This window comes from Amycolatopsis echigonensis, assembly GCF_014174495.1.
GTDB classification, from domain to species: domain Bacteria; phylum Actinomycetota; class Actinomycetes; order Mycobacteriales; family Pseudonocardiaceae; genus Amycolatopsis; species Amycolatopsis echigonensis.
Map to the genome: position 1 here is coordinate 1 of NZ_JACJHR010000070.1, position 48,784 is coordinate 48,784.

At 69.5% G+C, this 48,784-nt stretch carries 52 protein-coding genes and 1 tRNA gene; 44 read left to right on the forward strand and 9 right to left on the reverse strand.

Translation table 11 applies throughout. The features are described from left to right. From H5411_RS34805 to H5411_RS34960, 32 genes are all read left to right on the forward strand, one after another. Nucleotides 1-302: type VII secretion target (locus H5411_RS34805; RefSeq protein ID WP_220817896.1), on the forward strand; the 302-nt coding region annotated here is incomplete at its 5' end. Nucleotides 303-352: 50 nt separating this feature from the next. Then, nucleotides 353-1,987: an alpha/beta hydrolase gene (locus H5411_RS49095; RefSeq protein WP_183126257.1), complete on the forward strand. Its 1,635-nt coding sequence runs from the start codon at nt 353-355 to the stop codon at nt 1,985-1,987. A gap of 9 nt (nt 1,988-1,996) precedes the next feature. Continuing rightward, complete coding sequence (locus tag H5411_RS34815; RefSeq protein ID WP_183126258.1) at nt 1,997-2,557, forward strand: LppA family lipoprotein; 561 nt, start codon at nt 1,997-1,999, stop codon at nt 2,555-2,557. A 90-nt stretch (nt 2,558-2,647) separates the two neighbouring features. Continuing rightward, a complete protein-coding gene (locus tag H5411_RS34820; protein ID WP_183126259.1) occupies nt 2,648-2,968 on the forward strand; it encodes a hypothetical protein in 321 nt (106 codons plus the stop codon). Between the two features lie 383 nt (nt 2,969-3,351). Further along, nucleotides 3,352-3,657: a type II toxin-antitoxin system RelE/ParE family toxin gene (locus tag H5411_RS34825; protein ID WP_183126260.1), complete on the forward strand. Its 306-nt coding sequence runs from the start codon at nt 3,352-3,354 to the stop codon at nt 3,655-3,657. Nucleotides 3,658-3,671: 14 nt separating this feature from the next. Then, nucleotides 3,672-4,769 (forward strand): HigA family addiction module antitoxin, encoded by a 1,098-nt coding sequence (locus H5411_RS34830; RefSeq protein ID WP_183126261.1) that lies wholly within the window; start codon nt 3,672-3,674, stop codon nt 4,767-4,769. Nucleotides 4,770-4,995: 226 nt separating this feature from the next. Then, nucleotides 4,996-5,361 carry a holin gene (locus H5411_RS34835; RefSeq protein ID WP_183126262.1) on the forward strand — a complete coding sequence of 122 codons (366 nt, stop codon included), beginning with the start codon at nt 4,996-4,998 and terminating at the stop codon, nt 5,359-5,361. Nucleotides 5,362-5,566: 205 nt separating this feature from the next. Next, nucleotides 5,567-6,040 (forward strand): phage terminase small subunit, encoded by a 474-nt coding sequence (locus tag H5411_RS34840; protein ID WP_183126263.1) that lies wholly within the window; start codon nt 5,567-5,569, stop codon nt 6,038-6,040. A gap of 2 nt (nt 6,041-6,042) precedes the next feature. Beyond that, on the forward strand, nt 6,043-7,656 hold the full coding sequence (locus H5411_RS34845; protein ID WP_183126264.1) for a terminase: 1,614 nt from the start codon (nt 6,043-6,045) through the stop codon (nt 7,654-7,656). Nucleotides 7,657-7,678: 22 nt separating this feature from the next. Beyond that, complete coding sequence (locus tag H5411_RS34850; protein ID WP_183126265.1) at nt 7,679-9,142, forward strand: phage portal protein; 1,464 nt, start codon at nt 7,679-7,681, stop codon at nt 9,140-9,142. Then, the gene (locus H5411_RS34855) at nt 9,126-10,166 is read left to right on the forward strand and encodes a VG15 protein (protein ID WP_183126266.1); all 1,041 of its coding nucleotides are present in this window, start codon (nt 9,126-9,128) and stop codon (nt 10,164-10,166) included. Before H5411_RS34850 ends, H5411_RS34855 begins: the two co-directional genes overlap by 17 nt. Nucleotides 10,167-10,177: 11 nt before the next feature. Beyond that, the gene (locus H5411_RS34860) at nt 10,178-10,390 is read left to right on the forward strand and encodes an Acb2/Tad1 domain-containing protein (RefSeq protein WP_183126267.1); all 213 of its coding nucleotides are present in this window, start codon (nt 10,178-10,180) and stop codon (nt 10,388-10,390) included. 70 nt (nt 10,391-10,460) lie between these two features. Beyond that, a complete protein-coding gene (locus H5411_RS34865; protein ID WP_183126268.1) occupies nt 10,461-11,186 on the forward strand; it encodes a hypothetical protein in 726 nt (241 codons plus the stop codon). Between the two features lie 45 nt (nt 11,187-11,231). Beyond that, nucleotides 11,232-12,425: an SU10 major capsid protein gene (locus tag H5411_RS34870; protein ID WP_183126269.1), complete on the forward strand. Its 1,194-nt coding sequence runs from the start codon at nt 11,232-11,234 to the stop codon at nt 12,423-12,425. A gap of 36 nt (nt 12,426-12,461) precedes the next feature. Continuing rightward, entirely contained in the window at nt 12,462-12,818 is a 357-nt protein-coding gene (locus H5411_RS34875; protein WP_183126270.1) for a hypothetical protein, read from the forward strand. Nucleotides 12,819-12,836: 18 nt separating this feature from the next. Then, nucleotides 12,837-13,409, forward strand: coding sequence for a hypothetical protein (locus tag H5411_RS34880; RefSeq protein WP_183126271.1), 573 nt, complete (start codon nt 12,837-12,839; stop codon nt 13,407-13,409). Beyond that, the gene (locus H5411_RS34885; RefSeq protein WP_183126272.1) at nt 13,409-13,810 is read left to right on the forward strand and encodes a DUF6093 family protein; all 402 of its coding nucleotides are present in this window, start codon (nt 13,409-13,411) and stop codon (nt 13,808-13,810) included. Before H5411_RS34880 ends, H5411_RS34885 begins: the two co-directional genes overlap by 1 nt. A gap of 17 nt (nt 13,811-13,827) precedes the next feature. Further along, nucleotides 13,828-14,199 (forward strand): hypothetical protein, encoded by a 372-nt coding sequence (locus H5411_RS34890; protein ID WP_183126273.1) that lies wholly within the window; start codon nt 13,828-13,830, stop codon nt 14,197-14,199. After that, the gene (locus tag H5411_RS34895; protein WP_183126274.1) at nt 14,196-14,615 is read left to right on the forward strand and encodes a hypothetical protein; all 420 of its coding nucleotides are present in this window, start codon (nt 14,196-14,198) and stop codon (nt 14,613-14,615) included. Before H5411_RS34890 ends, H5411_RS34895 begins: the two co-directional genes overlap by 4 nt. 2 nt (nt 14,616-14,617) lie before the next feature. Continuing rightward, nucleotides 14,618-14,947, forward strand: coding sequence for a hypothetical protein (locus H5411_RS34900; RefSeq protein WP_183126275.1), 330 nt, complete (start codon nt 14,618-14,620; stop codon nt 14,945-14,947). Nucleotides 14,948-14,952: 5 nt separating this feature from the next. After that, a complete protein-coding gene (locus H5411_RS34905; RefSeq protein ID WP_183126276.1) occupies nt 14,953-15,222 on the forward strand; it encodes a hypothetical protein in 270 nt (89 codons plus the stop codon). A gap of 6 nt (nt 15,223-15,228) precedes the next feature. Further along, the gene (locus H5411_RS34910; protein WP_183126277.1) at nt 15,229-15,708 is read left to right on the forward strand and encodes a phage tail tube protein; all 480 of its coding nucleotides are present in this window, start codon (nt 15,229-15,231) and stop codon (nt 15,706-15,708) included. An 89-nt stretch (nt 15,709-15,797) separates the two neighbouring features. Beyond that, complete coding sequence (locus H5411_RS34915; protein WP_183126278.1) at nt 15,798-16,385, forward strand: hypothetical protein; 588 nt, start codon at nt 15,798-15,800, stop codon at nt 16,383-16,385. An 83-nt stretch (nt 16,386-16,468) separates the two neighbouring features. Further along, nucleotides 16,469-16,693: a hypothetical protein gene (locus H5411_RS34920; RefSeq protein WP_183126279.1), complete on the forward strand. Its 225-nt coding sequence runs from the start codon at nt 16,469-16,471 to the stop codon at nt 16,691-16,693. Continuing rightward, on the forward strand, nt 16,686-20,279 hold the full coding sequence (locus H5411_RS34925) for a hypothetical protein (protein WP_183126280.1): 3,594 nt from the start codon (nt 16,686-16,688) through the stop codon (nt 20,277-20,279). The genes H5411_RS34920 and H5411_RS34925 overlap by 8 nt, the downstream gene beginning before the upstream one ends. Before the next feature lie 10 nt (nt 20,280-20,289). Further along, nucleotides 20,290-21,183: a phage distal tail protein gene (locus H5411_RS34930; protein WP_183126281.1), complete on the forward strand. Its 894-nt coding sequence runs from the start codon at nt 20,290-20,292 to the stop codon at nt 21,181-21,183. Between the two features lie 15 nt (nt 21,184-21,198). After that, the gene (locus H5411_RS34935) at nt 21,199-22,368 is read left to right on the forward strand and encodes a hypothetical protein (RefSeq protein WP_183126282.1); all 1,170 of its coding nucleotides are present in this window, start codon (nt 21,199-21,201) and stop codon (nt 22,366-22,368) included. Beyond that, nucleotides 22,365-23,519 (forward strand): hypothetical protein, encoded by a 1,155-nt coding sequence (locus H5411_RS34940; RefSeq protein WP_183126283.1) that lies wholly within the window; start codon nt 22,365-22,367, stop codon nt 23,517-23,519. The genes H5411_RS34935 and H5411_RS34940 overlap by 4 nt, the downstream gene beginning before the upstream one ends. A gap of 10 nt (nt 23,520-23,529) precedes the next feature. Then, nucleotides 23,530-24,288 carry a hypothetical protein gene (locus H5411_RS34945; RefSeq protein WP_183126284.1) on the forward strand — a complete coding sequence of 253 codons (759 nt, stop codon included), beginning with the start codon at nt 23,530-23,532 and terminating at the stop codon, nt 24,286-24,288. A gap of 48 nt (nt 24,289-24,336) precedes the next feature. Then, entirely contained in the window at nt 24,337-24,624 is a 288-nt protein-coding gene (locus H5411_RS34950) for a hypothetical protein (RefSeq protein WP_183126285.1), read from the forward strand. Between the two features lie 16 nt (nt 24,625-24,640). Continuing rightward, nucleotides 24,641-25,690 carry a glycoside hydrolase domain-containing protein gene (locus tag H5411_RS34955; protein ID WP_183126286.1) on the forward strand — a complete coding sequence of 350 codons (1,050 nt, stop codon included), beginning with the start codon at nt 24,641-24,643 and terminating at the stop codon, nt 25,688-25,690. Continuing rightward, the gene (locus H5411_RS34960) at nt 25,687-25,950 is read left to right on the forward strand and encodes a hypothetical protein (protein ID WP_183126287.1); all 264 of its coding nucleotides are present in this window, start codon (nt 25,687-25,689) and stop codon (nt 25,948-25,950) included. The genes H5411_RS34955 and H5411_RS34960 overlap by 4 nt, the downstream gene beginning before the upstream one ends. 68 nt (nt 25,951-26,018) lie before the next feature. On the opposite strand, the gene H5411_RS34965 is transcribed toward H5411_RS34960, so the two are convergent. The 4 genes from H5411_RS34965 to H5411_RS34980 form a co-directional block, all read right to left on the reverse strand. Continuing rightward, nucleotides 26,019-26,303, reverse strand: a complete 285-nt coding sequence (locus tag H5411_RS34965; RefSeq protein ID WP_183126288.1) for a hypothetical protein — start codon at nt 26,301-26,303, stop codon at nt 26,019-26,021. Between the two features lie 429 nt (nt 26,304-26,732). Then, nucleotides 26,733-26,909 carry a hypothetical protein gene (locus H5411_RS34970; protein WP_183126289.1) on the reverse strand — a complete coding sequence of 59 codons (177 nt, stop codon included), beginning with the start codon at nt 26,907-26,909 and terminating at the stop codon, nt 26,733-26,735. Continuing rightward, the gene (locus H5411_RS34975; protein WP_183126290.1) at nt 26,906-27,217 is read right to left on the reverse strand and encodes a hypothetical protein; all 312 of its coding nucleotides are present in this window, start codon (nt 27,215-27,217) and stop codon (nt 26,906-26,908) included. Before H5411_RS34975 ends, H5411_RS34970 begins: the two co-directional genes overlap by 4 nt. After that, nucleotides 27,217-27,453 (reverse strand): hypothetical protein, encoded by a 237-nt coding sequence (locus tag H5411_RS34980; protein WP_183126291.1) that lies wholly within the window; start codon nt 27,451-27,453, stop codon nt 27,217-27,219. The genes H5411_RS34975 and H5411_RS34980 overlap by 1 nt, the downstream gene beginning before the upstream one ends. Before the next feature lie 200 nt (nt 27,454-27,653). Here H5411_RS34980 and H5411_RS34985 point away from each other — a divergent pair, with 200 nt between their 5' ends. Genes H5411_RS34985 through H5411_RS34995 form a run of 3 tightly spaced genes read left to right on the forward strand, consistent with a single transcriptional unit; the run spans nt 27,654 to nt 29,235 of the window. Then, nucleotides 27,654-27,884, forward strand: a complete 231-nt coding sequence (locus tag H5411_RS34985; RefSeq protein WP_183126292.1) for a hypothetical protein — start codon at nt 27,654-27,656, stop codon at nt 27,882-27,884. After that, nucleotides 27,881-28,411, forward strand: a complete 531-nt coding sequence (locus H5411_RS34990; protein ID WP_183126293.1) for a DUF6879 family protein — start codon at nt 27,881-27,883, stop codon at nt 28,409-28,411. The genes H5411_RS34985 and H5411_RS34990 overlap by 4 nt, the downstream gene beginning before the upstream one ends. After that, the gene (locus H5411_RS34995; RefSeq protein ID WP_183126294.1) at nt 28,408-29,235 is read left to right on the forward strand and encodes a helix-turn-helix domain-containing protein; all 828 of its coding nucleotides are present in this window, start codon (nt 28,408-28,410) and stop codon (nt 29,233-29,235) included. The genes H5411_RS34990 and H5411_RS34995 overlap by 4 nt, the downstream gene beginning before the upstream one ends. A 116-nt stretch (nt 29,236-29,351) precedes the next feature. Here H5411_RS34995 and H5411_RS35000 read toward each other — a convergent pair. From H5411_RS35000 to H5411_RS35010, 3 genes are all read right to left on the reverse strand, one after another. Beyond that, a tRNA-Arg gene (locus H5411_RS35000) sits at nt 29,352-29,425 on the reverse strand. A 1,341-nt stretch (nt 29,426-30,766) separates the two neighbouring features. Next, nucleotides 30,767-31,186, reverse strand: a complete 420-nt coding sequence (locus tag H5411_RS35005) for a peptidase inhibitor family I36 protein (RefSeq protein WP_167441818.1) — start codon at nt 31,184-31,186, stop codon at nt 30,767-30,769. 187 nt (nt 31,187-31,373) lie between these two features. Beyond that, the gene (locus H5411_RS35010) at nt 31,374-32,420 is read right to left on the reverse strand and encodes a LacI family DNA-binding transcriptional regulator (RefSeq protein ID WP_183126295.1); all 1,047 of its coding nucleotides are present in this window, start codon (nt 32,418-32,420) and stop codon (nt 31,374-31,376) included. Nucleotides 32,421-32,563: 143 nt separating this feature from the next. Between H5411_RS35010 and H5411_RS35015 the strand changes: the two genes are divergently transcribed. From H5411_RS35015 to H5411_RS35050, 8 genes are all read left to right on the forward strand, one after another. Continuing rightward, nucleotides 32,564-34,582, forward strand: a complete 2,019-nt coding sequence (locus H5411_RS35015) for a bifunctional copper resistance protein CopD/cytochrome c oxidase assembly protein (protein WP_183126296.1) — start codon at nt 32,564-32,566, stop codon at nt 34,580-34,582. Nucleotides 34,583-34,684: 102 nt separating this feature from the next. Next, nucleotides 34,685-36,361, forward strand: coding sequence for an energy-dependent translational throttle protein EttA (gene ettA, locus H5411_RS35020; RefSeq protein WP_101434088.1), 1,677 nt, complete (start codon nt 34,685-34,687; stop codon nt 36,359-36,361). A gap of 19 nt (nt 36,362-36,380) precedes the next feature. Beyond that, the gene (locus H5411_RS35025) at nt 36,381-38,951 is read left to right on the forward strand and encodes a hypothetical protein (protein WP_183126297.1); all 2,571 of its coding nucleotides are present in this window, start codon (nt 36,381-36,383) and stop codon (nt 38,949-38,951) included. A gap of 733 nt (nt 38,952-39,684) precedes the next feature. Continuing rightward, on the forward strand, nt 39,685-44,661 hold the full coding sequence (locus tag H5411_RS35030) for an NAD-glutamate dehydrogenase (protein ID WP_101434090.1): 4,977 nt from the start codon (nt 39,685-39,687) through the stop codon (nt 44,659-44,661). Next, complete coding sequence (locus H5411_RS35035; RefSeq protein WP_101434091.1) at nt 44,658-45,080, forward strand: acyl-CoA thioesterase; 423 nt, start codon at nt 44,658-44,660, stop codon at nt 45,078-45,080. Before H5411_RS35030 ends, H5411_RS35035 begins: the two co-directional genes overlap by 4 nt. Next, nucleotides 45,073-45,708 (forward strand): hypothetical protein, encoded by a 636-nt coding sequence (locus H5411_RS35040; RefSeq protein ID WP_101434092.1) that lies wholly within the window; start codon nt 45,073-45,075, stop codon nt 45,706-45,708. The genes H5411_RS35035 and H5411_RS35040 overlap by 8 nt, the downstream gene beginning before the upstream one ends. 45 nt (nt 45,709-45,753) lie before the next feature. Next, on the forward strand, nt 45,754-46,032 hold the full coding sequence (locus tag H5411_RS35045) for a hypothetical protein (RefSeq protein WP_101434093.1): 279 nt from the start codon (nt 45,754-45,756) through the stop codon (nt 46,030-46,032). A gap of 192 nt (nt 46,033-46,224) precedes the next feature. Beyond that, nucleotides 46,225-46,644 carry a DUF6292 family protein gene (locus tag H5411_RS35050; RefSeq protein WP_101434429.1) on the forward strand — a complete coding sequence of 140 codons (420 nt, stop codon included), beginning with the start codon at nt 46,225-46,227 and terminating at the stop codon, nt 46,642-46,644. Nucleotides 46,645-46,650: 6 nt separating this feature from the next. Here the strand turns inward: H5411_RS35050 and H5411_RS35055 are convergent, their stop codons facing one another. Next, on the reverse strand, nt 46,651-47,547 hold the full coding sequence (locus tag H5411_RS35055) for an acyl-CoA desaturase (protein WP_101434094.1): 897 nt from the start codon (nt 47,545-47,547) through the stop codon (nt 46,651-46,653). A gap of 391 nt (nt 47,548-47,938) precedes the next feature. Beyond that, nucleotides 47,939-48,142 carry a cold-shock protein gene (locus H5411_RS35060; RefSeq protein ID WP_101434095.1) on the reverse strand — a complete coding sequence of 68 codons (204 nt, stop codon included), beginning with the start codon at nt 48,140-48,142 and terminating at the stop codon, nt 47,939-47,941. Between the two features lie 390 nt (nt 48,143-48,532). Here H5411_RS35060 and H5411_RS35065 point away from each other — a divergent pair, with 390 nt between their 5' ends. Beyond that, nucleotides 48,533-48,721 (forward strand): hypothetical protein, encoded by a 189-nt coding sequence (locus tag H5411_RS35065; RefSeq protein ID WP_009081303.1) that lies wholly within the window; start codon nt 48,533-48,535, stop codon nt 48,719-48,721. The last annotated feature ends 63 nt before the right edge of the window (nt 48,722-48,784 follow it).

Consider the following 48,784-nt stretch of genomic DNA (forward strand, 5'->3'; position numbering starts at 1 on the left):
CGGTGCCGGACGCGTTGAGAGCGGCGGGCGGGGCGGTAGGGGAGAAGGCGGCCAGGCTGCGCGAGGCGGCGGACTGCGCCGAACCGGTGGGACGGATCGGCGAGGCGGTGCGGGGCGGGAAAGCCGCGGCCGCGGCCGGGCGCTGTCGGGAGTCGTTGTCCGCGACGTTCACGCAGTGGTGCGCTCAGGTGCAGCGGTTCGGCGAGCACCTTGGTGTTGCGGCCGACCGGTATCAGCGCGGTGACCACGCGGCGGCCGGGGTGTTCCCTGCTGCGGCGCCGCCGATGCGGGGGCCGCGCTGATGGTGTCGCTGGCTGATGTCCGGGCCTGGGACCATTCTGCGCTGGACGAGGTGTTCTCTGTTTTGCAGATCCGGACGCAGGTCCTGATCCATGACGGGGACGACTACGGCAAGGTCATGCCGGTCGAGGGCTGGAGCGGGCCTGCGGCCGACGACGCCGCGGCCCAGCACAAAGCCCACATGCAAGCTCTCGACGCCTATGCCGCCGGAGCCGCTGCGTTGGGCAAGGCCGTCGGGCAGGCGTCCGACGCGATCGTGGCCGTCCAGACTGCGATCTACAACGCCGACGAACTGGCCCGCAAATACGGATTCGAGATCACCGATGCCGGCGGCATCACCGACACCTACGCGGGACGGCAGCCGCCGCCTGAGTTGCACCCGGAAGACCGGGAACGCATCCACACCCAACTAGTGGACGAGATCGCGCAGATCCTGCGGACGGCCGACGACATCGACACCGATCTCGCGTCGGTGCTGGACCGTGCGGCGGCGGGCCAGTTCGGCACCGGGGACGAGTCCACGGTCGCCGCCGCGGCCGCCGACGGATTGGCAGCACCCGGTCTCGCCCCGCCCGAGCCGCCGCCGAACGCGACGCCGTCGCAAGCCGCGGCTTGGTGGGCCACCCTGTCCCCGGCCGAGCGGGACCTTCTCATCCGAGACAGCCCTGGGACGGTCGGGGCGATGGACGGGCTGCCGGGTTCGGCTCGGGACAAGGCGAACCGGACGGTGCTGGCGCAGCAGGAAGCCGATCTGCGACGACAGCGCGAGGAGATCCAGCGCCGCATGGACGGGCTGAAAATGTCCGACCCGCAGCAGCAGAACCAGCACCACGACCTGCAAGTCCAGCTGGATCGGATCGATGGACGCCTGTCCGAACTTGACAAGGTAAGCCAGGCGCTGGCGCAGCCGGGCGGCCGTCAACTGTTGGTGCTCGACGGCGGCGGAGACCATCTGAAGGCTGCGGTCGCGTCCGGGAACGTGGACACCGCCAGCAACATCGTCACTTTCACCGGCGGGTTCGGCTCCTCCGTCAATGGCGATCTCCTTGACTACGACAAGCGAATGGACCAGATCAGGCAGGATGCCGATGACATGGCGGCACGGTACGGGCACGGCGGGAAGTCGGCGGCGGTGACGTGGATGGGATACGACGCGCCGCAGTCGCTTGACGTGCTGGGCACAGGGAAAGCCGAGGCCGGTGCGGCGAAGCTCGCGCCGTTCCTGCAAGGCCTGGACGCCTCGCGCGAGGGAGACCCGGCGCGGCTGGTCGCGCTCGGGCACTCCTACGGGTCCACCACCACCGGGATCGCGCTGCGCCACGCCGGGGTCGACGCGGCGATTTTTGCCGGGTCTCCCGGGATCGACACCGGGAACATCACCGACCTCAAGGTCCCGCCCGGCCAGTCCTACGTCCTGAAAAACGACGGCGACCCGGTCGCCACGTCCGGCTGGTTCGGCAAAGACCCCGCCGACATGCCCGGCGTGCATCACATGTCCACCGACCGCTCATTCCCGACCGACGGACCGCCCCTGGAAGCCTCGACCGGGCACTCCAGCGTGAACGAGTATCTCAAGCCTGGCACGACCAGCCAGCACAACATCGCCGCCGTCGTCGCCGACGCCCCCACGCAGTTCACTCTCCAAGACCAGCCCGGCTTCGAATACCACATGCCCGGAAGACACTAGAAAGTCACCATGCCCTTGAACCGAAACCGCACCCGCCGGGCCCAGCAGTTCGCCGCCGCGCTCGCGCTCGTCCTGGTCGGTGGCTGCGGACAGAAAGGACCCGACGTGTCCGACGCCTACGACCAGCTCCTGTCACGACCCGACATCGACCAGGCCCAAGCCGCCTACACCACCATGGCCAAGACCATCCGAGACCGCCTCGCCGCCGAATTCGGCCGCACCTGGGAACAAGGCGGAGAACTCAGCGGCAGCACCTGTGGCAACGACTATCCGGGACTCGACTCAGACGGCCAGACGCTCAGGCTGCCCCGCTGGGACTCGCCCGGAAACCTTCCCGACGCGGACTGGCCTCGCGCCCAAGCCTTGGTCGGGCAGATCGCCGCAGGCTATGGCTTCAACTCCGAGCCGAAGGTCTTCACCAACCGGCCCGGCGACCACGACGTGGTCTTTGGCAAGCCCGACGGCGCGCTCCTGCACTTCGGCACTGCCGTAAACACCACGGTCCGCGTGGAGACTGGCTGCCACCTCACCGCCGAAGCGAAGAAACGTGGGGCACCGTCGCAGAAGTAGACGCACCACTGGCCAGGGAAGGCGCATAGCAGGACGCGAGACGGGTGAGGGTCGTTGACCCTGGCTGTCACGCTACCTACAGTCGAACACGTGAGCGACTGGCAGCGTGAAGACGACTCGGAATGGCTGTGGCGGATCAGCCCCCGCGACGACCTTCTCGTCGAACGCCTCAGCCCGCGCAGCGAAGTGTCCGACTTCGCCACCACCGAGGCCGAGCGTGACTGGTGGCTCAACCAGCTCGCCGGCTACGGCGCACAGCCCGGCGACTACGTTGTCGAGCGCGTGCCCGGCCCGCTGAGCCGCGCCATGGCCGACGACCGCGACCGCCGCAACCGGCTCGTCGACGCCAACTGGGCCCGCCGAAAAGCCGAACGCGACGCCCGCCTCGCCGACGAGCAGGGCAAGCGGTGACCGGCCGAGCCCGCGCCGCCGACGTCGTCCTCCTCCTCGGCCAAGAGGCGGACCGCACCGGCGACGAGCGCTTCCGTGTCGGATCTGCCACGCTCCGCCAGTGGGTGCGCCGCGGCCACATCACCCGAGGTGACGGCGGCTACAGCCTCAGGGAGATCCTCGCCTATATCGACCGCAGGGAGCGCCCGCGGTTCCATGCTGCGCGACCCACGTCCACCCCTTGAGGTCGCGGGGTAACGCTCCGGCACCGTGCAGCGACTCATCCCGATGTGGCCGTTTTGGGCTGTGGCTGGGAAGTCAAAACCCGAGGCCACGTTGTGTGGAGATCGGGCATAACTCCCTCGTGAGCTGCGTTAGACTGTAACGAGATCGGTGACAACGACTTGGAAGTACGGTACAAGGACAACAGGCTCGAGAAGCTGTGCACGAACGAGCGCGAGATGCGACGCAGGCGTCCTGACCTCATGAAGAAGCTTCGGCTCCGGATCAACGCGCTCCGTGCCGCTGACACGATCGGGGATCTTCCAAGTGACGATCCGGGCCGAGCATGGCACGAGCTCAAGGCCGACCTCGCCGGGATCTGGTCGGGCGAACTCAGCGGCAACTGGCGACTTCTGGTTGAGCCCTCGCCTCTGAGGGATCTCACCGCCGCAGAGGCGACCGTGATCGACATCGAGGACTACCACTGAGGAAGGAGTGGCCCATGACCGCCGTCAACTACGCAGTCGCTCCCGGGGAGTACCTGGAGGAGTGGCTCGACGATCAGGGGATGTCCCAGCAGCGCCTCGCGGAACGCCTCGGCAGCAGTCGCAAGCAGGTCAACGAGATCGTGAACGGCCACGCCCCAATCACGCCCGACACCGCGATGCGTCTTGAGCGCGTCGTCGGCATCCCGGCCAAGACCTGGCTCAAGTACGAGGCCCTGTACCAGGCTGACCTGAAGCGCATCGCCGACGAGGAAGACCTGTCCGCGCACGCCGGGGAAATCGAACCGAACGCGGTCTCCTACCTTCGGAGCATCGGCGCGACGAAGGCCACGATTCGGACGCCCGGCAAGCTTGTGCAGGACTTCCTCACATTCCACCGCTGCGGAACGTGGGAAGCCTACGAGCACCTGTACGAGACAGCGTCGACGGGCGATTACGCCCTCGCTGCGCTGAAGGAGTCGGGCGCGACGATAGACCGAACGGCCCTAACGACATGGTTGCGTGCGGCTGAGCTGGCTGAAGCCTTTGAGCGCGGGCGGGAGTTCGAATACAGCCCGGATGGGCTGCGGGCTGCGCTAGGTGCGCTGCGCGCGCGGGCAGCAGCTCCCGATTCCACCATGCTCCGGGACCTCGCGAATATGCTCGCCGATGTCGGTGTGGTCTTTATGGTGGTCGATCCTCCCAAGAAGTTCCCGCTGCTGGGAATGACCCGCTGGATCGACAAGCGTGTGCCTGTCATCCAGCAGACCGGACGGTGGGGCAAGGACGGCTTCGTCATCTGGACCCTGTTCCACGAGATCGGCCACGTCCTGAACGATCCCCGCGGTGAGATGCACTTGGAGTACAAGACGGAGAAGACTCGAACCAGCGCTGCCGAGAAGGCGGCGAACAAGTTCGCGCTGGACACATTGTTCGGTGACGCCGGTCTCGCCCCCTTCTCCGGTCTGACGCGCGATAGGGACATCGCGAACGCTGCAAGGAAGCTTGGCATTGCTCCCGGTGTCGCTGTCCATCAAATGCACCGACGCAGGCTGCTTCACTACTCGTACGGCAACAGCCTCTGCGTCGACCTCGCAGGCACCTTCACCGAGTAGGGGAACGCGACACGACCGCCGTGGCGGCACCCGGTGATTGCCCCAGGTGATCACGTGTGTCACGCTTTACCCGGGCGTGAGCTATGCCCACCGCCCACCCCCGAACACCGCGGCCCTGCCAGAGGGAGACTGGCAGGGCCGTTCTCGTTCCCGGGGCTGCCTGGCTGAGTCGGGCAGAGCCCTCGGCCCAGGCCCGTCCACGGGCAGGACGCGGAGGGCAACCCCGATGCCACGCGCAGGCAAGGTGTGCACCGGCACCCGAGGCGTCCGGTGCACCGAGGTAGTACCGGCCGGCACCCGTTGCCCCGCATGCACGCGCCGCGCCGAGGAGCAGCGAGGCAGCGCGCGAGCACGCGGCTACGACCACCGGCACGAGACCCGGTTCCGGCGGGCGGTGCTCGAGCTGCATCCGATCTGCCAGCTGTGCGGACGCGACGTCGCGGTGCACGCTGACCATCATCCGGTCGATCGGCGCACGCTGGTGCTGCGCGGCGAGGACCCGAACGACCCGCGGCACGGGCGCGGGCTGTGTGCCAGCTGCCACAGTGCCGAGACGGCCAAGGCTCAGCCTGGAGGCTGGAACCGCCGCTGATGCGGATGCGAATCGATCTTCAGTGATCGACTGGACGAGCTGAAGTCGATCATCGGCACCTGATACCCCCTGGGGGGATGCCCCCGGAGTCGATCTTCCCCGGACCGCTGGGGAGGCAGTTTTCTGGCTGTACGGATCCCCCAGGTTTTCGATCATGAAATCGGGCGGCGGCGCGATGCCGCGGTCCTGACTCTTGGAGGGCGCGATGCCCGCCTTGCCGAAGCACAATCCGGCTCGCCGGAACAAGACCGCGACCAGGGCGACCCTGACGCGCGAGCACGACGTGAAGATGCCGCCGCTTCCCGAGCGGGTGATCGGCACGGAGGACGGGCCGGAGGTCACCGACTGGCGCGAGCAGACGCTGGCGTGGTGGGCGGACATCTGGGCGAGCCCGATGGCGCCGGAGTTCGAGATCTCCGACATCCACGGCCTGTACCTGCTGGCGATCCTGGTCGACGACTTCTGGCGGAACCCGTCCACCGCGCTCGCCGCGGAGATCCGGCTGCAGCGGCAGGCGTTCGGCTTGACGCCGATCGACCGGCGGCGGCTGCAGTGGGAGATCGAGCGGGTCGACGAGGCGCAGGACAACGGCGCGCGCCGGCGGGCGACGCGCAAGGAACCGCAGCCGGAGAAGGAACCGCGGCCTGACCCGCGGGCCGTGCTGAAACTGGCGACGTAGCGGTGCCGGGGCTGATCGTCCCGCCGTACGACGACGAGCCCTGGCCGACGCTCGGCCCGCAGATCTGCGACCTGATCGAGGAAGGCGCGTGCTTCGGGCCCGGCGACCTTCGCGGCGAGCCCGCGGTGATCGACGACGAAAAGCGCGCGATCATCTACCGGGCGTACGAGGTGTACCCGCAAGGGCATCCGAAGGCGGGGAAACGGCGGTTCAAGCACGTCGCGATCTCGCTGCGGAAGGGCACGGCGAAGACCGAGTTGGCGGCGTGGGTCGCGTGGGCCGAATTGCATCCCGAGGGCCCGGTGCGGTGCGACGGGTTCGACGCGTACGGCGAGCCGGTCGGGCGGCCGGTGCGGGACCCGTACATCCCGATGGTCGCCTACACCGAGGAACAGACCGAGGAACTCGCGTACGCCGCGCTGAAGGTGATGTGCGAGGAAGGCCCGGACGCCTACCTGTTCGACCCGGCGCTCGAGCGGATCACGCGGATCGACGGTTCGGGGAAAGCGGTCGCGCTCGCGGCGGCACCGGACTCGCGCGACGGCGCGCGGACCACGCATCAGCATTTCGACGAGCCGCACCGGATGAAGACGCAGCGGCTGCTGCAGGCGTACCGCACGATGCTGGCGAACATTCCGAAGCGGCCGATTGCGGATCCGTGGTCGCTCACGACGACCACGTCCGGTGTTCCGGGCGAGGGCTCGGTCGCCGAGATCGAGAAGCGGATGGCCGACGACATCGCGGCCGGGAAGTCGAAGAACCCGCAGTTCTTCTACTTCCACCGCGAGGCCGGCAAGCAGCACGACCTGGAGACCGACGAAGGGCTGCACGCGGCGATCGTCGAGGCGTCCGGTCCGGCGGTGGCGAAGTGGGCGGACATCGACTCGATCGCGGCGCTCTACAGGACGCCGGACGCGGACAAGGCCTACTTCGAGCGGGTCTGGCTCAACCGGTGGGTCGCGAGTTCGCGGCAGGTGTTCAACCCGGTGCGCTGGAAGGAAGAGCTGGCGCGGCCGGGCATTGTGCTCCCGGATTCGGATCCGATCGTGGTCGGGTTCGACGGCGCGCGGTGGCGGGACGCGTGCGGGTTCGTCGCCACGCACATCGAAACGGGGCTGCAGTGGCCGCTCGCGGTGTGGGAGAACGACGAGCAGGCCGACGACTGGGAAGTCACCGACGACCAGGTCGACGGCGCGCTCGCCGAGATCATGAAGAACCGCAACGTGTTCCTGCTCTACGGGGACCCGCCGCGGTTTGAGTCGAACCTCGCGCGGTGGGCCGGGCTGTACGGCGAGAAAAAGGTCGTCGAGTGGTACACGAACCGGCCGCGGCAGATCGGGCAGGCGATGCGCGCCTACAAGACGGCGCAGGTGACCGGCGAGGTCACCAACAACGGCGACGAGCGGATGTGGCGGCACATCAGCAACGCCCGCCGCGGGGACCTGAACGTGTTGGACGACGACGACACTCCCTTGTGGACGATCTACAAGGAGCGTCCCGACTCGAATCTGTTCATCGACCTCGCGATGGCCGGCTGCATTTCCTGGCAGGCCCGGCTCGACGCGCTCGCCAAAGGCGGGTGGCAGAAGAAGCGGCGGAAGGTCGTCGCGCTGTAGCAAGCCAAAGGGGGTGTGTGCGTTGGCGCTGCCGGACACGCCTGAGGAGTGGGTGCAGTTCCTGTCGGTGCGGCATGATGCCGAGCTGCCGGAGCTGGAGATGCTCAACCGCTACTACGAGGGCACGCAGCCGCTGGCGTACATGCATCCGGAGATTTTCCGCGAGGTCGGCGAGCACATCCGGCCGGTGATCATCGGGTGGCCGCAGTTGGTGGTCGACGCGATCGAGGAACGGTTGGAGCCGGAGGGTTTCCGGCTGCCGGACGAGGACGGCGAAGACACCGACCTGTGGCGGGTGTGGCAGGCCAACGAGATGGACGAGCAGTCGCAGATGGGCCGCGTGGACGCCCTGGTGATGAAGCGCTCGTACATCACGGTCGGCACGAACGAGGACGACGAGGACACGCCGCTGGTGACGGCGGAGTCGCCGCTGGAGATGTTCGCCTACGTCGATCCGCGCACCCGGAAGGTGCTGGCCGCGCTGCGGCGGGTGAACGAGGGCGGTACGTACGCGCACGAGCCGGAGCGGTCGGCGTCGCTGTACCTGCCGAACTCGACGATCTGGTACGGGCGGGGCGACAACGGCTGGAAGGAAGACCAGCGGGACAACCACGGCCTCGGGATGCCGCCGGTCGTGGCGCTGGTCAACGGCGGCCGGCTGTCGGGCGCGCGCACGATCACCAGCCAGGCGCCGATCTCGCCGCGGTACGGGCGTTCGGAGCTGGCTCCGATCATCCCGATCTCGGACGCGGCGAACAAGATCGCGACGGACATGATGCTCGGCGCGGAGTCCGCGGCGCTGCCGGTGCGCGGGTTCTTCGGCGTGTCCCCGGAGGATCTCGAGGACGCGCAGGGAAACAAGCTGACCGCGATCCAGATGCTGGTGCGGAAGTTCCTCACGGTCCCGAACGGGGTCGACGACGGTGCGCGGGAGTTCGCATTCCCGGCGGCGAACCTGGCCGGGTTCCACGAATCGATCAACGCGCTCGCGCGGATCGCCTCGTCGCTGTCCGGCCTGCCGCCGGACTACTTCGGATTGACGACGGACAACCCGCCGTCGGCGGAATCCCGGCTCGCCGCCGAGGTTCGGCTCATCAAGCGGTCCGAGCGGAAGCACACGCCGTTCGGCGGGAGCTACGAGCGCACCGGGCGACTGATCAAGCGGTTCCAGACCGGCGAGTGGGACCCGCGGTACCGGATGCTGGAGACCCGGTGGCGGGACCCGTCGACCCCGACGCAGGCGCAGAGCGCGGACGCAGCGATCAAGAAGTACACCGCGCCGCCGGGGCAGAAACCGATCGTCACCCTGCGCCAGACGCGGGAAGATCTCCGCTACAGCGACGCGCAGATCCGGCGGATGGAACGCGAGGACGACGAGGCCGACCGCAAGGCGGCCGAGCTGGACCCGATCGGCGTGCTCGCCGACCGGATCCAGCCGCCGGTGACGGACCCGGCTCCGGAGCCTGCCGGTGTCGTCGGCGCTTGATCTGGCGCGGCGGCACTACGCGACGCGGCAGCGGATGGCGCGCTCGGCGGCCGCGGAGGGGCGGCGGCTGTGGCAAAAAGTCGACCCGGCCAACCTGAGCGGGTCGTGGGCACCGATGCTGGCGCGGTTGCTGGTGGTCGTGACCAGCGCGCAGCTGGCCGCGGCGCGGGCGGCGGACCGGTACGTGTCCGAGACGCTCGCCGCGCAGGGGCTCGATCCTGAGCCTGCCGGGGAAGTGGTGGCCGAGTCGCTGGCCGGGATCGCCTCCGACGGGCGGGATCTGGCTTCGCTGCTGCTGAACCCGGTCATCGCCACGAAGCGGGCGATCAGCACGCAGCTGCGGCAGTTCGACCGGATATGGCTGGACCGGGCGCTCGCGACTGGGCAGGCGACGCTCGAGATGACGATGCGCACCCAGGTCGCCGACGCCGGCCGGGTCGCGGACGGGATCGCGGTCGCGGTAAGGCCGCGCACCGGCTATGTGCGGATGCTGGTCGGGGACTCGTGCCCGCGGTGCGTGATCCTCGCGGGCAGGTTCTACCGGTACAGCGCCGGTTTCGAGCGCCACCCGAACTGCGACTGCGTCCACATCCCGGCTGCCGAGGACACGGCTGACGACTTCACCACCGACCCGCGCAAGGCGTTCGAGGAAGGCCGGGTGCGGGGGTTGTCCCAAGCGGACACGCACGCGATCCAGGAAGGTGCCGACCTGTCCCAGGTCGTCAATGCCCACCGCGGCATGTACACCGCCGGTGGCCAGAAGCGGACCCGGGAGGGCATCACCCGGCGCGGCATCGCCGGCGCCCGGCTCATCACCGGCGACCCGACCGCGTTCGTCGCGCCGCGCGGCGACGCAGGAACACGGGTGGTGTCCACGCACACCCGGCAGACGAAAGCCGGGCCGCGAACGGTGCGGATCCGCGGCGCGCAAACCGCCCGGCTGATGCCGGAACAGATCTACCGCGACGCCTCGTCGCGGGACGAAGCCGTGCAGATGCTTCGCCTGCACGGCTACATCCTCTGAACGGAGACGAGATGCAGGCCGAGGACATCGCGAACCGGTTCGACTTCCACGCGGCGACGACCGAAGAGAAGCGCAACGAGCACACCAGCGTCCGCCAGGCGTGCCGGCGTCTCACCGACGAGCTGAACGAGCGCGTCCCGGACGGCCGGGAGAAGTCGCTCGCGATCACGCACCTCGAAGAGGTCATGTTCTGGGCCAACGCGGCCATCGCGCGCACCCACTGACTGCGCGCCTTACAGCTCCCGACCGCGCGATGCGGCCCGGGCAAACCCCTCTGCGATGGAGGAAACCCCTGTGAACACCGACCTTCCCGTCCACCCGCGCACCGGGCTCCGCGCCGTCGGCATCGTCGGCGGCCGTCCCGTGTGGCCGATCTTCGGTGCCGAGGACAACCCGCCGGCACCGCCCGCGGGCGACCCGCAGGCACAGGAACCGCCGAAGCCCGGCCCGCCTCCCGGGCAGCCGACCCCGGCCCCGACCCAGCCGCCGGCGGGCGATCCGCCGAAGGAACCGGGCGAGGACAGGCCGCTCGGGCCGAACGGCGAGAAAGCACTGCGGGCCGAACGCAAGCGCGCCGACGACATGGAAGCACGACTCAAGGCGCTCGAACCGCTGCAGAAACTCGCCGAGGCGCTCGGCGCGACCGGGGACCCGGGCGCGGGGAAGTCGGAGATCGAGCAGATCACCGAACGCCTCGCCAACCACGAGAAGCAGCTGGCCGAGGCCAACACCGCGCGGTGGCGCGCGGAGGTCGCGAACGCCGTCGGTTTCACCGCCGAGCAGGCCGCGCTGTTGCAGGGCAACAGCTTCGAGGAGCTGAAGGCGCACGCCGAGCAGCTCAAGACGCTGTTCCCGACGGCACCGGCCACGCCCGGCACGCCGCGGCCCGACCCGAGCCAGGGCGGGCAGGGCGGCACTCCGCCCGACCTCGACGCGCAGATCGCCGAGGCCACCAAAAAGGGCGACATCAAAGCGGTTCTGCGGCTGCAGAACCAGAAGCTCGCCAACGCGAAGCTGTAACAGCGGGCGCTCCGTGCGCCCCAGACCTGAGAAGGAGAAACCCAGATGTCTGGGATCACCGCACTGGGCACCAGCTACAACCTGCCGAACTACTCCGGCATCCTCTACGCGCTCACCCCGGCCGACACGCCGTTCTTCTCCGCGATCGGCGGGCTGAGCGGCGGCGGCGGGCAGGCCGCGGACTACGAATTCGAGTGGGAGACCTACGACCTGCGCGACGCGGCACAGAACACCGTGCTGGAAGGCCAAGACGCGCCCGCCGAGCAGAACCGGGTCCGCGGGAACGCGACCAACATCCTGCAGATCCACCAGGAAACCGTGGGTGTCTCCTACACCAAGCAGGCCGCGAACCAGCGCAAGTCCGGGCTGAACAACGGCCAGTCCAACCCGGTCCTCAACGAGCTGGACTGGCAGACCGAGCAGATGCTCAAGCAGATGGTGCGCGACATCAACTGGTCGTTCATCAACGGCGTCTACCAGAAGCCGTCGGACAACACGACCGCGCGCAAGACCCGCGGCCTGATGTCGGCGATCGCCAGCAACGTCACCGACGCGGCCGGCGGCGTCACCGCGACCGGCACGGCCGCCGCGTCGACGGACCTGATCACCCTGACCACGCACGGCCTGGTCGCGGGCGACACGGTCACGTTCTCCAACGTCGGCACCGCCACCCCGCTGATCGCGGGCCAGGCGTACTACGTGCTCGCCAACGGCCTGACCGCGAACGACTTCAAGGTCTCGCGCACCAAGAACGGCGTCCCGGTGGACATCACCGCGAACGGCACCGTGGTCTGGTCGAAGGGCGTGGCGCTGACCAAGACGATGGTCGACGACACGCTGCAGATGGCCTACGACAACGGCGGCCTGAGCGAGCAGGCCACCGCGACGCTGCTGTGCGGGTCCGCGCAGAAGCGGGCGATCACCAACGCCTACGTGACCGCCGGGAACTACGTCCGCAAGGAACTCGTCGGCAACGTCGGCGGCGTCACCGTCGACCGGATCGACACCGACTTCGGGACGCTGAACGTGATGCTGGACCGCGCGATGTCGCAGTCCTCGGTCGCGATCGTGTCGATGGAGCAGTGCTCCCCGGTGTACCTGGACATCCCGGGCAAGGGGCATTTCTTCCAGGAGCCGCTCGCGAAGACCGGCGCGAAGGACCGCAACCAGATCTACGGCGAGGTCGGGCTCAAGTACGGCAACGAGCGCGCCCACGCCAAGATCCTCAACCTGAAGTGAGGTAGCGCCGTGGCGCATCGAGTGATCACGGGCCGCGTGTCCGTGGAAACCCAGGTGACCGAAGGCGGCGGTCGCGCCACGGTGGACTTCCACCGCGGCGCGACCCTCCCCGGCGACGTGCCCGACGAGCAGCTGCAGTGGCTGCTCCGGCTCGGCCACATCGAACCCGTCGACAACGACGACAGCGACGACGGCGGCCCCGGCGAGGAACCCGACATCGAGGAGCACGAGCCGGCCGCCGAGGCGGACCGCGACGTCGACGGCGACGAGGTGGACCTGTCCGCGATGGACAAGGACCAACTGCTCGCCTACGCCGAGGAACACGGCATCGCCGTCGACAAGCGCCTCGGGGTCGACAACCTCCGCGGCGCGATCACCGTCGCCCAGGAATAGAAGGAGGCGCGGAGGTCCATGACCACGCTCGCAACGGCCGCGGACCTCCGCGCTCTCCTCGACGAAGACGCGACCTCGCTGCCCGACGACAAAGCCACGCTGCTGCTGTCGCTCGCGACCGGTGCCGTGCAGGCCGCAGCCCGGCAAGACTTGGTCTTCGTCGCCGACGACACCGTGCAGCTGCTCGGCGACACCGACTGCTGGTTCACGCTGCCGCAACGGCCGGTCACCGCGGTCGGCACCGTGAAACTCGACGGCAACCCGGTCACCGACTGGAAACCGTTCGGGGCGCGGCTGTGGCGCCGCTGCGGATGGGCGATTTGCCCCGGCGAACCGTCGACCGTCGAGGTGACCTACTCGCACGGATACCAGGACACCGACCCGAAACTCGGCCTCGCCCGGTCGGCGGTGCTCGCGGTCGCGGCCCGGATGTTCGCGAACCCGGTCGGCGCGACCGGCATGTCCATCGACGACTTCTCCCAGCAGTTCAGCCAGTCCACGAACTCGGACCTGTCCGGGCTCGTGCCGGAGAACCTGGCGAAGTCGCTGCGCCGCGCCTACGGCGCCCGGGCCGGGTACGTGAAGCTCTGATGCGAGTGCAACGGCTCGTCAACGCCGGCCGCCGCCAGGCCGAGGCGCTGATGCTCGACACCTGCCGCATCCGGGCCGTCATCGGCGACGCCACCGACCCGGAGACCGGCGTCGTCACCCCCGCATACGGGGAACCGGTCTACACCGGGAAATGCAAGATCCAGAACCAGAAAGCGGTGTTTCCGTCCACTCCGGACGCGGGCGAGCACCAGTGGACCGTCGTCCCGATGGAACTGCACCTGCCCGTCGCCGGCACCGCTGCGGTCGGGTCGGGGCTGGTCGCGGAGATCACTGCGTCCGTCGATCCCGCGAACGTCGGCAGGCTCTTCCGGATCCGTTCCGGCGACCGGAAAACACTGCAGACCGCGCTGCGGTGCCAGGTGGAGGAAATCACCGGCTGACCCTCAGGAGGTGCCTCGTGGCGGACGTGGACATGAGTCAGGTCGACCGGCTGGCGCGGGACCTCGAGGCGGTGCCCGCCGAGACGCTGCCGAAGTTCAAGAAGGTCGTCGAAAAAGGCGCGGTGAATATCAAGCAAGGGATGCGCGCTGACGCGACCGGGCACCGGACCTACCCGTACTTCTTCCGGTCGATCAACTACGACATCAAAGATCAGGGTCTCGGCGCGGAGATCGGGCCGGACAAGGACATGATCCAGGGCGACCTGGGGAACCTGCTCTACTTTGGCCGGTCGAAAACCGCGCCTGTGCTCGACATCAACGGGCCGCTGCACAAGGAAACCCCGCGGTTCGAGGGCGCGATTGGCGACGTCGCCGAGGACATCCTGTGACCGGCCCGGTCGCGGCGCACCACGCCGCGATCCTTGGCCTCCTGCAGGGCGGTTCGCCGTCGTTCACCGTCTACGACGGCCAAGTCCCCGACCAGCCCGCGTTCCCGTACGCGGTGCTGTACATGGACACCGGGATCGACGACGAAACCAAACTGAGCCGGATCCCGGACAAGGCGGTGTTCCGGTTCCAGGTCACCTCCGTGGGGCTCACTGCGGCGTCCGCGCTCGTCGTCGTCGACCAAACCCGGGCCCGCGTGCTCGGCGTCCGCGCGGCCGTGGCGCAGCGCGCGCTCAACCCGATCCGGAAAGAAACCAGCCTCCCGGTGCGCGAAGACCGGGACGTCACCGACACCGCGACCAAACGCCACCCGATGTTCGCGGTCGACACCTACGTATTCGAGTCCTGGAAGGACTGATCATGGCAACCATCGTGCAGGTACAGGCGAAGCTCGCCGGGGCCGTGCTCACCTCGACGGCTGCGACCGCGGGCCCGGACAAGGTCCAGCCCGGCGACGGCGGCGGCAAGGTCTACGTGCTCGTGCAGAACGGCGGCGCGTCCGCGATCACCGTGTCCGTCGCGGACCCGGGCAAAACCAAGTACCAGCAGCAGAACCCGGCTGTCCCGTCCGTGTCGGTCCCGGCCGCGGTGCTCGGCCCGATCGAGCCCGACCTCAAGCAGAGCGACGGGTTCGTCAACCTCACCGCGTCCGCGACGACGTCGGTGTCCTTCTACGCATTCCGGGGCTGATCGACATGAGCGAACTCGTCCGCGCCAAGCACGAAACCACCGGCCACGTCGCCGCGCTGCCCGCCGGCGCGCTCGAACTCGGCATGTGCCCCGGCTGGGTCCAGGTCGACGGCCCGGTGCCGTCCGGCCCGAAGGTCGCGCTCGACCTCGACCCGGCGATCAGGGCAGCGGTGGAGCAGCGGGCCGCCGAGCTGGCCGCCGTGAACGCCGACGGTGAAACACCGCCGGGCAGCAGCAAGTCCGCCGACACCAAGTCGGCCGAGAAGAAGGAGTAACCCGTCATGGCCGACATGCTGAGCGACGGCAACAACAAAGTCACCTTCGTTCCCGTGCTCGCGAACATCGCCGCGCCGACCGTGGCCGAGCTGACCGGCGGCACGTCGCTGGAATGCTTGATCATGGCCGATGGCCTCGACATCAGCACCGACGAGGCGGCGATCACCGCGTCGAAGCTGTGCGACACCATCGACGCCGAGCAGCCGGGCCGCGCGAAAACCACGATCAAGCTGACGTGCGTCCGCAAGGACGTCCCGGCCGAGGACATCGCCTGGACGCTGCTTCAGCGCGGGCTCACCGGCTACCTCGCGGTGCGCCGCGGAATCCCGGTCGCGACCGGCTACGCCACCGGGCAGAAGGTCGAGGTGTACCCGGTGAAGGCCGGCGTGCGGCGGCCGGTGAAGCCGGAAGCGAACGGCGTCGAGAAGTTCGAGAGCCAGCTGTACAACACGGCTGCGTCGAACCTCGACGCAGCCGTCGCCTGAGACCCCGGGCCGCCCGGTCCTCGACTCCCGGGCGGCCCGGCCTATTCCTTCCCGAGTCGAGAAAGCCCTTTTGAGTCGAGGAGACCACTGTGGACATCGATGCCTTGCTCGCTGCCGCGAAACTGCCCGAGGAAACCGTGCCGTTGTGCCTGCGGCCGGATCTGCGGCGGCGGTTCGAGGAACTCGACGGCGAACTGCTGCTGGCGAAGACCGAGCGGACCACGATGGCGCCGACCGACCGCGAGCACCAGTTGGCGGCCGAGATCAAGGAACTCGAGGCCGAGATCGCGGAGCACAGCCTGCAGGTGCGGATGCGTGGGCTCAAGCACGGGCCGTGGGTGGAACTCATGGCCGCGCACCCGCCGCGCGCGGACAACGCGGCCGACGCGAACATGGGCGTGAACGTGGAATCGTTCGTGCCCGCGCTGATCCGCGCCGAGATGGTCGAGCCGGAGATGAGCGACGCGCAGTTCGAGAAGCTGCTCGACGTCATCACCGACCGCCAGTACAACGAGCTGGCGAACGCGGCGTGGATGCTCGGTCGCGAATACCGGGACGCCCCGGTTTTCAGCCGGGCCGCGTCGCTGGTGATTCCCGACTCCGGCGAAACATCGCGGCAGCCGTCCGACTCGGGATCTCGCCCAGCCGGTTCGCGGGCGAAGAAACCCAAGAGCTGACCGAGCACCACTACGACGACGCGGGGCGTCTGGTCCGGTCGGTCACCACCCGCACTCCGGAGTGGACAGACACGGACCGGTCGATGGTCCTGGCCTACCTGGAATACGAGGCGCTCGTCTGCGCCGGATGCGGCGGCTATCTCCCGGAAACGACGCATGCGGACCACGAGGGCGGCTATGTCGCCGGGGCCCCGCATCGCTGTCATCGCTGCACCGCGATCGAGAAACAACGCGAGGACTACGAGGACGCGCCGCACCGATCCGCATTGGTGGTGTGGCCCGCAGAGCTGAGGAGGCGGAATGGCTGACCGGACCGTCTCGGTCGCTTTGCGACTGCAGATCGCCGACTACGTCGCGAACGCGCGTCTCGCGGGCAAGTCGACGCGAGACCTTGAAGCCGCCGGCCGGGACCTCCGGAAAGCCCTCGACGAGGAGGACGACGCCCTCGGCCGCGTTCGCGTGTCCGAGGCGAAGCTCGAGGAAATCAGGAAGAGCGGCAAAGCCAGCGTCGCGCAGCTGGCGGCAGCCGAGGAAGAACACACCTCCAACCTGCGCAAGGCCGAGGCCGCGACGATCCGCACGCGGGAAGCGACCGAACGCTACATCAAGGCGCAGAAGGAATCCGCCGACGAGGTAGACAACTCGGGGAAGCGGGTCGAGCAGTCCCTGTCCCGTGTCGCGAACCGGGCCAACGCGATGTTCGACGCGAAGATGTTCCTCGGGTTGTCGGTCGGGCTGCCCGCGGCTGCCGCGATCGGCGCGGCCGGGGCGACCGCGGCGCTGCTGGTGGCCGCCGGCGGTTTCGCGGCGATCGGCATCTGGGCTGCGTCGAGCAACCAGCAAGTCCAGGACCAGTTCAGCGACCTGACCCGGCATGTCCAGGCCGACGTGCAGGAGATGGCGAAACCGATCACTGGTGAGCTGACCGGCGCTATCGACGACATGGCGCAGGGCTGGGACGCCGTGAAGCCCGCGGTCCAGGCTGCTGTTCGCGGCTCGGCGCCGGCCGTGCGCGAGCTGACCGGGGCCGCGGTCGACTTCGCCGAGAACGCGATGCCCGGCATCGTCGACGCGGTCTACGCGGCCGAACCCGCGATCGAGGGGTTCCGCGACCTCGCGGGCCAGACCGGGCAGGGGCTGGGCGATTTCTTCCACAACGCCGCGAAAGGCAGCGAGGACGCCGGGCTCGCGATGCGGGACCTCGGCGGCATCACACGCGACCTGCTCGGCCAGTCCGGGACGCTGTTCGCGAACCTGGCAGCCGGTGCGCATCAGACGCTGCCGCAGTTCGGTGGAGCCCTGCACCAGGTGCTCGGCGTCGCGAACGACATCACCTCGCACGGCATGCCGACCCTGGTGTCGACGACCAGCGCGTTCCTCGGCACCGTCGGCGGCGGCCTGAACCTGGTCGACGCCTTCGCATCCGGGCTCGGGGCCTGGTCGGCACCGCTCGGGTCTGCGGGCGGCTCTCTGTTGGCGACGAATTCGATAGCGAAATTGTTCGGGACCTCGCTGGGGGAAACCGGGTTCGGGCTGGCCGCGTTCTCGACGAAGATCGACGATGCTGGGAACAAGACGAGCCCGTTCCGGGAAGCCCTCGACCGAGCGGACAAGGAGGGCAACAGCAAGTTCAAGGCCGGGCTGAAGTCGATCGTCTCCGGCGGGTTCAACCCTCTCGGCGTCGCCATGGTCGCCGGCGGTCTGCTGCTCGACGCTTGGGGCCAGAAGTCGCAGGATGCGGCGAAGAAAGCCGCCGAATTCGCGGCGACCGTCGGCGATATCAAAGGCACCCTGTCCGCCACCGGCGCGATCACCCAGAACACCCGCGTGATGGCAGCGAACACCATCGCGACCAAACAGCTTGGCGTATCGCAGAAAACCGGTTCCGACCTGATGTCGGAGTACGGCATCAACGCCCAGCTCGCCACCGACGCGATGACCGGCAACAAGTCCGCGCTGGACAGCGTCACCGGGTCGCTCGAGCGGAACGTCAGCTCGGTACTGGCGGGGAAGCTGTCGCAGGAGGATTTCGCTACCGCGCAGAAGGTCGGACTCACAGCGTCCGACCTCACGACCCTGGCGCTCGGCAAGCAGGCGCACGGGTTCAAGGACCTCGGCGACGCGATCGCCCAATACCAGGACAAGGGGGCCGCTGGCGTCCAAGGGACGCTGGAGGTCCTCTCCGTGCTGGGCAAGGTGAACACCGCGACGCAGGGACAGCGGGATCTGGCCACTGCGATCCGCGACCAGGCCGCGGCGACGGCCGAGGCGCAACGGCAGATGCGGCAGCTCGGCAACGCGACCACGTTCACCGGCGGAACCCTCCGGCTCTCTGCCGCGGATGCCGCCGTGATGTCCGGCGCGCTCTCCGCGGTCGGCGACGCGACCAAGGGTGTCGGGGATCAGGGCAGCGCGCTGCTCACTGTGCTGGACCAACTGTCGGGCAAGACGAACACGTTGTCGGCTGCCCAGGCGCAGTCGACAAAAGCGTTCGACGACGCCGACAAAGCGATCAAGAACATCAAGGACTCCGGCAAGAAGCTAAAGGGGTCCTTCCAGGACTTGGTCTCCGGCGACGGCGGGATCAACGGGCTCACCGCCGCGGGTGCGAACCTGCAAGGCATCTTCGGGACGTTGTCGCAGGCGATGGGCACCGAGACCGCGGCGGCGTTCGCGCAGTCGCAAGCGGCTGGTGACGCTCTGAATGTCTCGTTCGGCAAGGTCGGCGGCGTGGTGGGGCGGACCCGGGACAAGTTCATCGAAGCCGCCCGCGCCGCGGGTCTCACCAAGGAACAGGCCGGCGATCTCGCGAACAAGCTCGGCCTCGTGCCCGAACAGGTGGAGGTGCAATTCGCCGCGAAGGGCGACACGCAGCTGCAGGCGCGGTTGGTTGGTCTCATCGCTGATCTGAACAAGGTCGGCGAGGGCAAGTCGATCTCGATCACTGCCGATGACAAGGTCGCCGCGCAGGCGTTACGCGACCTCGGAAAGCAGGTTGTGCAGCTTCCTGACGGCAGCTTCAAGGTGTTCGCGGACACCAAGGAAGGCAAGGCCGCGGCCGACAAGCTGCGGCAGGAAATCAATGACTCCCACCCGGTCGTGAACGTCAATTCCAACACGAACCAGGCCACGAGCAAGGTCGTTCAGTGGATGGAGCGCACGAACGGCACGTGGGGAATGACCTCGACCGACAGCCGTATCGACCCAGCCACCGGCAAGGTGCAGGCGTGGATGCGGCAGGCCAACGGCACGTGGGGTTGGACCACGCTGGACTCCAACCGCAATCCGGCCAACGGTCAGGTTTCCGCGTGGGTGCAGTTCGCCAACGGCAAGTGGGGCTGGGTGAACCTCGGCGCGCTGACCGGAGCCGCGAACAGCCAGATCGACGCGTTCGTCGCTGACCAGAGCCGTCGGGTGATCCGGATCGGTGTCACCACCTATACCGTGGACGGCGTCGGTGCTTCGACGAGCCGGGCGTACGGTCCGCGCGCCGAGGGCGGCATCGACGTCCCGCGCGGCGTTGTGCCGATGGCCGCGGGTGGCGTGATCCCGCACATCCCGAACATCGCCACTGTGGTGCCGCCGGGCATGGAACGCCTCATCGGCGACAACAAGCGGGTCGCGGAGGCGTTCATTCCGCTCGACCCTTCCTCTGCGAGATCACGCGCGATCTTGGCCGAGGCGAACCGTCGCATGGGAAACACGGTGCAACAGCAGATCCTTGCGGGGTCGGCGTCGGTACAGCGGTTCGCGCCGCGGATCGTGATCCAGCAACCGGCCGCGCCCGCGCGGCGCGGCGGGGATGTTCCGCCGGTGACGATCCACACGGCCGAGGCGGACCCGCACCGGATCGCGGCGATGGTGTCGAGCCAGCTCGCGTGGATTCTGCGGTGAGGGGGCTTTCGTGGTGCTGACCGACACGATGCAGGAGACCTACACGATCGGGACGTGGGCGGCCGGCGGCACCGACGATGCCGGGTGCCGCTGGTCGGTCCCGACCACGGATCTGCGCAACGGCACCGGTCGCAAAACCCACATCACCGAACGACCCTTTGGCACCGGGGCCTACCGGTCCCGGTCCTATCTGGCCGGTCGGTCGATGTCGCTGCAGGGCTGGTGCATGCCGACCGTTGAGCCGTCGTGGCCGCTGCTCGTCGCGGCGCGCAGGCGGTTCATGGGCCTGTTCCCCGAGGGTTCGCAGCAGCTGCTCGTGGTCGACGACGGGGTGCTGCCGCGGCAGATCACGGTCGAGCTGGCCGAGGCCGGCCGGAAGTGGGATTGGTGGCCTGCCAACGGCGGCGCGGATTGGCAGCTCGACCTGTACGCCGCGGACCCGCGGTGGCTGTCGACGGTGGAACGGTCGGCGTCGGCGACGCTGGCCACGGTTGCCGCTGACGGTCTCGATTGGGAAAACGGCGGTCTCGACTGGGGCAACGGGGGGCTCGACTGGGGATCGAGCTCCGGCAACAACATCCTCACCATGGTCAACGACGGCAGCGCCACAGCTTGGCCGCTGCTGACGATCACGACGCCGTCGACCTTGCAGAACCCGACGATCACCGACCCGATCACCGGCGGGTTGCTCGCCTACACCGGGACGATCGCGGCCGGCCAGACGCTGCGGATCGACTGCAGCCCGTTCTCCGCGACGCCGGTGACGCTCGACGGTATCGACCGCACGGGCGCGCTCGGCTCCTCGCGCTTCATCAGCATTCCGCCCGGCTCGACGCGGGCGGTCCAGTTCACCGGCGTCGGCGCGGGCACGGTCGTGGCCACCTGGCGCGACGCCGACGAATAAGAAAGGGGGCCCAGGATGACCACGAACGCGTCCGGTACCGGGTTCTGGACCCAAATGCCGCGCAGCAACGTCGCCCGCTGGGGTCGCGCACTGCTGCAGAGCTTGTTCCTGGGAGGGTCGACGACCTCGGCGATGTCGGCCAACCGGTCCGGGGTGCTCAGCACCGCGTCGGACGGCACGCAGGCGTTCGACCTGCAGGTGAAGGTTGTGTCGGGGCTGACGATGTCGGTGCAGCCCGGGACTGCGATCCTGTCCCGCCCGGGGCAGGGTCCGTACCTGGGGTGGCTGCTGCCGCCCGCAGTGAATGTCACGTGCGACCCGGCACCGGCGACCAACCCGCGCAACGACTTGGTGGTGCTGCGGATCTACGACTCGACGCTCGGCGACACCGTGCCGCCGGAGGGCCCGGTCGCGATCCAGGTCATCACTGGGACGCCGGGCGCGACCCCGGTGGATCCGCTGTCGTGGGACGCGACCGGCGCGGTCACCGACTGGTCTACCGCGCCGGTGGCGTCGCAGCGCGCGGGCGGCGGTGTCGGGATCGTGCTGGCGCGGGCGCAGGTCTCGACCGGCGGCGTGATCACGCTGACCGACCGGCGCCGCAGCACCGCCCCGATAGGCGCGGTGCGGGTCTTGCTGCCCGGCGACAGCCTTACCGATCCGGGCATCATGCCCGGCGACCTGTCCTGGTACAACCGGCTGCGGGTGTGGGACGGCACCGCCTGGCGCGGCTTACAGAACATGCGGTTTCCGCGTATCGCGGCGACCGGGTCGGGTGCCAACGCGTCGTTCACCGGGGCGATGAACACGAGCTACCCCCTGGCGTCCGTGGCGATCCCCGACCCCGGCTATTCGTACCGGATCAAGGTGTCCGGCTCGATTTTCCTGTCCGGGATGAGCAACAGCAGCGGCGGCGTCTCGCACCAGTTCGGGGCGATGGTCGACAGCCAGACACTGATCGGGCCGTCTGGCGCGCCGTCCGCGGCCACCGTCGGATCGATGTTCGTGGGCCAGACCAACGGCACCTTCGCGAACCCCAATTTCGAGCGCACGAACCCGACCGTCTACACGGGAGCGCACACCGTGTACCTGATCCTCCTGCTCGGATCCCAAGGCCCGGCGACCTGGGGGCCGCTCAACGCGCGGTCCGACTACGAGTTCTCGGTGGAAGCGGTGCCGGCGTGACCGCGCCCGCCGAACGCGAATACGCCGCGGTCGCCTACGACACCGTCACCGGCAAGGTCGCAAGCGATCTCGACCTCGCCGCCGAGCCGGAATGGGCGGCGCAGATCAACGACGCCGGCTCGTGGAAGATCACGGTGCCGATCGACGGTGGCGAGCGCACCCGGCAGGTGCGCGAGTGGTGCGTCCCGGACAAGACGTCGGTGGCGATCCTGCGCGGCGACCAGGTGTGTCAGGCGGGGCCGATCACGCCCTACGAGCCGTCGTCGGACGAGGCCCTGTTCACGGTGTCCGGCAAGGGAATCTGGGACATTCTCGACCGGAGGGTGCTGCACAATGCGGCGTGGAACCCGGCGGCCGGGCAGAAGCTGACCGATCCGGCCGCGGACGTGAACCTGACGGGAACGCTCTGGCGCATCGCCCGGGAGATCGTGAACCACCAGATCAACATGTCCTATATCGCGGGCTCGAATCTGCCGATCGACCTGCCGGACATCGACCCGGCCGGGACGAACACCCGCACCTACCACGGCTATGACATCGCCCCAGGCGGGCAACGGCTGCGCGAGCTGACCCAGGTCGACGGCGGGCCGGACGTGCTTTTCCAGCCCTACCTCACGACCGTGAATGGGGTCCGTTACATCCGGCACCGGATGCTCATCGGCAGCCCGTACCTGGTGCAGCCGGGCGTGGATCTGCGGTTCTTCTACCGGCGCACGCTGCCGAACTTGGCGACGCCGGGCGGTGTCCGGTCGACCGCGACCCGAGCGATCGTCAAGGGCAGCGGGAACGAAGCGGGCCAGCTCTACGGGATGGCAAGCGCGACGGAGCTGATCTCGGCCGGATGGCCGCTGACCGATGACATCAACACCAGCCACACCGACGCGAGCGTTCAGTCCACTCTGGACGCTTGGGCGGTCGCGAACCTTTCCCTCGCGTCCGGGCAGGCCCAGCAGTGGCAGGCCACAGTCCTGGCCGACTCGGACCCGGTCCTCAGTTCCTACCTCCCGGGTCACTTCGTCACCTACTCGGTGACCGATCACATCTGGCTTCCGGACGGCGAGTACCGGTGGCGGCTGATCGGGACGTCGCGCGGCCCCAGTACCCCGCGCGACCGAGTCGACCACCAGCTGCAGGCCGTCCGAGCCGATTAGGAGGTGCGCCGTGGTCGCGAACGACCCGACCGAACGCCCGGGCAGCGCCGACTTCATCGCGAACAAACTGCGCGACCTGCAGCAACAGATCGACGCGTTGACGCGGCAGACCAAGTTCCCGTTCTCCATCGGCCACAGCGGAGTGGCGGACTTCGAGATCCTGCCCGATCCGGACGACCCGGGCGGCGGTGCCAAGGTCCGCATCCTGAACGGCGCGGGGCAGCCGATATTCGAGACGTACTACTCGACGATCTACAACGGAAAAGCCGCGCGGATGCTCGACCTGGCCGGCACCACCATGTGGTCACTGGACGAGAGCGCCGGATACGGGCTGTCCAATCCCGGCATGTCGATCGTCATGGGCGGGCAAGCCCGGTGGAGCTTCGCCGGCTCGACCACGGTCGACACCGCGCAGGTGGTGGCTGACGGATACGGCGGCGCTTTCAACCCAGCGTTGTGGGTCGGCGCCGAACTCAACCTCGAAAACAGCACCCTGGCGAGCACCTTCAACCTCTGGGTCGAGGTTCTGCTGGCGGGGTCCGTCATCGCCTCGTCCTCGACGGACGTGCAGTCCGTGGCAGCGAACACGACCAGCATCAGGAGCATCAGCAAGATGCTGCTGCTCCCGCAGTCAGCGATGCAGAAAACCATCGAAGTCCGCATCCGGATGTGGAACTCCACTGGCGGCAACGCCTTCTCGCAAGCCTTCCCCCGGCAGTGCCAGGGGATCTCCAAGGCCTTTTACGACGTCAACCCGGCCTATCACTGATGCCGCAACGAAACATGTCCGTCCACTGTGTACGAAAGGGGGCGGGCCTTGACAACCGCCGATGACGACTTCCGCTATCTGTTCGGGCGACTCGAAACGAAGATCGACGCCATGGACGAGAAGCTCGACCACACGGCCGAGAAGCTAGGCCGCCACGAGGAACGCATCCTCGCCGTCGAGCGCGACGTGCGCGACCTGAAGGTAGCGCGCACCGCGGACCAGCAGCAGACCACCAACGGCGTGAGCGGCATGAGGATCGCCGTCGTGTCGGCGCTGATCGCAGCCGGGTTCGGCGGGCTGTTCCTGCTGATCCAGATCCTCACCCACGCCAACTGATCGGAAGGCACGACCGATGGCTCGATGGGCCGACTATTCCGCCGGACGACCGGCTGGGGACGCACTGCGCCGGGCCGGGTTCTCCGGTGTGATCCGCTACATCGGGCTCGGCAGCGAGGGCAAACAGCTCGTCGCGTCCGAGTACCGGGACCTGGTCGCCACGTTCGGCGCGGCCAACGTGCTGCTCGTCGCCGAGGCCGGCACCGGCGACGCATGGGGGACCGAGACCGACGACGACTACGCCCGCGGCGTGGCCTACGGCCGGATCGCGCTCGCCGACGCACGGGCGCAGGGCGTGCCGGATTGGGTCGGGCTGGCGTGCGCGGCCGACGCGCACGCGCAAGCGTTCCAGCTCGACGACGTGGTCCGCTACGCCAGCGGTTTCCGCGACGTGGTCGGGCAATCCCGGTGCGGGTTCTACGGCTTCTCCGAAACCCTTGCCGCGGTGCGCCGGGCCGGGATCGGTTCCTGGTACTGGCGCTGCGGGTCCGAGCCGACCCAGGCCGAGAAGCAGTGGGTGAACTTCTGGCAGCGCAACCGCGATCCCCAGCGGATCACCGTCGCCGGCGTCCCGTGCGACATCAACGAGGTCTACCGCATCCCCAACACTTCCACGGAGGAAGACGACATGAGCGCTGAAGCCGAACGGCAGATCGGCGAGATCTACCGGAGCGTTTCCCGGGTCTACGCCGAGACGGGCCGTGACTGGGTCGAGGCCCTGATCATGATCCTGAAGCTGCTTCCCTACCCGGTCGACACCAAGGCCATCCTCGCTCGGGGCGGCCACTCGGCGGGCGACCTGGTCAATGCTGACCACAGCACGTGGGAGACGCTGCACTTCACGCTGCTGCCCCTGGTGCAGCAGCAGAAGGCCCAGCTCGACCTGATGAACACTGCGATCGCCGCGATGGCTGCCAACTCGGAGATCACGCCGGAGCGGATGCAGCAGATGCTGGACGAAGCGGCGTCCAAGATCAAGATCACGATCGACGTCGCACAAGCCACGGCCCCGCCCGCCCAAAATCCCGCGTCCAGCACCGTCCAGGTCAGCGGAGCCGCCCAGTGAGCGGCCAGCACGCCGAACCGATCGGCGCACCCTCCTTCTGGCAACGGCTCGCCGCGTTAGCGGGGCGCTACCGCAAGGGGCTTGCTGCGGCGTGGGGTTACCTCACGGTCCCGGCCGTCGTCGGGATCGTCGCGCTGGCCGGCGTCCAGATCGACGGGGAGACCGCGGCCTGGATCATCGCGGTCGGGTCCGCGGTGCTCGGCACCGGCGCGGTCGTCAAGACCAAACCGAACGACCCCCCTCCGCCAGCAACCGAATAGCCGCTGGCTGCAGGCGAACGACGAGGGCCCCGCGCATCTGCGCGGGGCCCTCGATTCGCGTCGTGGAGTCAGGGGCGAACGGTGCAGTCGATGCCGTCGGCCCTCGGTGTTGCCGAGGCGATCAGCTCGCCGTCTCGATAGATCTTGCAGCTGTTCAGCTTGTCGACGCCGTCGACGGCCCACCCTCGTCCGCCAGTGACCGATACGGAGATCATCTGCGACCCGGTAGGGCTTGAGGCAGTGAATTCGATGGTCTTCTCGCCGACCAGTGGCGTGGCCGGCGGGACGCCGCCGACGATCTTCTTGCCGTTCTGGTCGACGGTTGCGTCGAGGTCACCGGTGTCATTGCGCATGAAGGTGAACGTAGAGCCGGTTTCGCCTGCGAGCTCAACGCGATACGCATGGCTTTCGGCAGTTCCACTCGCTTGCTGCAAGCTAGCGAAGGCCAGTACAGCAGCCACCGCGACGAGGGCCGCGGCACCGAGCGCTAGTAGCACTGGTCTGCTGCGCAGAACCGATCGAGCCCCCAGAGCCCCGCTCATCTCGACTCCCGATTGTCGGCTATGTCCACCGATTGTTCGCGGTGAACACCCCTGGTGTTACAGGGAACGCGGATCACTGCCAGCGATCGGGAGAATGGATGGACGGCAGCCCTCCCAGGAAGAAGGGGAAAGAGGAAGGCTGCCGCCCGCGCACCCCGCCTGTCGGGGTGCACCCGGTGCCGCGGCGTGTCGGGGGCAATCCGTCGCGGCGACCGGTGGATCAAGTGGTGCGGCGTAGCGTCATCGGCGGCCCATGTGCGAGCCGGGAGCAGTGACCCCGCGGCGCGGATAGCGCTGGTTGACGTAGCGAACCCAGTCGTCCGTGCTCGCCTCCGGTCCGGGTTCGGTGGGTTCGGGTTTCTGCTCCGGTGCTTCGGAGCTCACGGTGCCGTCTGGATCGAGACTTCGGCTGGTCATCGGTTGCCCAACCCGGTGCAGCTGCGGCACCATTCGGCGTTCGCGAACCCGGTGAAGTCGATCTCGCCGCGCTCGTGGCGTTCCGGGTAGGGGGTATTGCCGGAGCACCACGGAATCAGCCACCGCATACCAGGGTCGGCCAGTTCGCGTTTCCAGTAGCGGTGCACGGTCCGCCGGTACGACGCGGTCGGATCGGCGTGCACGCGCAAGACGAGATCCGACGTGCGCGCCGGATGCGGCGCGCGTTGCACGGCACCGGTCACCGCGGCCACGTCCTCGGCGGGCAGCTGGCCGCAGAGGGTCCCCATCACGCGCCTCCCTGTTTACGCAGATCGTCGAAGGACCACTGCAAGTTCTGGATCACGCGACCGCCTGCAGCGGGCGGGATTGCTGCACTGGGTCCGGCGACCGAGGGGTTATCGACAGCCAGCACCACGGTGTTCTGGCCGGCGACATTGGTGGTGATTCCCGTCGTGATCGTGACGGGCCGTCCGGTGGTGTCGACAGTGCTGACTCGTCGTTCGTTGCGCCATCCCCGTTTCACGAGAAGTGAGCATGGCGGAGCCTTCCACAACTATCAATAGAATCTGTAGAATCCTTGCACGATTACATACTTTCGGAGTAGGTGATCGCTACGGGGTGTTACCGAATGCGGATATTTGGGCCACTGGGTGGAGCTGTGGCGAAGCTGATCATCTGTGCAATTCTGTGGATTCCACGATCGCCCCCCCCATGGAGGACTTAATGAAGCTGACCCACCTGCACACGACCTCGAAAAACGGCGGATGCCCCGAGCTGTACGAGACCGACAACGACACCTACGTCGTGCAGGGCACCCGCGTCACCGACCCGGAAGCCCTCGCCAAGCTCCGCGAGCGTGGTCTCCCCGACCACGAGACCGCGGTCGAGGTACCGAAAGCGCTGCTTGACTACCTCGTCGCGAAGCGGCTCGACGACGCGAAGAGCACCGTGTGACCCGGACGCACCTGAACCCGACCGACGAGTTCGCTGCGCTGCTGCGTTCGGTGCGGCGCTCGTCGTGGCGGTGGGAATGCCAAGGCGAGTACGCCGTCGACCTCCCGGAAGTCGAACGGTGGCTGGCCGGCGAGCCCGCCGTCGAGACCGACGACGACCGCGCGTGGCTTGCCCACCTCGCCCGGCTGCGCGCCGACGGCATCCCGTTCCAGCGTGTCCGCGTCTACCCGGAGCCGATCACTGAATACATCGCCTGGATGCGGCAAGCGATCGGACCGAACGTCGCGGCGGGCGAGGACGTGCGTTGGCTTCCTGAGCGGATTGCGCGCGAGCACGGCTTGCCTGGCTACGACTTCTATTTGCTCGACGATGAGCGAGTGGCCATTCTGCAGTTCACCGACGACAAGGAACTTGCTGGCGTGGTGGTCGACGACGACCCGACCGTCCTCGCCGAGCATCGAGCATGGCGCGACACGGCATGGCCAATAGCGACCCCGCACGCGGAGTACGCCACGATGGCGCGGTGACTGAGCGGGACCATCAGATCTTCGCGAGCGAACTGCGCCGGCTGCGGACCAGCGCCGGATTCGAGACGGGCAAGGAATTCGCTGCCCACATCGGCTGGGTCGCCTCGAAGGTGTCGCGCATCGAGAACGCGCGCACCGTCCCGGCGGACGCCGATCTCGATGTTTGGCTGCCCGCAGTCGGCGCAGACGAAGAAACCGAGGCTCGTCTGCGCGGTGCCCTGGTCGACCTCCGGCTCGCGCGAGACCGCTGGAAACAGCAGCTGCGCCGCGGGCATTCCGAGCGGCAGCACGTCGAAGCCGTCGCGGAACGAGACGCCACCTTCATCGCGTCCGTCGAACTGTTCCTCATTCCCGGTCTGGTCCAGACACCCGGTTACGCGCGGCTGGTGTTCGAGATGGCCGCGGAGATGCACGATACGCCGACCGACACCGACGAAGCGGTCCGCGAGCGGATCCGGCGGCAGGACGTGCTCTACGACCCGAGCAAGCGGATCGAGATCCTGATCGGGGAGTCCGCTCTGCGGTACCCGATCTGCGACGTGCCGATGCTGCGAGTCCAGATCGACCGGTTGCTCAACCTCGTCGGCCTGGCGCACGTCCGGCTCGGCATCGTCCCGCTCGACTCGAAGCTGCCGACGATCACGATGCACGGCTACACCGTGCACGACGACACCGTGCTCGTCGAGGTCAACCACACCGAGATCACCGTCACCGAGCCGACCGACGTCGCCCTGTACGTGGGCATCACCGAGAAGCTGTGGGAGATCGCGGTAGAGGGCGACGAGGCGCGTGATCTGCTGCAGCGAGTCCTCCGCGCGCTGTAGCTCGCCGGTCGGAGGCTCGAACTGGCTGCGTCGCAATAGTGGACGGTTTTTGGACGGTTTCGGCGTCGGTGTTCGAGCTGGTGCCTGGCCAGACGTGCGCTGACCAGGCACCGGAGTGCCCCCGGCAGGACTCGAACCTGCGACCTAGAGATTAGAAGGCTCTTGCTCTATCCAGCTGAGCTACGAGGGCCCGGGCGGCTGACAGCTGCTGACCTCCAGCATGGGCAGCTTAGTCATCGCCAATCTCTCGATCGTTCGACACCGTCGAATCGTTTCAGCTTCCGTTCGTCGGATTTGCGGTTCTTCGGGGGCGGAATGCCACAGCGCGCGACGGTTCCGGCACGCACTGCGCGGGGAAGCGGTCTGGTGCGGTGAGCGGGCGGCGGTTTGTGCAGCCTGGACATCTGGATCTCCTGGTTGGTCCGACGGGGTCGGGGCGTTGCGGGCGGGCAGGGAGTGCGGCGATCTTGTGATGTTGGGCGTCTGGCCTGGGCGGGGACAGTTGGGCTGTTCGGCGGTTGTGGTCAGGCAGTGAGGTGTGAAGGCGGACCAGGTTGGGTGTCTGGTCAGGCAAGCGGTGGTGGCATGGATCGGCGGCTGATCGGTCCGGAGGCTGATGCGAGGCGGGTACCGGTGCGCGGCGGGCCTGGTTGACCTGCGCCTCAACCTGGCGGCGGGCGGGTGCCGGTGTGGGGCAGTGCCGGATGTCGCAGCCGAGCATCACCCGCGCGGGGTGCCGGTATGTGGGGGTGGACAAGGGAGACCTGCGGCGAACCTGACGTGGGCGGGCATCGGTGAGCAGCGGCGGACCCCGCAGCCGAGCCTGATCCGGGCGGGTGCCGGTGTGCTGCGGGACGGACCCGGTAGCCGGGCTTGACGCGGGGTGGCATCGGTACGCGAGCGGCGGACTGGGGCAGACCCGCGGCCGGACCGGACACCGGACGGGCATCCGTCTGAGCTGCGGCGGACCAGGGCGGAACCCAGGTTTCACCTCCCGGTTCCCAGTGTGGAGGGGGACCCGAGTTCCGGCTCCGCACTCCCAGCGCGGGGCCGGGGGCGGGACCTGGGTTTCATCTCCCGGTTCGCAGGTCGGGTTGGGTACGGAACTCCGGTTTCGCCTCTCGGCTCGCAGGTCGGGGCCGAGAGCTGAACCCAGATCTCGCCTTCCGGGCTCCCAGCCCGGGCAGGGAGCGGAATCCGGGCGTCGCCTCCCGTTCCCCGTGCGGATCGGGGGCGGGACCCGGGTTTCGACTCCCGACTTCAGCGCGGGTCGGGGCCGAGGGCGGGACTCGGGCCTGGCCTCCCGCCACCGGGTCGGGGCCGGTGGCGGGACCCGGGCCTCGCCTCCCGCCGCCGGGTCGGGGGCTGGGGCGGGAGGCGAGGGGTCCGAGGCCCGTGGGCGCGGATCTTCCGGGCTGCGCGCCCACGGGCCGGGGGGCCGCTCGGGGGTGCGGCCCCCGGGCCGGCGAACTGGGGCTGCGAGTCGACTCGTCCTGGAGCTGCCTCGTTCGCCTGGCCCGGTCTCGGGGGGCTATTCCCACACTTTCAGGGCGCGCACCGCGAACGGGGACTGCGGAACGTACGTGCCGCCGCCCGGATAGGTGATGAAATCGCCCTCCGTGGAACAGTCTGCTCCTTGGTAGATGGTGACGTCGCGGGTCATCCGGTTGACGAAGGAATGGCCTTGGAATCCCTCGGGCAGGGGAATGCAATCACCCGGATTTACCGTGCGCAGGTCATAACTCTGTGCGCTTCCGGAATAGGTTTCGGTGTCCCACAGGCAGAACTCGCCGGCACCGCAGGCGGGAGCGGGCGGATCCGCCGGAGCGGCTTGGGCCAGGCCGGACGTGGTGAGGAGACCGGCGGTGACCAGCAGCAGCACGCCGGGCAGGCGGGACGGGGCGGCGGGCCGGGAGCGGCGACCCGGGAAAGGCAGCAGGCGGCGGAACATCATGGGAACTCCCCCTCAATCGAAGCGGTGCCGGCGAAGGGGCCGGCGGTATCCCGGGAAACCGGGCGTGTTCTCCACCTTGGCGGGTTTCGTGCGATTTGTCTGCCCGCATTCCTACGTCTGTGGACAAGTAGTTTCCCTTCACCCGGAAGAGACCTAGTTGTCCACAGATCGCCGAACGGTCTTGCTAAATCGCCGCGGTGCTTTCGCGGACTGCCAGCGACACCGGGAGTTCGATCGGCGGGGGCACGGGCGACGCGGCGAGGAGGTCCATCACCAGTTCTCCGGCGACGCGGCCCTTGCCTGCCAGGTCCTGGCGCACTGTCGTCAGAGGTGGTTCAGACCACGCTGCCTGCGGAGTGTCGTCGAAACCGACGATCGAGACGTCCGCAGGGACGCGCAGGCCCAGCCGGTGGGCGGCGGCGATCGCGGCGAAGGCGAGCTGGTCGGACATGCACAGCAGGGCCGTCGGACGCACCGGAGCGGTGAGCAGTTCGGTGGCCGCCCCGCGGGCGGTCGAGGCGGAGAGCCAGGGGGCTTCGGTGATGGTGATGTCGGTGATCCCGGCGGCGGCGAGCGTGTCGAGGTATCCGGCGAGGCGTTCCCGGGTGCCGTGGAAGGCGCTGGTGGCCGCGGTGCCGGAAAGGCGCGGGGCGGCCAGGATTCCGAAGCGCCGATGGCCCAATTCCACTAAATGGCGCGCGGCCAACGCCGCGCCGCCGCGGTCGTCGCACCCGACTCGGGCCGTTTCCGGGAGCGGGGGCTGGTCGATGACCACCAGCGGCAAACCCCGTGCCCGCACGGCTTCCAGCGCGGGAGTTCCGTCGGCGAGGGAGTACGCCACGGCGATATCCGCTTGGGCGGCGAGGACTCGCGACGCCGGCGGGCCCTCCTCGGCTTCGCGGCCGGGCAAGAGCAGCAGTGCATTCCCGGTCGGTTCTACGGTTTTCGCAAGCGCGTCCAGGGTGATCGACAGCGCGGGGTCGGAGAAGGCCGCCGACAGCGACGAATCCAGCAGGAAAGCGATCGCGCCGGTGCGGTTCGTGGCGAGGCTGCGGGCGGTCGGGTTCGGACCGGGGTAACCGAGTTCACCCGCCACGCGCAGAATCTGCTCCCGCAACTGCGTCGACAGCTGGTCAGGCCGGTTGTAGGCGTTCGACACAGTGGCGCGCGACACCCCGACCGCCTCCGCGACGTCGTCCAGCGTCGGGCGGCGGCGACGGCTGCTGGTCATCGGGGGAGCATAGAGGAAAGCCTTGCGGTGCACCGGATTCCGTCCGGCAACCCGGCTCGACCAGCGCAAACGCCGCGAACGGGCGATGCGCGGAGAGACCCACCCCCGTGCCGCCGCGCGCGCGACCGGCCTAGTCTCGTACTGTGAGCTCGGAACCTGTGACGAAACCCGCCCCGAACCGCGGACGCAAGACCAGTGTGCTTCCGCTGCTTTCGGTCGGAGTCGTGCTCGCGGCGGTCGTCGCGGTCGGGCTCGTCGCGCTCACCGGCGGCGCGGGTTACGTCATCGCCGGATTGCCGGACCCCGGCCTCGTCACGCGCTACGGCGTCACGGTGGTCCGCGTGCTCGCCGAGGCGTCGTCGGTCGTGTGTGTCGGCGCTTTGCTGCTGGCCGCTTTCCTCGTGCCGCCACAGAAATCCGGCACGCTCGCCCCCGAGGGGTACGCCGCGGTCCGCACCGCCGGGTTCGCCGCGTGGGCGTGGTTCGCCGCTTCGATCCTGTCCGTCGCGTTCACCGCCGCGGACAGCGCGGGCAAGCCGTTCGGCGACGTCCTTTCCCCGGACACCCTGCTCAGCCTCGTCAGCGCGATCGAACAGCCCAAGGCGTGGCTCTGGACGGCGCTGATCGCGCTCCTGCTCGCCCTCGGCTGCCGCCTGGTGCTCAGCTGGGGCTGGACGGCGGTGCTGTTCTTCCTGTCCGTCGCCGGGCTCGTCCCGGTCGCGGTCACCGGGCACTCGGCCAGCGGCGGCTCGCACGACCTGGCCACCAACAGCCTGCTGTTCCACCTCGTCGCGGCCGCGCTGTGGGTCGGCGGCCTGCTGGCCGTGCTCGCGCTCGGCTGGCGGCGCGGCAAGAACCTCAGCCTCGCCGCGCAGCGGTTCTCCAAGCTCGCGCTGGTCTGCTGGGTCGTGATGGCGGTGTCCGGCATCGTCAACGCGCTGGTCCGGATCAATCTCGGCGACCTCTTCACCACCGACTACGGCCTGCTCGTCGTCGCCAAGATCGTCGCGCTGCTGCTGCTCGGCGTCTTCGGCCAGCAGCAGCGCAGCCGCGGCGTCGCGAACCTCGTCGACGGCAAGGGCGGCAGCCAGCTGCTGCGGCTCGCCGCCGTCGAGGTGCTGATCATGTTCGTCACCATCGGCATCGCGACCGGCCTCGCCCGCACGCCACCGCCGCCGGACGCGGTCACGCAGCCGGGCACCGTCGAACTCCTCATCGGCTACGACCTGCAAGGCCCGCCGACGTTCTGGCGGCTGCTCACCGACTGGCGGTTCGACCTCGTCTACGGCACCCTCGCGATCGTCCTGGCCGGCCTCTACCTGGCCGGCGTGCGGCGGCTGCGCAAGCGCGGCGACGCGTGGAAGGTCGGCCGGACCGTCTCGTGGCTCGCCGGCTGCGCCGTGATCATGCTGGCCACGTCGTCGGGCATCGGCCGGTACGCGCCCGCGATGTTCAGCGTGCACATGGGCAACCACATGCTCCTGTCGATGGTCGCGCCGGTCCTGCTGGTGCTCGGCGGCCCGGTCACGCTCGCCCTGCGCGCACTCCCGCCGGCCGGCCGCGAAGGCGCTCCCGGACCGCGCGAATGGCTGCTGGCCGCCGTGCACTCGCCGGTGTCGCGGTTCCTGACGAACCCGATCGTCGCGCTGCTGCTGTTCGTCGGGTCCTTCTACGGCCTGTACTTCTCCGGCCTCTTCGACAACGCGCTCAACTACCACTGGGCGCACCTGGCGATGAACGCGCACTTCCTGCTCGTCGGCTACGTCTTCTACTGGCCGGTGATCGGCGTCGACCCCGCGCCGCGGCGGCTGCCGCCGGTCGGCAAGCTCGGGATGATGTTCGGCGCGATGCCGTTCCACGCGTTCTTCGGCGTGATCCTGATGAACATGCAGACCGTGATCGGCCGCGAGTTCTACTCGTCGCTGAAGCTGCCGTGGGTCGGCGACCTGCTGACCGATCAGCGGCTCGGCGGCGGCATCGCGTGGGCCTCGGGCGAGGTCCCGGTGCTGCTCGTGCTGATCGCGCTGCTGGTGCAGTGGGCCCGCCAGGACGAGCGCGAGGCGAAGCGGCGCGACCGGCGCGAAGAGACCACCGGCGGCGAGGAACTGGCCGCCTACAACGCGATGCTGAAGAACCTCGCCGAGGGCAAACGGGCGGAATAGCGCGCCGGAAACAATGTCGCCGGAGTGACCTCGACTTGACCCTGGGTAGCGCGGTGGTGACCGCCGTCAAGCCGCCGGAGGAGCCACTCTACGATCGCTGTCATGGCCGAGTTCATCTACACCATGAAAAAGGTGCGCAAGACCGTCGGGGACAAGGTCATCCTCGACGACGTGAGCACCGCCTTCTACCCCGGAGCCAAGATCGGCGTCGTGGGCCCGAACGGCGCCGGCAAGTCGACCGTTCTCAAGATCATGGCGGGGATCGAGCAGGCCAGCAACGGCGAGGCGTTCCTGCAGCCGGGCGCGAGCGTCGGCATCCTCATGCAGGAGCCGGAGCTGGACGAGACCAAGACGGTCCGGCAGAACGTCGAGGAGGGGCTCGGCGACACCAAGAAGAAGCTCGACCGCTACAACGAGATCGCCGAGCAGATGGCGACCGACTACAGCGACGCGCTGATGGAGGAGATGGGCCAGCTCCAGGAGGAGCTGGACCACGCCGACGCCTGGGAGCTCGACTCGACCGTCGAACAGGCGATGGACGCGCTGCGCTGCCCGCCGCCGGACGAGCCGGTCACCCACCTGTCGGGCGGCGAGCGCCGCCGCGTCGCGCTGTGCAAGCTGCTGCTGTCCGCGCCCGACCTGCTGCTGCTCGACGAGCCCACCAACCACCTGGACGCCGAAAGCGTGCTGTGGCTGGAGCAGTTCCTCTCCAACTACAAGGGTGCCGTCCTGGCCGTCACCCACGACCGGTACTTCCTGGACAACGTCGCCGAGTGGATCATGGAGCTCGACCGCGGCCGCGTCGTCGGCTACGAGGGCAACTACTCCACCTACCTGGAGAAGAAGCGCGAGCGGCTCGAGGTCCAGGGCAAGAAGGACGCCAAGCTCGCCAAGCGGCTCAAGAGCGAGCTGGAATGGGTGCGGTCCAACGCCAAGGCGCGCCAGACCAAGTCCCGTTCGCGGCTCGACCGCTACGAGGAGATGGCCGCGGAGGCGGACAAGCACCGCAAGCTCGACTTCGAGGAGATCCAGATCCCGCCGGGCCCGCGCCTGGGCAGCGTCGTGGTCGAGGTCGAGAAGCTGCGCAAGGGCTTCGACGACCGGGTGCTCATCGACGGGCTTTCCTTCGACCTGCCGCGCAACGGCATCGTCGGCGTGATCGGCCCGAACGGCGTCGGCAAGACGACGCTGTTCAAGACCATCGTCGGGCTCGAGGAGCCGGACGGCGGCACGGTCAAGATCGGCGAGACGGTCAAACTGTCCTATGTGGACCAGAGCCGCGGCGGGATCGACCCGAAGAAGACCGTGTGGGAGGTCGTGTCCGACAAGCTCGACTACATCCACGTCGGGCAGACCGAAATGCCCTCGCGCGCTTACGTGAGCGCGTTCGGCTTCAAGGGCCCGGACCAGCAGAAGCCGGCCGGCGTGCTGTCCGGCGGCGAGCGCAACCGGCTCAACCTCGCGCTGACGCTCAAAGAAGGCGGGAACCTGATCCTGCTGGACGAGCCGACGAACGACCTGGACGTCGAAACGCTGGGCTCGCTGGAGAACGCGCTCGAGCAGTTCCCCGGCTGCGCCGTGGTGATCTCCCACGACCGGTGGTTCCTCGACCGGGTCGCGACGCACATCCTCGCCTGGGAGGGCACCGACGAGGACCCGGCGAAGTGGTTCTGGTTCGAGGGCAACTTCGAGGGCTACGAGAAGAACAAGGTCGAGCGCCTCGGCGCCGAAGCGGCGCGTCCGCACCGGGTCACCCACCGCAAGCTGAAGCGCGACTGACCGGCGCGGGGGGTCCCGAGTGGAAACCAGCAGGCACAACCGGCCCAGCCCGTCCGCGACCGCGGACGGGCGGCCCGCCGTTGCCCGTGGCGGGACCCTCGCCGACCTCGGTCGGCTGATCGACCGGGCGGAAGCTCTCCGGTTGCGGGCACCCGAGCTGTCGCTGGTTCTCGGCGAGCGCTCGGCCGCGCTCGCGGAGGCGGCGGGCGCGGACGGGCACTGGATCCGGGCGGAAGCGCTCGTGGTGTCCGCTCGCGTGCGGACCGGGGCGCGGACGTCCACGGTCGGCCGCGCGGTCGCGGCTTTGCGCGCGGCTGAGCACGCCGGATACGCGACGACGGCGGCGCGGCTGCGCGTCGACCTCGCGATCTGCGCGCGCAGCCTCGGCGTTCCACTGATGGGGCTGGCCGCGCTGCGGCCGGTGCTGTCCGAGGACGTGCCGCCGTCGCTGCGCGCCGAAGCGCTGTGCCATCTCGTCGGGTGCCTCGCCCAGTTCGGCCGGAAGGCGGAGCTGGACCGGGTGCTCGTCGAGGCGGACCGGTTGCTGGTGGCCGACGATTCGCTCGACGCGGACGACCGGCTGCTCATGCGGGCGTTGCTGCGCAACGGAACCGCGGCGCACCGGCGCCGGCACGGGGACCTGACCGCGGCCGCGGACGCCGCGCGGACCGGGCTCGGGTTCCTGGAGAAGATGGACCGTCCCCGCGACGACGGCGGTCTCGTCCGGATCCGGCTCGTGCTGCAGCTGGTCAGCACGCTGCTCGATCGCGGCGACGCGGACATGGCTTACGACATCGCCGAGCCCGTGCTGCGGGAACCGGTGCGTGCCGCCGGGGTCGCGCCCGCGGCGTGGCTGCGGCTGGCGGTCGCGACCCGCGTCCACCTGCCCTCCGGCGCGGGAGACGCCGCTGCCGAGCTGGTGCGGGAGGCCGTCGCGGCCACCGACCGGCACGGGCTCGCGGCCGTCACCGCGCGGTTGTGGCTGGAACTCGCGCAGATCGAGGAACGGTTCGGCAGCGCGGAAGAGGCCATCGGGTGCCTGCACCGGGCGCGGGCCGCGGAACACGTGCATTCACGCGCCCGGCGCCAGGCGTGCGGGCTGATCGCGGGCGAGCTGGGCGGCGACTCGATCGCCTCGATGGACCTTGACGACGTCCTCGCCGCGTCCGCTCCCCGCGACGGTCGCCCGGTGTCGATGGAGGTCGAGCCGCGGGTCGCGGCCGAGGAGACCTCGGTGATGCCGGCGATCCGGGACGTCCCCGCCGAGCGGCCGGACCCGGTCGCGGCTCCGTTGCCGGTCGTTCCGGCGCAGGTCGAGGTGGCCGCTGAGCCGGTCTCGGCTTCGGCGTGGGTCGAGGCGGCGGAGAAGAAGCCGGCGTGGTCGTTCCGGCGGGCCGCGGCGGAGACGGAGGTCGAGCAGACCTCGGTGCTTCCGGCGATCCGGGAATCGGCCGAGGAGGCCCCGCGGACGGGCGGACGGCGGCGGGCGGAGGACCGCAAGTCGCCGGTGCTGCCGGGATGGGCGCGGCCGTTCGGGCGGAAGGACGCGGAAGCGCCTGCACCGCGGAAGCGGGCGGCTGCCGAGCCGGGCGGCCGGGAAGAGGCTTCGCGGGCCGAGTCGGGTCGTCCGGCGCAAGTCGCCGAGAACGCGGCTGAGGCGCGGGCTTCCCGGGCCGACGTGTCCGTTCCGCGGTCCGAGACGCCGCAGAAGAGCACGGCGGACTCGGCCGCTTCGCAGGTCGCGGAGACCGTGCCCGGTCGTGCGGTGAAGAAGGCCGAGGACACCTCGGTTCGCTGGCCGGAGAAGCCGCCGGCGGCGCGTCGGTCGGCGGAGGACGCGCCTGCCCGCCGGGAAGAGAAGACGCAGTCCGACGAAACGAAGATTCCGTGGGCGCGGGAGGAAACCCCTCGTCGCGCGGCGGAAGAGACCGACGAGCCGCCGAAGTTCTCGCTGCGGATGCCGGATCTGTCGGACATCCTGCCGGAGCTGCCGCTCGCCCCGGCTCCCGCGGACGAGCCCGCCGCGCCGTTGTGGGAAAGCGCCGAGTGGGCGCAGGAGGAAGCGGCCCGCCGCGACGTGCGCGGGCGCAAGACCCGGCACGACGCCGAACACGGCTCGGTCGCCGCGAAGTCCGTGCTGGACCGGCTGGGCATCACCGCGACCGGCGGAGGCGGCGGACGGCGCCGGGCGGACGAGCCCGGACGCGCCGAATCCGCCGCGGCGGAACCGGAACCGGCGGCGAAGGACAAGCCGGACCTGGCCCCCGCGCCGCGGCCCGAGGAACCCGAGCCGGTCGAGGAGCCCTGGCTGCCGCGGTTGCGGATGCCGCCGGCACTCGACCCGCTGTCCGACATCGACGCGTGGACTCCGTCGGAGCAGCCGTTCCCGGAGGGCTACGCGCGCGCCATCGCGGAGGACGAACCGCCGCCGGACGCCGGTCTCGCGGAACTGCTCGCCCGCGCCCTCGCCGAACACCAGGCGGGCACCGCGAGCGCGGCCGCGCTGGTGAAACGCCTCGGCCCGAACGACGAACCGAAGCCGATCAACGGCCGCGCGACCGCGGACCGCCACCGCAACAACGGCGACTGAAAGTTCCCGCGCCGCAAGGGAAGCGCTGGCACGGCCGGGCAGATTCCGCGGCAGGGCAAGGAATCGCGCATCGACGCGGACGCGACTTTGGGTTTAGCGGTCCGTGAAGGGCTCCTTGCGGGAATCTGATTCCCGCAAGGAGCCCTTCACGGACTTCTGCGGGAGGCAGCCACGCACCTCCGCGCAAGTACTCCGTGCCGGAGCGGAAAAGCTCCGCCGCTCGTCGCGTTTTGCGCTGCGCCAAGCGGTTTTCCCAGTCACTGGCTGGACGCGCCGAGATTATGCGGCAACGAGCCACCCGGGCCCGCCGATCTGCGAGCACCCCGCGATTGCCCCAGCCTGAAAGCGAGGCTGCTCCGCCCAGCCCACCCCGCTCCCTCCGCCGCAACGGAAGAATTAGCCCGTACGGGTGGGAATTCTCGCAGGGGAGGGACGCAACCTTTTCCGTTCTCGCCGCGGGCGATACGGACACTGAACCGATCCCGAAGCGGCCGCCGCGCCCGCGAAACCGGCGCTCCGGCCTCGTGCCAAGCCTTTTGCCGGAAACCGCCCGCGCCGAACCCGCCGGTAGCTGAACCGATCCCGCCCGAGCGCGCCGCCGGGGATCCCGGAAACGAACCTTAAGTCTTTCCCCGCCGCGCACGGGGGCGGTCGAGCGCGGATTAGGGTGAGGGATGTCCGGCACGTTGTGGTGACGGACGCATCTCGGTCTCGCACACTGGAGAGTTGCTCAATGAGCTCGACGGGAGTCTCGTCCCCGCCCGATGTCGGCACCGAAGCCGGCGCCGCCCGCCGCACGGCCAGCCCGGAACAGATCCGGGACGAGCTGATCGACACCGCCGCGGCGCAGGCGCCGGAGATCGCGGACCTGATCCGCTTGTACTACCGGCACATTCCGGCCGACGAGATCGTCGGCGACGAGCCGGTCGCGCTCGTCGGCGCGGTGCGTTCGCACCTGCAGCTGGCGAAGAAGCGCATGCCCGGGCGCCCGGCGGTCCGGCTGCTGAACCCGACCACCGCCGAGGACGGCTGGACGCGCGACGCGACCGTCGTGCAGGTCGTCACCGACGACATGCCCTACCTCGTGGACAGCGTCACCGCGGAGTTCGCCCGCGACGGCGTGCAGGTGCAGCGCATCGTGCACCCGATCGTCGTGGTGAGCCGCGGCCTGACCGGCGAGCTGGAGGGCCTGCACCTGGACGCCGACCCGGCCGATCCGCCCGCCGGCGCGTCCGCGGAATCGTGGATGCTCGTGGAGATCGACCTCGTCACCGACCCGCAGCGGGCGCGCGAGCTGGACAACCGGCTGACGTCGGTGCTCGGCGACGTGCGCGAGGTCGTCGAGGACGCCGAGAAGATGGCGCAGACGGCCTGCTCGCTCGCGGAAACGCTGGAGCAGCACCCGCCGAAGCTGCCCGGCGACGAAGTCACCGAGGGCGCGCGCCTGTTGCGCTGGCTCGCCGACGGGCACTTCACCTTCCTCGGTTACCGCAAGTACGAGCTGGTCGACAGCCCGCAGCCGAACAGCGACGAGCCCGCCCTGCGCGCGGTTCTCGCCTCCGGGCTGGGCGTGCTGCGCCAGGACAGCCTCGCCGCGCGCAGCCTCACCGCGGGCCCGGACAGCTCCGTTGACGCGCTCGCGCCGTCGCTGCTCGTGCTCACCCAGGCCAGCGCGCCGAGCACGGTGCACCGTCCGGTCTATCCGTACTACGTCGGCGTGAAGACGTTCGACGACCAGGGCAAGGTCACCGGCGAGCACCGGTTCCTCGGCATGTTCACCACGACCGCGCTGCACGAGAACGTGCTCGACATCCCGGTGGTCGGCCAGCGCGTGCGCGAGGTGATCCACCGCGCCGGGTTCCCGATGGAATCGTTCTCCGGCCAGCGGATGCTGGAGGTCCTGCAGAACTGGCCGCGCGCGGACCTGTTCTCCGCGGACACCGATTCGCTGTACTCCACGACCACCGGCGCGATCACGCTGTCCGACCGGCGACGGCTGCGGCTGTTCCTGCGCCGCGATCCGTACGGCCGCTTCTACTCCTGCCTGGTCTACCTGCCGCGCGACCGCTACACGACGCGCTCGCGGCTGGCGATGCAGGAAGTGCTGCTGGAAGAACTCGAAGGCACGCAGCTGGAGTACAGCGCGCGCGTCGGCGAAACGCTGCTCGCGCAGGTGCACTTCATGGTGCACACCGACCCGTCGAACGTCATCGAGCCGGACACGCTGCGGATCCAGGAACGGCTCAACACCGTTGTGCGCAGCTGGGACGACCGGCTGGTCGAGGCGATCATCGCGGAGCGCCGCGAGCGTGTCGGCGACGGCAGCCCGACCGGGATGACGGGCGAGGAGTCCGCGGTCGACCGGGGCCAGCGCTTCGGCGCGGTGTTCCCCGAGGCGTACAAGGAAGATTTCACCGCCGAGGACGCGCTGGCCGACCTCGCCAAGCTCGACACCCTCTCGGACGAGGGCGACCTCGCGCTGTCGTTCTACCTGCCCGCGGACGCCGAACCGGGCGAGCGGCGGTTCAAGCTCTACCTGCGCGGCGAGGGCGTCACGCTGTCCAAGGTGCTGCCGGTGCTGCAGGCCATGGGCGTCGAGGTGGTGGACGAGCGGCCGTACGAGCTGTTCCGCGAGGACGGCGGGGCCAGCTGGATCTACGACTTCGGCCTGCGCGTCGACAAAAAGGGCCTCGAGGAAGCGGACGAAGCGGCCGCGATCGAGGTGCGCGAACGGTTCCAGGACGCCTTCCATGCCGCGTGGCAGGGCGACGCGGAGGTCGACGGCCTCAACGCCCTGGTCCTGCGGGCCGGGCTCACCTGGCGGCAGGCCGCGGTGCTGCGGGCCTACTCGCGTTACCTGCAGCAGGCGCGCAGCCCGTTCTCCCAGGCCTACATCCAGAACACGGTCGTCAAGCACACCGAGGTCGCGACGAAACTGGTGCGGCTCTTCGAAACCCGCTGCGACCCGCAACTGTCCGATGTGGACCGCAAGACGCACGAGGAATCGCTGACCGCCGAGATCTCCTCGATGATCGACGAGGTCACGAGCCTCGACGAGGACCGGATCCTGCGCAGGCTGCTCGCGGTCGTCAACGCGACCCTGCGCACGAACTACCACGTGCGCGACGCCGACGGGAACCCGCGGCCGTACCTGGCGCTGAAGCTCGACCCGAGCGGCGTTCCGGAGCTGCCCGAGCCGCACCCGAAGTACGAGATCTTCGTGTACTCGCCGCGCGTCGAGGGCGTGCACCTGCGGTTCGGCGAGGTCGCCCGCGGCGGCCTGCGCTGGTCGGACCGGCAGGAGGACTTCCGCACCGAGATCCTGGGCCTGGTCAAGGCGCAGGCGGTGAAGAACGCGGTGATCGTGCCGGTCGGCGCGAAGGGCGGCTTCGTGGTGAAGCGCCCGCCGCGGCCCACCGGCGACGCCGGGGTCGACCGCGACGCGCAGCTCGCCGAGGGCATCGCCTGCTACCGGATGTTCATCTCCGGCCTGCTGGACCTCACCGACAACCGCGTCGAGGGCGAAACCGTGCCAGCGCCGAACGTGGTGCGCCACGACGCCGACGACAGCTACCTGGTCGTCGCGGCGGACAAGGGCACCGCGAAGTTCTCCGACATCGCCAACGAGGTCTCGGCGCAGTACGGCTTCTGGCTCGGCGACGCGTTCGCGTCCGGCGGTTCGGTCGGCTACGACCACAAGGCCATGGGCATCACCGCCAAGGGCGCGTGGGAGAGCGTGAAGCGGCACTTCCGCGAGCTGGGCAAGGACACCCAGACAGAGGACTTCACCGTCGTCGGCATCGGCGACATGATGGGCGACGTCTTCGGGAACGGGATGCTGCTGTCCGAGCACATCCGGCTCGTCGCGGCGTTCAACCACATGCACATTTTCCTCGACCCGAACCCGGACGCCGCGTCGTCGTACGCGGAACGGCGGCGGCTGTTCGACCTGCCGCGCAGCTCGTGGGACGACTACGACCGCTCGCTGATCAGCGAGGGCGGCGGGATCTACCCGCGCTCGGCCAAGACCGTCCCGATCAGCCCGCAGGTCCGCGAGGCGCTCGGCCTCGACGAGGGCGTCACCAAGCTCGCGCCGATGGACCTGATCCAGGCGATTCTGCTGGCCCCGGTCGAACTGCTGTGGAACGGCGGCATCGGCACCTACGTCAAGGCCGAGAGCGAAAGCCAGGCCGCGGCGGGCGACAAGGCCAACGACGCGATCCGCGTGAACGGCAACCAGCTGCGCGTGAAGGTCGTCGGCGAGGGCGGCAACCTGGGCCTGACCCAGCTGGGTCGCATCGAATTCGCCCGCAACGGCGGCAAGATCAACACCGACGCGCTCGACAACTCGGCCGGCGTCGACTGCTCCGACCACGAGGTCAACATCAAGATCCTGCTGGATCACCTGGTGGCGGGCGGCGAACTGGAGCACGCGCGGCGCAACGAGCTGCTCGGCGAGATGACCGACGAGGTCGGCGCGCTCGTGCTCGCGGACAACTACCGCCAGAACGCGGTGCTCGGGGTCAGCCGGGCGCACGCCGGGCCGATGGTGTCGGTGCACGCGCGGCAGGTGTCCGCGCTGGTCGCGAAGGGCGCGTTCGACCGCAAGCTGGAGGCCCTGCCGTCCCCGTCGCAGTTCCGCGCGCTGGAGAAGGCGGGCGAGGGCCTGACCTCGCCGGAGCTGGCGACGCTGCTCGCCCACGTGAAGCTCGACCTCAAGGACGAGCTGCTCGCCTCCGACCTGCCCGAATCCGAGGTGTTCACCCGCAGGCTGCCGGAGTACTTCCCGGCTCCGCTGCGGGAGCCGTTCGCCGCGGCGATCGCGCAGCACCCGCTGCGCCGCCAGATCATCACCACGCTGATCACCAACGAGCTGGTCGACGGCGGCGGCATCTCGTTCGTCTACCGCCTGATGGAGGAGATGAACGCGACCGCCACCGACGCGGTGCGCGCGTACGCAGTGGTCACGCACGTCTACGACCTGCCGCGGCTGTGGACCGAGATCGACGCGCTGGACAACGTGGTGCCGACCGCGGTCGCGGACCGGATGGTGCTGGAGACGCGGCGGCTGCTCGACCGGGCCGCGCGCTGGTTCCTGACCAACCGCCCGCAACCGCTCGCGCCGCTGGCCGAGATCAACCGGTTCGGCCCGGTGGTCGCGGAACTCGGCCCGAAGCTGGGCGAGCTCCTGCGCGGACGCGAACTGGAGTCGGTGGAGCAGGACGCGGCCGCCCTGGTCGACGAGGGCGTGCCCGCCGACCTCGCCCGCCGGGTGGCGCTGCTGCTGCACAGCTACGGCCTGCTCGACGTGGTCGAGGTGGCGGAGCTGGCCGAACAGCAGGTCGGGCTCGACGCGACGCACACCCCGGCCGACACCGCCGAGCTGTACTACGCGCTGTCGGACCACCTGGACATCGACAAGATGCTCACCGAGATCAGCGCACTGGAACGCGGCAACCGCTGGCACGCCCTCGCCCGGCTCTCGCTGCGCGACGACGTGTACGGTTCCCTGCGCGCGATCACGCTCGACGCCTTGCGGCACAGCGACCAGGACCTGTCGGTCGACGAGCAGATCGGGCAATGGGAGAAGGCCAACGCGTCGCGGCTTTCGCGGGCGCGCGTGGCGCTGGACGAGATCACCCGTTCCGGGCGGCTCGACCTCGCGACGCTGTCCGTGGCCGCGCGCCAGATCCGGAGCACGGTGCGGTGACATTCGTTTCCCACGTCCAGCCGCGATGGTCGGACATGGACGTGTACGGGCACGTCAACCACGCGAACGTGGTGACGCTGCTCGAAGAGGCCCGGGTCCCCGTGCTGTTCGGCGAAGCCGAGCGCGCGGGGCTCACCGAGCTGCCGAAGGGCGTCGTGGTCGTGAAGCTCGCCGTGCACTACCGCGCGCCGATCGTCGCGGCGCCCGGCCGCTCGGTGCGCGTGGAGATCACGCTCACCGAGCTGAAGGCCTCTACGGTGACCCTCGGGTACGTCGTGCGGACCGGCCCGGACGCGACCGACCCGGTCGCGGTCACCGCGGAGACCGTGCTCGCCCCGTACGACACGGTCAACCTCCGGCCGCGCCGGTTCAGCGACGAGGAAACCGAATTCCTCAAGCGGGTGCTGGCCGATGCCTGAGCTGCGGATTCCGGATCCGGACGACCGGGAGACGCTCAGCGCGTTCGTCGCCCGCGCGGTGCGGCTGGACGGCACGACCGCCGTCCGGCTGCGCCGCCGGGGCGACGACGTCGTCGAGGCGTGGACGGCCACGCCGTTCGAGGTCCTCGCGACCCGCGCGGTCGCGGGCACGGTGACCCCGGCGGACGTCACGGTGCCCGGCAACGAACTGCTCGCGGCGCTCGCCGTCGCGGGCGGCGAGGTGATGGACCCGGGTCCCGCGCGTGACCTGCTGTGGCACGCCGAGCTGCCGGTGTCCGACCGGTGGCAGAAGGTCGACGAGCTGCCGGTCGGGGTGGTGTCGGATCTCGCCGATCGCGGCGTCGCGCTCGCCCGCGACAACGCCGGGCCGCACGGCACGCCGCCCGCCTCGCTGATGGACCAGGCGGTGCTCACCGTCACCGGGGGAGACCTCGAGGTCAAGGTCCAGATGCGGTGCCTGTTCGCGCTGTCCGGGATGGGGTTGTTCGACTCGTCGATCGACGGTGACGTCATCCGCGTGACCGCCACTGATTCGTGGCTGCGCCTCGACGCCCGCTACGGCGCGGTGCTGAAGCGGCGCCAGGCGTTGCTGCCGCTGGTGTTCTGAGCCGGTCCGCTGGCGGGAGCCCGCCGGCGGCGCCATCGTGAACGGATGACCGAACCCGACGGCGACCCGACCGCGGACTTCCTCGCCGAGGTCCGGCCCGAGGAGACGCCGTGGCGCACGGACCGGCCCGCGGACGCGGCCGGGGAGCCCGTGCCGAAAGCCGGGCCTGAACCCGGTCGTGCCCGGTCGGTGGTGCGCGCGGTGGGGGAGGCCGCGCCGTATGTCCAAGCAGGACTCTTCGCCGCGTGGATCGCCATGTCGATCGCCGATTCCTCGGACGGCGGCGGCTCTTCGAGCGATTTCGGCGGCGGCCAGACGGGTTGATCGCGGCTGCGGGGGTTGTCCCAGCGGGTAGAGTCGGAGTCCGGTCCAGCTGCCGGATGCCCGATCCGGTGCGGCCCCGATCATCGCGACCGCCGGCCTTCGCGCGATGGCCCGACCCCGGTTCGGTTCCGCGCGAAGCGGAGACGGCGGCGGAAGAGGAGACCCATGCTCCTGTCCGGTCCGGAACGTCCGATGTCCCTGCCCACGGCCGACGATCCGCAGGTGCTGCGGCAGGCGCTGGCCGCTTACGTGCGCGAGGTCGCCGCCGCGGTCGGAGTGTCGGTGGAGTGCACGTCGTGCGAGGTCACCGACACGGTCACCGCGTATGTCGCGCTGAGCGGCCGGTCCCCGCGGTTCCCCGGCCGGGATTTGATGCTGCTGTGGACCATGCGGCAAGGCTGGTCGGTGGCGGTGGAGACGACGCCCGCCGAATCCCCGCAGCCGGTCGCCCAGTTGGGCGGCGACGTGACGCCCGCGCCGGAGCGGGTGCGGCGGTTCGTCGCGGACGTCCTGAGCTCGGCCGAAAAAGCGGGGAGTCCGGGGCCGGCGCTGGCGGTGTCCAGCCACGGCGACCTGCGGACCCGGCTCGAGGAGCGGGTCCGCAGGGCCTGAGTTCGCTCAGGCGGCCTTGAGCTTGCGCGCGAGACGTTCGGGCCGGGGCCAGCGCACGTGCGAGGCCCAGCGGAACTTCTCGAACATCCAGATCAGCCGCGCCGAGATGTCGAGCTGACCGCGGCCGACGCCGTGCCGGGCCCCGGTCGGGTCGGCGTGGTGCGAGTTGTGCCAGGACTCGCCGAAGGACGCGATCGCCAGCGGCCAGAAGTTCGCCGACCGGTCGCGCGCCTCGAACGGGCGCTCGCCGATCAGGTGGCACAGCGAGTTGACCGACCAGGTCACGTGGTGCAGCACCGCGACCCGGACCAGCCCGGCCCAGAAGAACGCGGTCAGCGCGCCCCACCAGCTCATCGTGATCAGGCCGCCCAGCAGCGCGGGCAGCAGCAGCGTCCCGACGGTCAGCACGGGGAAGAGCCGGTCGATCGTCCGCAGGTCGGTGTCGTCGAGCAGGTCGGGGGCGAAGCGGCGCGGGTTGGTCCGGTCGCGGCCGAACAGCCAGCCCATGTGCGCGTGCCAGAAGCCCTTGGCGAGCGCGGCGGGCGACGTGCCGAAACGCCACGGCGAATGCGGGTCGCCGTCGCGGTCGGAGTACGCGTGGTGGCGGCGGTGGTCGGCGACCCAGTCGATGACCGGTCCCTGCATGGCCATGCTGCCCGCGACGGCGAGCGCGATCCGCAGGCCGCGGCGGGCGCGGAACGAGCCGTGCGTGAAGTACCGGTGGAAGCCGACGGTGATGCCGAGGCCGCTGACGCAGTAGAAGGCGGCGGCGAGGCCGATGTCCAGCCAGCTCAGCCCCCAGCCCCAGGCCAGGGGCACCGCCGCGGCGACCGCGACGAGGGGGACGACGGCGAAAAGCTTCACCAGGAATGCCTCGGTGCCGCTCTTGCGGCCGGCGAGCATGGGCTGGGGCGATTTCGGGGGACGCTGGACGGTGCTCTGGGTGTCGATGGGTAACGCTCCTACTCGAGCTGGTCCGGCCGCCGCGCTCTGCGGGGCCGAGGCCGATGCCGCGGCGCGAGCCGAGCGGAGGGGAGCCGCTCCGGGGGACACGCCGTGCGTTGCGAACTGACCGGGCAGGGGAGGGCCGTGCGGCCAGTCGCGACCTGCCCTGGTCAACGGGTGATCTCGCGTCCGGGTTCCCAGGACGCGGAAGACCTCGTGCGCCCGGGAACATTCACCGGGGCGCACCGGATTGCCGAACGACGTCGGCCGCCGCGGGCGGAAAGTCCGCCCCGGCGCGGGTTCCCCCTGGTGCGGAAAGCTCTCGCACCAGGGGGAACACCGGGAAAACTCAGACGGCGCGAACGCCGGTGGCCTGCGGGCCCTTCTGGCCCTGGCCGACCTCGAACTCCACGCGGGCGTTCTCCTCAAGGCTGCGGAAACCGTTGCCCTGGATCTCCGAGTAGTGCACGAACACGTCGGCACTGCCGTCGTCCGGGCTGATGAACCCGAAGCCCTTTTCGGCGTTGAACCACTTCACGGTGCCTTGCGTCATAAAAACGATCTCCATCGGATCTCAACATCAGATGCCACCTCGGCATCCGGGCCGGCAACCGACGGAGTGTCTTCCGGGAAGAGAAACACCACGCCCGCTACATCTTGCGAGCGTAGCTGCGGGACGTACCCACCGCACGAACACAAAACACGACCAAGGCCAGTAAAGCATGCCGGAGCCGGTCCCACCAGGGCTGCCGCCCGAACGGTCCACTGTGGACGTCGCGGCGCGCGCGGCGGGGACGGGCTCGCGGGCAGGCCGGGGGCGGGGAGTAGCGTCTGGAGCGTCGAGAAGTCTCACCGTGCGCCGGCGTTCGAGCCGGCGTCGTCCCCGGCGGGTCCGTTACGCACGGAATCGCCGGTGGCCCCTTCCACCTCGACGAGGAGCGACATGCGCTCGGAACGACGTCCGCTGTCCGCCGAAACCAGTGAATTCGCCCGTGCCCGGGTGTCCGCCGAACAGGACCTGCGCGTCCAGCAGGAACACGCCGCCCGCACCGTCGCGGGACACGCGCACGACGTCGACGATCTGCGGGGATTGCTCGCGATGCTGGGTCTGGAGGCGGGTGCCCGCGTCTGAGCCGCCGGGTGCGCTCGCCGGTGTTGAGGTTGGTGGCCGGTGCGGTGGGTTGGCCGTGGCGGG

Coding starts and splice junctions, on each gene's coding strand:
- H5411_RS34815 (WP_183126258.1), top strand. CDS start 1,997: ATGCCCTTGAACCGAAACCGCACCCGCCGGGCCCAGCAGTTCGCCGCC.
- H5411_RS34830 (WP_183126261.1), top strand. CDS start 3,672: ATGACCGCCGTCAACTACGCAGTCGCTCCCGGGGAGTACCTGGAGGAG.
- H5411_RS34835 (WP_183126262.1), top strand. CDS start 4,996: ATGCCACGCGCAGGCAAGGTGTGCACCGGCACCCGAGGCGTCCGGTGC.
- H5411_RS34840 (WP_183126263.1), top strand. CDS start 5,567: ATGCCCGCCTTGCCGAAGCACAATCCGGCTCGCCGGAACAAGACCGCG.
- H5411_RS34860 (WP_183126267.1), top strand. CDS start 10,178: ATGCAGGCCGAGGACATCGCGAACCGGTTCGACTTCCACGCGGCGACG.
- H5411_RS34870 (WP_183126269.1), top strand. CDS start 11,232: ATGTCTGGGATCACCGCACTGGGCACCAGCTACAACCTGCCGAACTAC.
- H5411_RS34880 (WP_183126271.1), top strand. CDS start 12,837: ATGACCACGCTCGCAACGGCCGCGGACCTCCGCGCTCTCCTCGACGAA.
- H5411_RS34885 (WP_183126272.1), top strand. CDS start 13,409: ATGCGAGTGCAACGGCTCGTCAACGCCGGCCGCCGCCAGGCCGAGGCG.
- H5411_RS34900 (WP_183126275.1), top strand. CDS start 14,618: ATGGCAACCATCGTGCAGGTACAGGCGAAGCTCGCCGGGGCCGTGCTC.
- H5411_RS34905 (WP_183126276.1), top strand. CDS start 14,953: ATGAGCGAACTCGTCCGCGCCAAGCACGAAACCACCGGCCACGTCGCC.
- H5411_RS34910 (WP_183126277.1), top strand. CDS start 15,229: ATGGCCGACATGCTGAGCGACGGCAACAACAAAGTCACCTTCGTTCCC.
- H5411_RS34920 (WP_183126279.1), top strand. CDS start 16,469: ATGGTCCTGGCCTACCTGGAATACGAGGCGCTCGTCTGCGCCGGATGC.
- H5411_RS34925 (WP_183126280.1), top strand. CDS start 16,686: ATGGCTGACCGGACCGTCTCGGTCGCTTTGCGACTGCAGATCGCCGAC.
- H5411_RS34935 (WP_183126282.1), top strand. CDS start 21,199: ATGACCACGAACGCGTCCGGTACCGGGTTCTGGACCCAAATGCCGCGC.
- H5411_RS34955 (WP_183126286.1), top strand. CDS start 24,641: ATGGCTCGATGGGCCGACTATTCCGCCGGACGACCGGCTGGGGACGCA.
- H5411_RS34965 (WP_183126288.1), bottom strand. CDS start 26,303: ATGCGCAATGACACCGGTGACCTCGACGCAACCGTCGACCAGAACGGC.
- H5411_RS34970 (WP_183126289.1), bottom strand. CDS start 26,909: ATGACCAGCCGAAGTCTCGATCCAGACGGCACCGTGAGCTCCGAAGCA.
- H5411_RS34975 (WP_183126290.1), bottom strand. CDS start 27,217: ATGGGGACCCTCTGCGGCCAGCTGCCCGCCGAGGACGTGGCCGCGGTG.
- H5411_RS34985 (WP_183126292.1), top strand. CDS start 27,654: ATGAAGCTGACCCACCTGCACACGACCTCGAAAAACGGCGGATGCCCC.
- H5411_RS35005 (WP_167441818.1), bottom strand. CDS start 31,186: ATGTTCCGCCGCCTGCTGCCTTTCCCGGGTCGCCGCTCCCGGCCCGCC.
- H5411_RS35010 (WP_183126295.1), bottom strand. CDS start 32,420: ATGACCAGCAGCCGTCGCCGCCGCCCGACGCTGGACGACGTCGCGGAG.
- ettA (WP_101434088.1), top strand. CDS start 34,685: ATGGCCGAGTTCATCTACACCATGAAAAAGGTGCGCAAGACCGTCGGG.
- H5411_RS35030 (WP_101434090.1), top strand. CDS start 39,685: ATGAGCTCGACGGGAGTCTCGTCCCCGCCCGATGTCGGCACCGAAGCC.
- H5411_RS35040 (WP_101434092.1), top strand. CDS start 45,073: ATGCCTGAGCTGCGGATTCCGGATCCGGACGACCGGGAGACGCTCAGC.
- H5411_RS35045 (WP_101434093.1), top strand. CDS start 45,754: ATGACCGAACCCGACGGCGACCCGACCGCGGACTTCCTCGCCGAGGTC.
- H5411_RS35050 (WP_101434429.1), top strand. CDS start 46,225: ATGTCCCTGCCCACGGCCGACGATCCGCAGGTGCTGCGGCAGGCGCTG.
- H5411_RS35055 (WP_101434094.1), bottom strand. CDS start 47,547: ATGCTCGCCGGCCGCAAGAGCGGCACCGAGGCATTCCTGGTGAAGCTT.
- H5411_RS35060 (WP_101434095.1), bottom strand. CDS start 48,142: ATGACGCAAGGCACCGTGAAGTGGTTCAACGCCGAAAAGGGCTTCGGG.
- H5411_RS35065 (WP_009081303.1), top strand. CDS start 48,533: ATGCGCTCGGAACGACGTCCGCTGTCCGCCGAAACCAGTGAATTCGCC.